Genomic DNA, 57671 nt, shown 5'->3' with positions numbered 1-57671 from the left:
GGCTCTCGCGATCGCGACCAAAGGCAAGTACTACTTGCGACGCACGGACGACGGTATCGACCTGCCCATGTTCGACGAGCACGGCAATCCGTCCGGCGAGACGCTGCACTGCCACGTGTCGGGGATGGCGTTCGAACGACCCGACATGATCGCGTCGAACCGCACTGGACCGGACGGCGAAAAGTTGTACATCTCGTCGTTGAGCCTGAGCACCGACAAGACGGGAGACCACGTGCTGCCGGCCCAGCCGTAGCGCACTAGCGTTGCCGCATGCATCCCGTGTCACGCGGCAATCGAATTCTCGGCAGCGCGCTCGCCTTCGCTCTACTGGCGGCCGCGGGGTTGACCGCATCGGCACACGCACAACCCGATCAGCGACCGAACATAGTGCTGATCCTCGCCGACGATCTCGACAACACCGCTACGCCGGTGTGGGAGGCAATGCCGTTGACCGCGGCGCTGATTCGCGATCGCGGCATGGAGTTCGAGAACGGCTTCGCGCCCATGCCGATCTGCTGTGCCGCACGCGCATCGATCCTGACCGGCAAATACGGTCACAACACCGGTGTGCTCACCAACGGCGGCGAGGTCGGCGGGTTCGATGCCTTCCGTGACAACGGGAACGAGCAGGCGACGATTGCGACCTACTTGCACGATGCCGGATACCGCACGGGCATGGCCGGAAAGTATCTCAACGGCCTCGAGCACGACCGTGGCCATATACCGCCGGGTTGGGACGACTGGAATGCCGGCGTCGACAACCTGCTGTACACCGGCTATGGGTACACGCTGAACGAGAACGGTCGCCAGGTGCGGTACGGCGTCCGCCCGCAGGATTATCAGACCGACGTGATCGCGCGGAAGTCCGCGGAATTCATCACCGATTCTGCCCGCGACGGCAGACCGTTCTTCTGGTACGCCGCGTCGACGGCACCACATTTCCCACTGCCTGCCGCGCCGCGCCACTTGCCGCTCACCACACCGACTGCGGCGCCGCGCTCACCGAACTACCAGGAACCCGACGTGTCGGACAAGCCGTCTTGGCTGATCGACACTGCCCAAGCCCGGTCGGCGACGATTGCGCTGACCAACGACGTCGACTACACGAACCGACTCGGATCCCTCCACGCGTTGGACGAGATGGTCGCCGGAATTGTCGACACCCTCGATCGGACAGGCGAACTCGACAACACGTACCTCGTGTTCACGTCCGACAACGGCTACAACCTCGGCGCGCACCGCCTGACGCAGAAGATGTCGCCGTACGAGGAATCCATGCGGGTTCCGCTCGCCATTGCCGGCCCCGGAATCGGCCGCGGCAGCAGTCCGGCGACAGCGCTGTCCATCGATTTCGCGCCGACCTTTCTCGACTGGGCAGGCGTACCCGTGCCGACGAACATGGATGGCCGCTCGCTGACCGGTCCGCTGGCCGGGGACGACTCCGGCTGGCGCAGTGACTTCGTCGCCGAGTACGCCGGTGGCGGGGCGCTCGGCCTCGACGGCGTTGCGCTGGAACAGGTTCCGGGCCTCGATTCGGCCATGTACGCGTTCGATATCCCGTCCTACACGGCCCTGCGCACCGATCGGTACCTGTATGTGCGCTGGTACGAACGCGAGCGTCCACTGAGCGAACGCGAGTACGAGCTGTACGACCTGCGCGCTGACCCTTACCAGCTGACCAACCTCGTCAAGACCGAACAGGGCAAGCAAGTGCACGCGGAAACGGTCGCGGGGTTGAATCAGCGTCTCATCGCACTCGGTGCGTGCAGCGGTGCGACGTGTCAGTGAGCGGTCACGCTGCTGGCGCATAACCACGCCCGTTTGGCCCGTCACCGTGGTGGTGACGGGCTGATCGGGCTTGGGTTCGTTAGAAGGGTGGCGGTTCGTAGTCGCCCGCGTTTTGGGCTCGTTCGCTGCGGGTCCGGGCTTCGTGTTGCTGGATTCTGGTGCGTTGCTTGGGGTCCGGTGCCGTGTCGGGCATCGGCCGGTCGGGTTCGGTCCCACCCAGCAGCGGGATCGGCCCGGTTTCCGCGACCGGATAGGTATTCCCGTGCGGTGAGGTGATCGACAGTGACCCGTCCTCGCCTTTGGTGAGGTCCCACCCGCCGAACGTCTTGCCCCGGTGATGTTTACGGCAGAACGGACCCAAATTCTCGGCTGTTGTTCGACCGCCGGTTGCCGGGTTGTCATGGTTGTACGGGTCGCGATGATCCAGATCGCAGTCCCACGCCGGTACGTCGCAGTTGGGGAACATGCACGACCCCCACAACGCGCGCACATAGTCCTGCACCTGCTCGGTGGGTGTGTAGGCGTCGGTGACCTTCTCGTCGGGTTCGACGAGTGGCCGGACGGTCGCATCCTTAGCGATAGCACGCGCTTGGTCGGCGTCGATGATCCCGAACCCGTCCAACCAGCCCGGCTGCTCACTCGTCCCGTCCACGGTGGCGCGGGGAGCGATGACATGCACCAACGCTTTCCGCCCGACCTTCGATGCACGGGTCGCGGCAGAGCAGTCCTTCCGCTCACACTGGCAGGCCAGATGGGTGTCGCCTTTGGACAGGGCGATCAACGCATCCGCCTTGCGGGCCGCAAACGACCGTGGATCCTGCTTGCACACCGCTTTCGCCATTTCCCCGATCCGACCGGACAGGAACATCGCATCCGCTGCGGGCAACGACCCGGCGAGTTCGGCCATCCCGTCCTGCCCGGGACCGATCCACACATGCCGCCCCGTGGTCGCCGCTTCGCGGCGGGTCCGCAACCCGTCGGCGTCGACCTGCGCGATCACCCTGTCGATCACACCGCGCAGGCGGTGACTGGTCAACGGTGCCCGACCGTCCAACGCGGCGGCCAGGATGCGACGTTCGACTTCTTTGAGGTGTTCCTCGGCGACATTGCGGGTGGCGTTGACGATGATCTTCACCCGGTACAGATCCAGATCACCGCGGGCGAACGCGGCCCACACGTTCGGTAACCGGGTGATTAGGTTGTGCCCGATGTCGATCAACGCGGATGCCCCCGCCGACGTGATCGTCAACGCAGCCGACAACTCGGCTTCGGCCGCATCCCAGGGGTCGATCGACGACACCGGATCAGGATCTTCGGGTGCCTCGTCGAGGCAGCGTTGAAACACCGCCGCCGCATAGGCATGCTTGCGGGCGGACACGGCGGCCTCGAACCGGTGTAAGGCTGCGGCGGTGTCGACGAGTGCTAGGGTCGGCGCGGTTGCGGGGTCGGGTAACCCGGCCCCGGTGAGCGACTGCAGCAACAGTTCGAACATACTTGCTATTCTAATCGAAACCTGTTGATATAGCCAGGGTTACATCAAACTGAAACTGGTGCGAGGCAGGCGGATTTCATGATTGGCAGACTGAATTGGGAGCTGTCCGGCACCCCAGGTGAGGGCGCACTGCAGAGAGGCGGGCAGCCGATCGTTGGTTCACCCTGCCTCTCTTGCCTAGGCGAGCAGGTTGCCGCGCACACAGGATGCACACGCCCAAACAGAGGCATCGGCCCAAGTCGATCAAGCCCGACGATGATCGTGACCCGCCTCCCGGCGCGCGAGGAGTTCTTCGTGAGCCTCGATGTCGGCACCAACGAGCAAACCTGTAGACGCGAGCACATCCTCCAGCGCGCACGTCCAAGATTGCCAGTATGGGCGGGACTCGTCTTCGGCAATCCGCGAAATAAGTTGACGCCGAAACGATTCCCAGGTGATCACTCCTGAGTCGGCCAATGCCATCGTCAGTCCGAACGCCCGCTGTTGCCACGGCGCGTCGAATGCGAGTTCGCCGTTCGTCCGCGGCGGCGCGGCAGACCCGGCGACGTCGAGCAGGTCAACGGTGGTCACGCCGGCTCACCGATCGCGGCGACGCCGATCATCGCGTCGCGGGTTACCAGCTCGGCGAGTTCGGCCTCCCCCATTCCCTCGGTACCGGCGGGCCGCATCGGCAGCACGAAATACCGCGCCTCGGCAGAGCTGTCCCACACTCGCACAAGGACTTCGACTGGAATTTCGAGGCCCATCTCGCGCAGCACTGCCCGTGGTTGCGCGACCAGCCTCGAGCGGTACCCCGCAGACTTGTACCAGCCCGGCGGCAAACCGAGCACCGTCCACGGATAGCAGGAGCACAATGTGCACACCACGACATTGTGGACGGCCGAAGTGTTCTCTACCGCAATGAGTCTCGCACCTTCGGGGCCACCGAAACCGAACTCGGCCACAGCCTTCGTGCCGTCTTCGAGCAACCGCTTCTTGTACACGGCGTCCACCCACGCGCGCGCAATTACCTTGGCGCCGTTGAGCGGCCCGACATCCTGTGTGAAGTGGTCGATCAGCCGATCCACCGAGCCGACGTCGATCAGGCCCTTCTGTGCGAGCAGGCCCTCGATCGCCTCGACCCGTGTCGCCATCCCGCCGTGATCGGCACTCATCCCGCCTCCAGGTATGGCGCATACAGGTCGATTCGAACCTCGGTACCGGGCTCTGCCTCGTCGCCCCACAACTCGGTACCGCTGAAGGCGACCGTGTACAGATGCTGCGGTGGCTCACGCCTGTGAACGGCACGCGCATCCGGCAGTATCGCAGCGCCGTGCTGCGCAGTGACGACGCCCAACTTTCCGGTTACGTAGCCCGGCTGGCGAGTATGCCCGTCTCGGCGCGCACGCACGCGCACGGTGTCGCCTACAGCGAATTCGGCCGCGTCACGCGTCGGCCGAGACGCACCGAACATGCGCGGGAGGACACGTGCGCACACCCAGCCGGGCAACCTCGGGCGCAGCACTGCCCGCAACACGAGGGCGACAACCTTCGTCTGTATTCGTGGGCCGTTTCGACCTGCCGCGGAGGGCATTTCAGCGACCTTTGCGTCCACCTCGCCCGGAACCAAATACCCGTCGGCCTGCAGTTCGGTCTCTAGCGCCGCAAGCCATCTGGCGAAGTATGGTGAAAAATACTGCTGCTCGGGAAGTTGCTCGATCCTGAAGCGGAACTCGTCGACGCTCTTGTTCAACGACGTCATCAGGAACGACACCATGCCGAACACCCGCTCTTCCCACCGCGCATGGAAAGGTGGCTCGGCCGGGTCGTACCCGACGGGCGTGAAGTATTCGGCACGACCACCAATGTCGTGAACGGATGGCACGAAGAAACCGTACGCCCGATGCGTCGCCGATCCTCGCACATCGCTCAATTCGGTCAGCAGCCTGGCAGCGGGCGCTAACGCGGCGGTGGTGAAACCGCTACCCCGGTGTCCTCGTGCTCAGGCCCCGCAACCGGATCATCGGCGGGAACTCGATCGCGGAATCGGGCGGCTTCACTCGGCTCGACCCGCTCACCGCCGTTTCGATCGCTGCGGAACGGGCCTGGCTTCGGGCGCTGCTTTCCGCCGGGCAACGCGAGGCGTGCGATCGTCCGATGGACAGTTCCCCACTGCTTCCACAGCGGACCCGTGTTGTACGGCAGTTCGTAGCGCTCGCAGATGTCTTTGATCTTCGGCGCAATCTCGGAATATCGACTGCTCGGCATGTCCGGGTAGAGATGGTGTTCGACCTGGTAGCCAAGATTTCCACTGATGACGTGAAACAGAGGGCCGCCCTCGATATTTGCGGCGCCGACGAGTTGCCGGACATACCAACCGCCGCGCGACTCGCCCTCGACTTCCTCCGGGCTGAAGGTGTAGGTCTGATCCGGGAAATGGCCGCAGAAGATGATCCCGTGTGCCCAGATATTGCGAATCACATTGGCGACCGCATCGGCGAGCAATGTTCTGAGGAAGGTACTTTCGGCGCCAGGCAGGACCTTGTCGAGAGTGCCTGCAAGCGCGCCGACGCGCCCTCGCTTCGACTTCTTCCGTAGCAGTCGCGCGACGCGCGATTCAGACGGCTGACCGATGCGGCCACGGAGGGCCAACTGTGCCAGCGCAAACGCGGCGGCACTGACCAGCGGCCAGCCGATGTAGTCTTTGACGACCTGCCTACGTGCCTTTCCCGCAATACCTTTGAGGTCTTCGAGAACGTCCGACATCGACTTCTCGCCCGCCAAGAGCGCCTCGAGATCTGTATCGTGCAGCGCCACTCCCCATTCGAACAACGCCATGAGCAGCACGTTGTAGAAGGGCTGCGCGAGATAGACGGGATGCCAGGGCTGATTCGGATCGACTCGCATGATCTCGTAACCGAGATCCTTGTCCTTGCCACGAATATTGGTGAAGGTGTGGTGGATGTAATTGTGCGAATGCTTCCACGATTGCGCCGTCGATGCCGTATCCCAATCCCATACCGAAGAGTGGATCGCAGGATCGTTCATCCAATCCCACTGACCATGCATGACGTTGTGCCCGATCTCCATGTTCTCGAGAATCTTGGCCATGCCGAGGCCTGCCGTGCCCGCGAGCCACGCGGAGTTGGATCTGGACGCCAACAGTAGAACTCGGGCCGCGACCACGAGTTGACGCTGGACCGAAATCACGGTCTTGATGTAGCGGCGGTCGCGATCGCCGAGGTCGGCGTACACCTCGTCGTGAATCGCGTCGAACTCTTTGGCTAGCTTTTCGAGGTCCTCCGCACTCAGATGAGCGAGAGGGCTCTGTACTGCTGTAGGGCTCTGTACTGCTGTGGTCACAAGAATTCCTTTCGGTCAGAGGGCAAGTTCGATATCTCCCTCTGCGGTGTTGACGCAGATGCGAACTGCTTGTCCGTTCGGTTCACTCACTTCTCCGGTGCGCAGGTCACGGATTTTGCCGGAGCGCAGGGTGCCGACGCAGGTGTGGCAGATGCCGATGCGGCAGCCGTACGCCAACTTCAAGCCGGCTTCCTCGCCTGCTTCGAGAATCGGTGTGCCGCCATCGCATTCGGTCGTCACGTCGCTCTCCGCAAACGTGACCTTGCCGCCCTCGCCCTCGCCGTTTCCGCCTATGACCGGTTGAAACCGTTCGTAATACAGGCGTTCCGGGTCGCCATGGCCTTCCCAGTGCTCGATCAGGCCGTCGAGCAACTCGCCGGGCCCCGAACAGAACGCCGTTCGCGAGCGCCAATCGGGACAGATGTCGTCGATGTCGGCGGGCGACATTCGGCCGCGATCACTGGTGATCCGCAGGTCCAGCCGCATGCCCTCGTTACGCCGGTCGAATTCTTCGAGGGCGTCGAGAAACATGACCTGTTCCCGCGTGTGCGAAGAGTGCACCACGACGGCGTCGGTCAACTCCCCGCGGTGCTGCAAGCTGCGGAGCATGCTGATAATCGGCGTGATACCGCTGCCGGCGCTGATGAACAGCAGCTTGGGCGGTAAGGGCTCAGGAAGAGTGAACACGCCCTCGACCTCGCCGAGACGCACCACATCGCCACGCGCTATCTCACGAACGAGGTACGGCGACACCGTACCGTTCTCGACGAGTTTCGGTGTGACACTGACGAGGCCATCCGGCGGGTTCGGGTCCGACGTCAAAGAATATGCGCGCCAGTGAAATACGCCGTCGATCACCACGCCGAGGCGAACATACTGGCCCGGTTTGTGACCACGCCACTCGTAACTCGGCCGGATAAGCACACTGGCGGCTTCCGAACCCTGCGGCACCACACGCTCGACCCGGCCGCGCAATTCGCGCGTCGTCCAGAGCGGGTTGACGAGCTCGAGGTAGTCGTCAGGGCGCAGGGGGCTGAACAGGTGCCGAACCGCTCGTAACAACAGTCTGCGCACCCGGGGAACTTGAGGACTGGCTCCACGTTCTGCCATGCCTACACGGTACACAACTGTTCACTGAAGTCTAGTCCAAGTCGTCCAATATTGGTTCTTATCAGCGATTGACCTCGACATTTAGCAATGAATTTGGGTGCACACAGACACACTCGATAATGAGCTTCCGATTTGTCCGCTATCAACCGTCCACGGGTCTATCGTGATTGCCACGAGGTCCGATGTTCGCGTAGGAGACACGTCATGACATCCGAGACAGAGTCCGCGCGACCCACTGCGCCCACGACGCGGTTCGCACCAGCGCGCTTCGTACCGGCAGGCTACGAGTTCGGCGCCCTCGCTCTCGCAGTGATTTTCGCCTGGATCTCCTTGACGCCCTCACTTCTGCCGCGCGGCCCGATGTTCCAGGGTGTTGTCAGCGGGGGCTCCGCCGCGTTCGGTTACGCGATCGGCGTCCTCGTCACGGTGCTCGCGCGTAAAGCCTTCGCACCGCGGGAGTTCGGACGGGATATGGACCGCCGGTCGTGGTCGATCCTGGCTGCGGTCACCGTCGTGGTCTCGATTCCGCTGATCATCTGGTACGAGTCCTGGCAAGACGAATTGCGTTCCCTCATGGAGGTTTCCGGCCTGCGATGGTGGGCGGGGCCAGTCACAGCGGTCGTGGCCGCGATCGTGTTCTTCGTGTTGGTCGCATTGTCTCGGCTCTGGCTTCGTGCGGCGCGCTGGACGGGGCGTCAGATCGGCCGCATCGCGCCGCCGCGAGTGTCCGCCGCGATCGGCGTCGTCCTGATCTTGGTGCTCACCATCGGCCTCGTGAACGGGGTCGTGTGGCGCGGGATCTATTCGATGCTCGATTCGTCGTTCCAGGAACTCAACGACGAGCACCGTCCGGACTCACCGGAGCCCGAAATCGTCGAGCGATCCGGGGGTCCCCAATCGCTCGTCACGTGGGATTCACTTGGGCGCCAGGGCAGAATCTTTGTTGCCAACGGGCCGACCGTCGGCGAACTCACCGACTTCTCGGGCAGGCCCGCAACTCAACCCGTGCGCGCCTACACGGGCTTGGCCTCGGCAGAGAATATCGAAGCCGAAGCCGACCTGGCCGTCCGCGAACTCGAGCGGGCCGGCGGCTTCGACCGTGCCGTACTCGGGGTGATCACGACAACCGGAAGCGGCTGGATCAACGAAAGCTCTGCCGCCGCTCTCGAATACATGTTCAACGGCGACACCGCGCTCGTCAGCATGCAGTACTCGTACTTGCCGAGCTGGATTTCCTTCCTCGTCGACCAGGACCGCGCGCGTGATGCCGGCCGCGTTCTGTTCGATGCCGTTCATGCCAGATGGGAGTCGTTGCCCGCGGAAAGCAGGCCGCGCCTCGTCGTCTTCGGCGAGAGCCTCGGGTCGTTCGGCGGCGAATCAGCCTTCGACAGTGCGGCCGACATAGCGGCCCGAACCAACGGCGCCCTCTTCGTCGGAGCACCGAACAGCAACGTCCTGTGGTCGCGCTTCACCGCGGATCGCGATTCCGGGACCCCCGAGTGGCTGCCGGTCTATCGCAACGGCACGACTGTTCGCTTCGTGGCGCGGCCTGCGGACCTCGACCGGCCGGACACCGCGTGGCCGCAGCCTCGGGTCATCTACCTCCAGCACCCGTCGGACCCGATCACGTGGTGGACACCCAAGCTGATCTACGAACGTCCCGACTGGTTACGCGAGGAGCGCGGTTACGACGTATTGCCTTCGACGCGGTGGTTCCCCTTCGTAACGTTTCTGCAGGTATCGGCCGACATGGCGGTGTCGAACAGCGTCCCGGAGGGACACGGCCACACCTTCCGTGCCGACTTGGCCGATGCGTGGGCGGCAATTCTCGAACCCGCCGGTTGGACGACGGAGGATACAGCGCGGCTGCGGACAATCCTCGCCGGCGAATAGGACCGGCGCGACTAACCGTTGACCCGCGATTCCTGGCCCTCCCAGGCACGTTCGCGAAGGGTGAACTTCTGGATCTTGCCTGTCGACGTCTTCGGCAGGGCGGCAATGAACTCGATCGCATCAGGCACTTTGTAGGACGCGATCTGCGTCTTCGCGTGGGCGCGCAGCTCGGCTTCGCTGACAGTCGAACCATCGTGCAACACCACATAGGCTTTCGGCCGCTCACCCCACTTGTCGTCGGGCACACCGATTACCGACACCTCGAGGACCGCTGGGTGCGAATCCAACGCGGCCTCGACCTCGATGGTCGAAATGTTCTCGCCACCCGAGACGATGATGTCCTTCGCTCGGTCCCGTAGCTGAATATAGCCGTCCGGATGCATGACGCCGAGATCGCCGGAGTGAAACCAGCCACCTTCGAAGGCCTTCGCGGTCGCGGCTGGATCCTCGAAATACCCTGTCATCACATTGTTTCCGCGCATGACGACCTCGCCCATGGTCTCCCCGTCGCGCGGGACGTCGTTCATGTCGGCGTCTACGACACGTACGCCGTCGGTCACAACGTATCCGACTCCCTGTCGCGCCATCAGTCGGGTGACCTCGTCGGGATCCTTTTCCGCCCAATGGGTCTGGCGCTCACACACCGTGTACGGACCGTACGTTTCGGTGAGCCCGTAGACGTGCACGAGCGTCGCGCCGAAACCTTGAATCGTCGAGATGACGGTCGGACTCGGCGGCGCTCCCGCCGTTGTGACGATCAACCCACCTTCGAGCTTGTGCGCTTTGGCGCCGTTCGCGATCGTCACCAACACTGTTGGCGCGCCGTTGAGATGAGTGACGCCCTCGGTATCGATCAGGTCCCAGATGCGGTCGGCATCCACCGCGCGCAGGCAGACGTGGGTGCCACCGACCGCCGTGACGCCCCAGGTCGTGCACCACCCGTTGCAGTGGAACATCGGCAGAGTCCACAGGTACACAGACTCCGGCGTATGCCGCGAGTGAATCACCTCTCCGAGCGCGTTCAGGTACGCGCCGCGATGGTGGTACACAACACCTTTGGGCTTTCCTGTCGTGCCGGACGTGTAGTTGATGGAGATCGGTCCCCGCTCGTCGGGCGTGGTCCACGGCAGCGGGTCGTCGCTGCCCCGCGCAAGCAGTTCGTCGTACCCGATCCCGCCGACCGCTGCGTCGGGATCTGCGCCGGACGCCGGGTCTGTCACTGTCACGACCTCCGCGACCGACTCCAACTCCCCCACCACGGGCGCGACACTCGCGTGCAAACCGGAATCGACGACGAGCAGCTTGGCCCTTGAATGATTCAGGATCGTCCGAACCTCGGCCGGCGCGAGGCGTGTGTTGACAGCGACGAGCACCGCACCTGCGAGGCCGACGCCGAAGTGGGCAACCAGCATTTCCGGAATGTTGGGCAAGAGGTAGGCAACACGGTCGCCCTGCTCGATACCGCTGGCGCGCAATGCATTTCCAAGCCGTGTCGCCTCGTTCGCGAATTCGCGATAGGTGACCCGTCGCTCGCCGTAGACGATCGCAACCTTCTCCGGAAACACAGCGGCCGACCGTTCCAGAAACGCCAGCGGCGTCAATTCGGTAAAGGAGGTCGAATCGATCTCGGTCATCACAGACGTTGCCTTTCCAGTTGTGCCGAACGCGTGTGCCGCGGAGCCGTCCCCGTCCACCGCCGGTAAGCCCTGCTGAATGCTGCGGCATCGTGGTAGCCGAGTCGACCGGCAATGTCGTTCAAGGTCAGGCCGTCGACGGTGAGCAGTTGCGCAGCGATCGTCGACCGGACTTCGTCGAGAAGCTCGCGGTAGGTCGTTCCCTCGGACGCCAGACGCCTGCGCAGAGTTCGCTCGTCCATGTGGATGCGAGCAGCGATATCTTCGACCGTGGGTGACGTGTCGAGTTCGGCAAGGACGAGCGACCGTACTCGCCCAGCGGTGCCACGGCGTTTCTGGCGCAGTTCCAGTAATTCGGTGCACTGCTGTTCCAGCGCCCGAGCGACCACCGGATCGGATTGTGGCAACTTGGTGTCGAGGATGGCTGTGTCGAACACGAGTTGATGTTGCATTTCGCCGGACCGCAGTTCGAGTTCACCCAGCCGGCTACGCAGTGCCGCGGCTCGATCTCCCGTGAACGACGTCTCGGCGTGCACACCACGGCGCGCACCGATCGCCAGGGGCAGCAGCGTGGCAATTTTTGCCAGTTCGCGCTCGACGAAGAACGCCCGGACGTCGAGCGGAATCTCTGCGTCGTCGAATATGACGACCGTCCGCTGCGGGTTCTCCGCGATGATCGGTTTGATGAACGCGAACGACAACTCCGCGTAGCGGACGCCGAGCCGGATGACCTCGCGCACCGACGGGCTGGAAAGCAACGCGTAACCCCAGATGCCGAGGGAGCCGTATGTGTAGCGACGGCCGGCATCGGCGCCGAGGCCCGGCGTGTCGCCGAGGTGGGCGATGAGGTTTCGCGCAATCGTGAGTTCTTGCCAGGCCTCGACCTGCATTTCGACGTTGCCTAGATCAGCAACGCTCAGTCCTGTCCCGAAGAGACACTCGTTGGCAGGCAGCCCGCGCTCGACACCTAGTTCGACCAGTATCCGCGCCGCAGCGAGGCTTCTCGGGTGATCCCAGGCAGGCATGTTCGTCAGTTGCTCCCTCGAAGTGTCCGCAAATGTCAAAGGTACGCCCTCTCGGGACAACAGACTGAGCGGCCACGAAGAATACCTTTGCACTATGACGACATCGACCCCCACCGTAGCGATCATCGGCGCTGGATTCGGTGGTCTCGCGGCAGCAATGGAGCTCGACCTAAACGGTATCGCGGACTACACGGTCTTCGAGCGCGGCGACTCGGTCGGCGGCGTGTGGCGCGCGAACACCTACCCCGGCGCGGCCTGCGACGTACCTTCGCCGATCTACTCGTTCTCCTTCGAACTCGAATCCGAATGGTCACAACGCTTCGGATCGCAGCCCGAGATCCACGCCTACCTGCAACGCACCGCAGACAAGTACAAGGTCACGCCGAAAATCCGGTTCGGCACCGAAGTCGTCTCTGCGTCGTTCGACGAGTCCGCCGCACGGTGGCGCATCGAACTCGCGGATGGCGAGGTTCAGCACTTCGATGCGCTGATCTGCGCGACCGGTCAGCTCTCGCGACCCAAGATCCCGAACCTCGAAGGCATGGACAGGTTCGCAGGCGACCAGTTCCACTCCGCGGAGTGGAATCACGACGTCGACCTGACCGGTAAGAAGGTTGCCGTCGTCGGTAGCGGCGCTAGTGCGGTGCAGATCGTGCCGGCAATCGCCGATCAGGTCAGCGACCTGCATGTCGTTCAGCGCTCGGCCTATTGGGTCGGCAACAAGTGGGATCATCAGACCAACCCGCTGATTCGTTCGATGCTGCGGAGGGTGCCGGGGCTTGCTCGCCTGCAGCACAACGTCGAATGGGTCTGGTACGAATCGCGCGCACCGTTGATCTCTCGCAAGGCGTACATCGGGCAGATTGCGTTCGAGAAGTGGCTCGGGCTCAAGATCCTCCGCGAGATCCGCGATCCCGAACTGCGCGAAAAAGTGAAGCCCGACTACCGCTTCGGCTGCAACCGGGTGCTGCTGTCCAACAAGTGGTATCCCACGCTGGACCGCGATCATGTGAGCCTGCATTCCGCGGGCGTCGACCGCGTCACCGAGAAGGGCCTGGTGCTTTCGGACGGTAGCGAAGTGGAGGCCGACATCATCGTCTGGTGCACCGGGTTCACTCCGTCGGAGTACCTCGCGCCGATCGACATCACCGGACGCGACGGACGCAAGCTGCACACTGAGTGGAAGGACGGACCCGAGGCATTCCTCGGCATCACCGTCTCCGGCTATCCGAACCTGTTCATGATGTACGGCCCGAACACCGGCTCGTTGACCAACACGATCACCTACCTCCTCGAGAAGCAGGCCAGGTACGCGCGTATCGCAATCCAGCGCATCGGCGCCGAAGGTGGCTGGCTCGATATTCGCCAGGACGTGCAAGACGAATTCAACGAGAAGCTGCAGGACGCCCTCGGCGGCACAGTGTTCACGACCGGCTGCCCAGGCTGGTATCACACCGATGCGGGCAAGGTGACCGCTGTCTGGCCAGGCTCGCATGTCGCGTACACCCGCGCCACCCGCGCAGTCGATTTCGCAGACTACGAACATCGCAAGGCGACCACGCACTGACCGATCGGTGCCAAGATGGACCCGTGACGGCCGACATCGAAAACCGGTCCTCTGAGTGCGTCGACCGGTTGCAATCCGAACTCGGCTCGCGCGCGCATCAGCCTGGGACCCGCGGATACGAGAACGCACTCGGTCGGGTCTTCTTTCCCGACGCATCACGACGCCATCCCGCTTGCGTAGTGCAGCCGGAAACGGTCGACGACGTGTCGGCCGTGTTGCGCATCGCCACCGCGACGGGGTGCCCGGTCAACGTCCGCGGCGGCGGGTTGAGTTCGAACTGCGTCGCCGACGGCACGGTCATGCTCGACCTGTCGGCAAGATTGAAATCCGCACGCCCACAAGGTGATCGAGTAAGGCTCGAAGGCGGCTCCACCGTCGGCAGCATGCTCCGGACTCTTGCGCCGGCGGGTCGCGCGGTGCCGGTCGGCATCGTCGGTCACGCCGGTATCGGACTCGCCACCCGTGGTGGCGTCGGATACTTCACGAGGAGTCTCGGGTTGACACTCGATCACCTCGTGGAGGTCGAACTGGTATTGCCATCGGGCGACGTGGTCCGGTTGTCCGAAGACAGTTCCGGCACCGAAGCCGACCTGTGGTGGGCAGTCCGCGGCTGCGCACCGAGCTTCGGTGTCGTCACCTCGGCCGTGCTCCGCACGCACGAGGTCGGACCGATGTGGGTCGACCGGGCGGTCGTAGGACTCGACGCACTCCCCGAATACTTCCGCGTCGCACCCGAACTCCCCCGCGATACGACGATGGGCGCCGTCCTCGGCTACACCGAACTCTCGCCGAACGATCCGGTTCTGTTCGTATTCACCGCATGCGCGAGCCAGGACGCGCAGGACATAGATCGTGCTCGGGCGGCTACGACCGCGGTCACCCGAGGTTCGAAGCGGGACGCCTTCTACCGCTCGGAGATGAGCGGCACGTACCTCGACGGCCTCCCCCAGTTCGCAATTCCAGGCGCAAACGGTGCCGAACCCGAACCGATCCAGCTACCCGAACCCGCCGATCTGCGCGGCTCCTTCTTCGGCAAGTCCGTGTTCGTCGGACCGACACTGGATTCCGCCGTCGCTGACGCGTTGGCCGAGCAGATCCGGGCGGCACCCACACAGGCTTGCCGGATCGACTTCCAGCACACGGGCGGCGCTCTCGGCGACGTCGACGACGGGGCAACTGCATTCTGGGGCCGCAAGGGCGAGTGGAACATTCCGTTGAATGCGATCTGGTCACCCGAGGACGACGGCGATGCCTGCCTGGCGTGGGCGGGAAATACTCTCGCCGCGCTCGCACCCCACAGACTCGGCGTGTACAGCGTCGAGCTGAGACCCGGATTCCGCGAGACGGAAGACGAGATTCAGGCCGCCTACGGCGGAAATCTCACACGTCTGCGGTCCTTGCGGGATCGCACAGACCCGGCCGGACTGCTGAAGGGTCATCCACTCGCAGCAACGTGATGTGCGAGCGCTGCCTCGGCCGCCTCGACCTGACCGCCGACGACCGGCACGAGCCGGACCTCGGTGCGACCGTCGAGGTCGACGTCGAAGATCGCCTTTCCATCGGCACCCGCGGTGACGACCTCGGAAACAGCGCCGGTCACGCGGTAATCCGTGCCAGGAACAAGGCGAGCCACCGCGAGTTTCACCCGCCCCGGTTCGGCGCCGGGCCGGAGTACGAGATCGAGCGCGCGCCCGTCCGATACCGCCTTGGCGACCAGCACAGCCGGATACGCCGCGTCGGCGAGAATCGGACCGGTCTTCCATTCTGCGGGGACGCTGCCCAGCACGAGGTCTCGGGCGGCCCCCGGCCGTGTGAAAAGCGCGAGGGCATGAAATCCGTTGGCCCAGTTCGAGACTCCCTTGAACTTACGGCGGCCGTCTTTTTCGACGAGTGCATGCCGCCGCTGCAGAGACCTGTCGATGGCCGCGGCCGCTTCGAGATCGCCCATCTCGCGAGCAGCCGCCATCAGCGCTGTGCGCGTGAAGACGTCGCCCTTGAGCATTCCGTAATTGCCGAAATCGATCATTTCGGTGGGGCCCGACTTGAAGTCGAGTTCGCCCGCGTCGTCGAGTAGGACGTGCTTGTCGCGCACGATGTTCCAGCAGTACTCCGAGACGTCGGGCATCGTGGCGGTGAGCCAGTAGACCATCGAGGCATCGTTGCCGAGGTACGGCGGAAAGATCTTTCGACCCGACCTGGTGCCACCGCCGATCCACCTTCCGTCTTTACGAAGCCAGCCGTCGCGTCGATAACTCGTACGCAATTGGTCGACGAGGTCGCCAGTGTGCGCTGTACCGTGCAAGCGGTCGTGCATGACGAGACTGTTGATCGCATAGGCGTTGCACATCGGGTAAACAAGGCGTGGCTCGCACGGGTATTGCGGCTGTCCCGGCTTCTCGCGCATATTGCGTTCGATTGCCTCGCAGATGCGGGCGAAGTCGTACGGGAAACTCTTCCTCTTGTTCCACACGAGTGTGAGCGCACCCGGCACGGAGAGGCTCCGGTCGGCATTGAGGGTTTCGTACAGGCCGATCATCGCGCCGAAGAAGCCTGTGTACATGACATTTCGGCGCACCATCGGGTCGGGGTCCAGGCCGCCGTAGCCGATGAGGTTTTCCTTTGCCCAGTAGGCCCAGACGCGCTTGTCGGTCATTTTCACGATCGCATTGCGTTGTGCTTCCACGAGATATCCGGTGAAAGCGGGCGTCCGGGTGAATTGCGCCATGCACAACGAGTACGTGATGAAGTTCAGTTGGTAGCGATACGCAGAGCTGCCGAACTGTTCCAGGTGATCGAATCCTTTGAAACTGTCCAACGGCTGCAATGCAAGGTCGAGCTGATGACGCTGGACTGCGAGTTCTTCGGGCGTCGACTCGAACGTCGGAGCAATCATGCTGTTCTCATTTCGACTTTGTTTTCGACAAGGCCTGCACTTCGCTGAGCGGGCGTGGGATCGGGCCGCGACAGCAGCATGGTCAAGCCGGCCGCTGCTGCCGCAACGGCGACGCCGTGGAACAACGCGTCACCGAATGACGTGAAATGGAACAAGACGAACCAGTGCATGTCGAGCAGGCCGAGGAGGAGCCACATCGCGCCACCGACCAGCAACGCCACACCGATCGCGAGCCTTCGCGGCAGTCCGGTCAGCTCGCGTCCGCCCAGTTGCTCTGCGGACAACCCCACAATCGCGCTGAGTGCGAGCAAGGTAGTCCGGCTCGTCCAGGCCCCCGCGGCAGCCATGTCGTGCCCGACGGACAGGTACATCAGCAACGCTACGACACCGATGTAGATCCCGATAGCAGCTGCCGCACAACGCAATACATATGAATGCCACCCACCATCGGGCGGTGCCGGCACATCTTCGCGCTCGGGCGCCCGTACCTGCTGCACAACCTCGCCCGGACCGGCGCGGTAGGCAACCGGCGCAAACGGTTCGAGCTGCCTGCCACGGCCGGTCAACTTTCGCCACAGCCGTGGAGCCCACGCGATCAGCAGGGTCGCGAGCGCACAACACACCACGGTGGCTCCCTTCGTCGGGACCGGATCATTGCGAGTCTACGACCCACGTCGCGCGGTCCGGGCGAACTCAGGCAACGTGCAATGCGGTCGTCTCGGCGCGCTTCCGATTCACTCGCTGACGCGACTGCCGTACCTCGCGCAGCGGTCCCGCCCCGTAGCGCGCTGCGTTGAGCCCACTCCACACGGCTGCACGCCGCGCTATGACCGTCGGCGGACTGTAGTGCGGCACGCGCAGCAGCTTCTTCGCCCACCCCGGTTGCAGGTCGAGGAGAGCCCACTCGGCCAACCCGGTCACCGCGCGGACGGGTAGCGGGGTACTGCGCGAGTTCAGCGATGTGAGCAGGTCGACGGTCGGCATCGTCACCCCCATCAGCGGGACCGAATCCAGAAGATATTCGGCAACAGCCACTTTGGTGTCAGGCAGGTCGACGCCACCCAGTGCTTCGCCGACTTTCACGAACTGGCGGTAGTACTCGTCGAGGTCGGCACCAGTCAGCGGCCTGGGGTGGTACCGCTCGTGGGCCGTGGCGATACCCCAGACGACGGTGGCATATGCCCAGCGCAACGTCTCAGGGTCGTCGGCGTCGTAGGCTCGGCCGTCGGGTCGCACGCCGCGAACCTTGTTGTGCATTCCCCGAACAGCGCGTGTGACACGGTCGGCTGCAGGCGTCGGACCGTGGCCCACGGCCATGAAGAACGAGAAGGAATGTCCCCCACGCACCAACAGGCCTTCGGGGTCGACTCCGCCGGTCGGCCTTCCCGCGACGCGCTCGACCGCGCGCGAATGGTCGTATCCCATCCAGGCGAAATCCGGATGCAGTGTCTCGATGACTGCCGCTGCGCCGAGGCCGAGAATCATCGCGGGCGTGTGCTCGTGGACATACCAGACGGGACTGTGCGGACCGAACCAGCCCGGATCTCCGCTGGGTTCGTCGAAACGCACGCCCTTGAAGAAGCGCTTTCTGATCAGCTGATCGAATGCCTGGTCGATCACGATTCCGGCGGGATTGGGCACGTCCACGGCATCCTCCACTAAAGTTGAGACCACGTCGTATCAACATTCGTGACGCTAATCTTGATACCAAGCGGTGTCAACAACAGAAGGGGCGCCTCCGATGAGTCAGCCGACCGCAAGGACCGAGCTCATTCGGCCCTTCCGCGGCGTCAGCGCGAACGAACGGCAGAGTCGGCGTCGGCAATTGCTGATCGACACGGGAGTCGAGTTGTTCGGGACCGTCGGCATTGCGAGCGTGACCATTCGGCAGGTCTGCGACACGTCCGGCCTCACGAAGCGCTATTTCTACGAAAGTTTTGCGTCGCTGGAACATTTGATCGACGCGGTTCTCGAGCAGGCCGTTGCCATTCTCGCCGGCGCGGTCGTTCCGGCTATCGCGACGAGCGGTTGGCGCGATCCGCGTCCGGTGATCGAAGCGGGTATGAACGCCCTACAGGCAGACCCGCGGCTGACCCGCCTCCTCGTCGTGGAGACCCATTCGGGCTCGCTCACCCGGCGCCGGCACGAGCTCATCGACAGGGCGGTCGAGATCTGGCTGACCGTCGATGCGGACCACACCGAAGATCCGGCCGAACTCGCAACTCGCCGGCTCCTCGCTTACGCATTTGCCGGGGCCGCAGGCGAAGTCGCGATGGCCAGCGTCGACGGCCACCTCGACCTCACACCCGACGAGGTCACCGATCAACTCGTTCTGCTCTTCACACGGATCACCGGTGCCGGCACCTAAGCCAGATCTCCGGCACCCGCGAACGGCCGCTCGATGAGCGCGAGAATATCGGTTTCCCGGTCCCGCACCGCGAGAGCGACCTCGACAAAGCTGTCGACGAGTGCCGTGCGCCTGCCCTTCGGCCACGCGACAACCAGGATCGAGGGCTCGGCGCCCGTTATCGGGAGGTACCGAATCGCGGGATGCGGGATGTATCGCTGGGATCCGGCCGCGGTGACCGTGCAACCCACCCCGGCCGCCACGATCGCGACCTCCTCGGTCACGGAGTTCGAAAGCCCCGCGATCGCCGCGGTGGCGCCGGCGCGATATGCGTCCAGAGTCCAGAATTGGCGCCAGACATCGTCAGCCGTCCGCCCGACGACGATCGGCTCCGACAACATCTCGTCGATGGACACCGAGGGCCGTTCGGCGAAACGGTGGTTGGTCGCCACGCCGACAACCAGCGGTTCGACGAACAGCGGCACGTAGTCGATCTCACTGACGCCTACCGGTAGCCGCACGAATGCTACGTCGGACGAGCCATCGGCCAATCCACTTGCGGGATCGGTGAATCCGAACTCACGCAGGTCCAGCCGAACGCCGGGAAACCGCTTCGAGAACTCCGCGATGATCGGATTGCCCAGTTCGAGCGCACCGCCGACGAGAAAGCCCAACCGCAGGACCCCGCCGTCGCCCAACGCCGCACGACGCGCCGACTCGACGCCGGCATCGATCGCCTCGAGCGCTTTTCGCGCAGCCACGAGAAAAGCTCCACCTGCGGGGGTCAATTCGACCGATCGCGTCGTCCGCCGCAAAAGCTGCACGCCCACATCGTTCTCCAGCTCGCGGACCTGCTTCGACAGCGCCTGCTGCGCGACGAACAGCCGGGCCGCCGCCCGGCTGAAATGCAGTTCCTCAGCGACCGCGACAAAGTAGCGCAGCTTCCTGGTGGAGACATCCACAACCAGAGAGTGTACGGCCGATCCACAACATTTCTTTGTAAATGCGTGACCCAGCAGGTGTTTCCCATCGACGCCACGGGCTGGAACCGTTGTACCTATCCACGACGACTACGGGAGCGACGATGAGCGGCAGCTGGCAGAACTGGAGTGGCAGGCTCGAAGCCCAGCCCACACAGATACTTGCGCCTGCGACGACCGCGGAAGTCGGAACCGCGGTCAAAACGGCGGCACATGCCGGACAGCGCGTGAAGGTTGGCGGATCGGGCCATTCGTTCAGCGAGATCGGCGTGCCGGACGGGGCACTGCTGCGGATGACCGAGCTGGCCGGATTGATCGATATCGACCCGGCAAGCGGGCTCGTCACCGTCGAAGGCGGCATGCCGCTGCACATTCTCAATCCGCTGCTCGCCGCGCACGGACTCGCACTCGAGAACATGGGCGACATCGACAGGCAGACAATCACCGGCGCGATATCCACAGGGACCCACGGCACCGGCGTCCGTTTCGGCGGCATGGCCACGCAGGTCCGCGCACTCGAACTCGTGTTGGCCGATGGCTCTACCGTGCAATGCAGCGCACGCGAAAGGCCCGACCTGTTTTCCGCGGCTCGCGTGGGACTCGGCGCACTCGGCGTGATCACGAAGGTGACGCTGCAATGCGTGCCCGCGTACGCCCTGCACGTGATCGAGGAGGCGCGACCGCTCGATGACGTACTCGCCGAAATCGAATCGCTCGTCGACGATAACGACCACTTCGAGTTCTTCTGGTTCCCGCACACCAAGACCGCGCTGACCCGCCGGTGCAACCGACTACCCGCGGACACCCCGCTGCGCCCCACGAGCGCCCTGCACGAGCGGATCGTCGACGACTTCCTGACGAACACCGCCCTGGAAAGCCTGCTCCGAGTCGGCACCAGGTTCCCGCGCGCGGTTCCCCCGATCACCCGTGTCGTGACTGCGGCGATCTCCAGCAGGGACGCAATCGATCTCTCGCACAAGGTGTTCGCATCGCGCCGCGACGTCCGGTTCAACGAGGGCGAGTACGCCTTCGCGCGCGAGCACGTCGTCGACACGCTTCGAGAAATCGAACACTGGGTCGATTCGCACGACGAGAAGGTGGCCTTCCCACTCGAGGTGCGGTTCGTTGCGAGCGATGACATTCCACTCGCGCCCACGTCCGGGCGCACCAGTGCCTACATTGCCTTCCATCAGTACCACCGCATGCCGTACCAGAGGTATTTCGATGCGATGGAGGCCGTATTCGCGGCGGTCGACGGTCGACCGCATTGGGGAAAGATGCACAGTCTCGACGCGGCGGCGCTACGGAGCCGCTATCCCAGATTCGACGAATTCGTCTCCCTCCGAAACGAACTCGACCCGACCGGTGTGTTCGCCAACCCGTACCTCGACCGCGTGCTCGGGGCAGTATCGTGACGATGCATACGACAGGCATCGATCTCACCGGACCCGCTGCGGGTTCGGATTACTCAGCCCTGGAGGCCGCCACCGCGGGCCTCGAGCCGCCGTTCGCTGTGCTGGACATCGGCGCGGTCCGCGCCAACGCGCGCGACCTGGTCCGTCGTGCGGGTGGTAAGCCTATTCGGTTGGCGAGCAAGTCGATTCGCAGCCGCAATGTGATCCGGGCGGTACTGGATCTGGCAGGCTTCGAAGGAATCCTCGCCTTCACCTTGCCCGAAGCCCTCTGGCTGGCAGCCGAATTCGACGACGTCCTCGTCGGCTACCCGACGGCGGACACCGCGGCGTTGCGCCGACTCGCGGCCGACCCGATGCTCGCCGACCGCGTGACCCTCATGATCGATTCGGCAGAGCACCTCGACTTCATCGCAGATGCAATCGGACCTGACCACAACGAGATTCGGATCTGTCTCGACCTCGATGCCTCGCTGCGACTGCTGGACGGCCGAATCCATTTGGGGGCGCGGCGTTCACCGCTGCACTCGGTCGACGCGACGCGTGAGCTCGCCGCCACAGTCACGAAATGGGCAGGCTTCCGACTCGTCGGGGTGATGAGCTACGAAGGCCAGGTCGCCGGGATGGGCGACAACGCGCCCGGTTCGCCCCTGCGGCGGCTCGGGATTCGAGTCATGCAACAGGCGTCGATCAACGAACTGCGGGAGAGGAGGTCCGCCGTCATCTCGGCAGTGCGCGACATCGCGCGACTGGAGTTCGTCAACGGCGGCGGTACCGGCAGCCTCGAAACTACCTCGGCGGAAACGGCAATCACCGAACTGGCCGCGGGCTCAGGGCTGTACGGTCCAACTTTGTTCGACACCTATCGAGCGTTTCACCCGACTCCTGCCGCCTTTTTCGTTTTGTCTGTAGTGCGAAGGCCGACACCCGACTTCGCGACCGTTCTCGGCGGCGGTTGGGTGGCCTCCGGAGCGGCAGGCGCGGACAGGCTCCCGACCCCGACCTGGCCGGAAGGACTGCGGCTCACCGGAACAGAAGGCGCCGGCGAAGTCCAGACTCCGCTCACCGGCGCGGCCACAGCGAACCTCGCTGTCGGCGATCGGGTGTGGTTCCGGCACACCAAGGCGGGCGAACTGTGTGAGCGTGTCGACGAACTGGTTCTCGTGGACGGCGACCGCATCGTCGGCCGTGCACCCACGTATCGGGGCGAGGGCAAATCGTTCCTCTGAGCTCACCGTGCCTGTGGCAGGTGCCATTTCTGCCACAGCGCGATCAGGCGCAGCCCGGTCGCGAGAACCGTGCCACCGATCAGCGCGACGCTCGCCGCAACGCCGAGTCCGTCACCGACGACAACCACCAGTGCACCGAGCAGGGCAGGCACCGCGTACAGGTCCCGGCTCAACAGCAGCGGAACCTCGTTGACGATCATGTCGCGTAAAACTCCCCCGCCGACCGCCCCGGTCGCGCCGACCAGAACAGCGGCGAGCGCGCCGGCGCCGTGATTCAGCGCGATACTGGCGCCGCCGGTGGTGAACAAGCCCATCCCGAGCGCGTCGAGTAGCACGACGGCGTTCCACAGTCGGCTCACAAAGGCATGGGCCACGAACACGACGAGCGAAACACACAGAGATACAGTGATGTTCGGCCAATCGGCCAACGAGGTCGGCGGGTGAATCCCGAGAAGCAGGTCACGGATGATGCCGCCACCGATACCCGTCGTCGCGCCGACGACGACCACTCCGAATACGTCCAACTGTTTCTGGACGCCCACGAGAGCGCCCGACGCGGCAAAAGCGGCGACGCCGATGAGGTTCAGAATCTGCAGCAGCACCGCCTCAGCGTAAGACTGCGAATTCGCGTGTGGCTGCGTTGATGGGCGTGAGTCTTCCGGAGATATCGCGCGCATCGCCGCGGTAGGTGATGCGATAGGTGCCCGGTTCCTGCCCGGCGGGAATATCCCACGTGATCGTGATCGTCGTAGCAAGCCCGTCCTGTTCGACGAGGAGCTTGGTCGACCAGTCACCGTCGTCTGCTGTTCGCGTCCAACCGCCCGCGGTCTTGCGGTCGACCGTCAGGTATGTGTCACCCCGCCGGAGGTTGTTGTTCGGGTTGGCTCCGACGAAGACGGCGCGCACCTGCGTCCCGGCCGAGACCGCCTGCGCCGGTTCGACCGTCACGTCCCCGAAGCCGAGACCCAGTGGTGCCACGTCGACGAGTGGCTGACCGATCGGGCTGACGGGTGCGTTCGACGTCGCGTCGGGGCCGGCGAAGCCGTCGTCGATCGGCCTGCCGTCTCGCATCGCCGCAGCCATCTCGGTCATGATCTGGATGACGGCAGGCAGTTGCCAGCGGCCGAATATCGTCGATCCGCCTTCGTAGTTCTGCTCGTCGTACTCTTCGGGCGTGGTCAGATAGTGACCGTAGGCGTTGGTGTAGCCCTGCACGATGATCGAGTCCTCCGCCACGCCGAGCACAGCTGACACGCTGCGCCGCAACCGGAGTCCGGACACGATAGTCGGTTCGAACGGCAGCGCGACGATGTGGAGGCCACCGATCCGCACAAGGTAGAACGGGTGGACCTGTTGTACCGCACCGGGTATCAAGCCGACCGGCAGCAGAATGTCTTTCGGCGCGTGTATGGCGCGCAACTCCGGCGTGACTGCGAAGATCTGCTCGTTGACCGCGCGGACGATCGGATTGCCACCCCGTTCGGACTCGTCGAACGGCAGATCGTCACCGCCACCGCCGTCTTCCTGGCTGCCCGCAGCGAAGGCTGCACCCAGCATCGCCGGACCGGTCCGGTGTACCTGACCGTCCCCCGTGAACTCCGCCCGCACGGCGACGTTGCTCATATCGACATAACGCCAGCGCACATCGACGCCGCCACCGATTCCTGTTGCACCAGAGCTGGTCTGGGCGAATGCTGCCTGGAACTGCCGGTCACCGATGATGCGGGTGTTCTCGAACTCGTCGCCCGTCGGACCGTCCCCCGGCTGCAGATCGAGGTTCGGGCTGATATCGCCCGGATTGCTCTGCGCGAACGCCGCGACGAACGCATTGTCGTTGTCGAGGTAGTCGATCCCGGCGGTTTCGCGCTCCCAGCGGTAGGCCGCATAGCCCTTGTTGTCGGTACTGATCAGTTGGTTCGTACTCATCATCGACGTTGCGTGCGTCGCGAACCAGTTGACGATTCCCTCCAGCTTGCCGTCGCGAAAGACCTGCAGCGTCACCGAGTTCGGGTCTATCGCGCCCGGGAAGGTGGCTCTGTCGCTCGCTGGATTGTTCTCGAACGACGGCGCCGATCGCTGCACGCCGGCGTCGCCCAGCAGGCCGCGCGATACACCGACGGTGGCAGGCGCAATATCGTCGTGTGCGTTGCAGATCGACTCGAGTATGCCTGCGACGTTGGCCTCGAAGGTCGCAGGCCGGAAGCCCAGCGCCGTGATGTCGTAGATCAGGTGCGAGTTCCCGCCCGGCCCGACGTGGGTATGCGTCGCGCCGATAAGGACGTTGCCGCGGTGGTACAGGTCGCCGAATCGGCCGTGCAGCCTGCGCAGGACCTCTTCGAAGATGCTTTGGAACATCAGGCCCGTCTCGGCTGTGACGTGCACCAAGCGGGAACCCGTGGCCGGATCGACGAAGACGAACGCCCGCGCCCGTTGCCGTAAGTGCAGTCCGGCCGTCGTTTGGCCGAGCGTTCCGTAGCCGTTCATGCCCGCGCCGAGCAGTTCGCCCGTCATATCGGCGATGCCCCGGCCGACCTGCAACGCGACCGGTCCGCCCGGCGCTGCCCCAGCGGTTCCGGCACGCACGACACCTGCTGCCGCAACAACAGCGGCAGAAACCAGAACGGTGCGGCGAGAGATCGAACGGGCGGTCACCGGCCCAGCACTGCCGCGACCGTGCGAGCCTGATGGTCCGCGCCGAGCTGATTCGGGTGGAAGGGAATCGCGAGTCCTTGCGGCGTACTCGAGATCGGTAGCGTGCCCTCGACCCAGCGCACGCCTGGCGCCTGGCACATATCGTGACCGACACTGCCGCTGTAGGTGTCGACGTACTCGACGCCGGCATTGCTCGCCGCGCGCTCGATCATTTCGTTCAGCTCGATGAGTTTGCGACCGACCCACTCGGAGTCCGAATTCGCAATCATCGATTGCGCCACGCAACCGGTCACCGGAGAGATTCCGGCGAGATAGCCGACGAGAAGGATACGCGCGTGCGGGGATCGCGCCCGAATGCCCTCGATCGCCACCGAAATCTTCGGTTCGGTAGCCGCAATGTTCTGCGACATGCGATCGACGCCGTCGACTACCCATTGATCGACGCAGCTCGGTCCGATACAGCTCTCGACGACCTTCGCAAGCTCCGAATCGTTGCCGCCGATACCGAGCGTGACCAGATCGGTGGTCGGCGTCAGTCGGTCGAACTGCGGCGGGTTGGTCCCGAGCAATTCCGGGACATAGAGCGGCTGTGGCACAGTCAGGTCCGCTGTCGTCGCCGAACCGCACGTCGCGTCGCGAAACGTTGGGACCGCGAGCGCGGCAGCGACCAATTTCGGGTAGTCGCTACGACTCTGCGCGCACCCGAAGGGTGTGTGGGCCGTGTCCACGTTGACGAGCGTCACGTCAGCCGACCACGAATCACCCAGTGCGACATACTCTTCGTACTGTGGCTCCGCTCCGGATGTTGTCGGCATTGCCACTGACATACCGAGGGCTACGGCAGTTGCCGCGATCGTTGCGCACGCTCGTACAAGCACTTTCGGGATCCTCTCGCCGAGATCGATTGATCTCAATCTCGCAGAGTCGCCGCATTCGCAGAAACAGCAGTATCGGGCAGGACTCACATCACATTGTTGTGAATCGCGGTCGACGTTTACGAGCCTTCGACGTGATCCTTCAGTCTCGCAAGTGTTTTCGCGATGTTCTGCGCATTGACAATGGGCCGATCTCGAACGCCCGTGAATGGGACCGTCACCGGTTTGAACCAGTTCGGCCGGCGATCCCAGGTGCTTTCGGTGACTTTGCAACCTGTCGCCGTGGATTCGATGTCGTACTGCCACCGCGACACCGGGATCCCGAACTCCCCCACCTCGAAGGCGAAGCGCCTACCCGGGTCTGCATCCGTGACCTTGCTCAACGTCGGCCACAGGCGCCAGCCACGCCGGTTGATACCCATGAAGCGCGCGCCGACCTGGCCGACCCTGGCACGCCGGTGGACGATTTTCGTCGTCTCCTCTGCCACGGTCACCAGCTGCGCGGGGTCGCTCACCACTGCGTAGACCGCGGCCGCCGGGGCCGCAACTTCGATTGTTCCGGTTGCGCTGGGTTCCGTCATGGCTCCATTCCAGCACTGTGCAGGCGTGCCGCGCAGACGTTTCGGGCCGAGCTATTTGAGGTGGTCGGTCAGTACGCCCTCCGCGCCGAAGAGTTCCGTCTTCCACCGGTCCAGAAGGTCCGCCGCATCGTAATCGTCGGGATGGAATCCCGAGTGGTTGTAAGCACGCAGATGCTCGAGAACGATGCGCGCAAGGAACGGCGAATGCCGCAGTGCGGCAAGGCTGCGCACCAAGCGAACGGGGTTGTACGACGCCCGGTCACCGAGTAGCGACAGCGCCGTAAAACCCACGACAATCGGTACGAACAACACGTTGACCAGGTACATGGTGCCGATGCGCAAACGTTCGCTGCCGCCGGTCTGGCGATAGACATCGAACGCGACCGCTTTGTGCTCGGACTCTTCGAGCGCATGCCATAGCAACATCGACCGAACCTCGGTGTCGCCGAGCAGCTCCTGGGCTTCCGGGCTTGTCAGCAACCGCTCTGCGACCGTTGCCGTGTAGTGCTCGAGTGCGGCCGTGACCGCGAGCTGGAACCGATCGGGGACGAGGCGGTCGGTACGGATCATCAGAAGATGGGTGAACCGGTCGACGAGCCGCGTCGGATATCCCATCTCCCGCAGCCGATCGTTGAGCGCGCGGTGTTCGCGGCCGTGGGTGACCTCCTGCCCGATGAAACCCTTTACCTGGGGCTTCAATTCGGGGTCCGTGACACGGTCCGCGTACCGCTTCACTGCACGGACGAAGAAGTCCTCGCCTTCGGGAAACATCGCGGACAGCACTGCGACCGCATGACTCATAACGAGGTCACCCTGCACGTAATGCCTGCTCAGGCCGCCAGTCGGGTACGAGAACGCGATGCGCCGGGTGCGCACATTTCGGACGGGGACGACGTAATCGGTCATGTAGAACTCCTTTGGCTGTCGGGACGAAGTATGGAACTCAGCAACGAGGACCCTTGTGCGCCCGCAATCGCGAACTTCATCAGTTCACGCACCGCCGCATGCCGCCCCCGCGCATCACCGTCGACGATCGAATGGACGGCAAGCCCGGTGAACAGTGCTTCGATACCGCGAGCGATGTCTTCGATGAACGGGATTTGCGCCAGATCCGGCAGATACTCGGAAATCGTCGTATGAGTCAGCTCGGTCAACTGTTCCGGCACACCGGCCAGCACTCCCCGCAACTCGTCGTCGCTCCGGGCGGCGACAGTCAGTTCGAGCAATGCGAAGTACGCACGATCGTCGTACAGCGACCACAGCACGTCGAGAGCCTCTGGCCCCGTTCGCCGTTGCACCGGCAGGTTGCCGAATCGGGCGTGAAATTCCGCCGCACGTTGCTCCATCAATTGCTCGGCGACAGCGGCGACCAGGTCGGCTTTGGTCGGGAAATGATGCGCGAGCGCACCCCGCGACACCGCCGCGCGCCTGACCACGTCGTTCGTCGACATGCCCGCGTAGCCCGTCTCGCAGAGGCAGTCGACCGCGGCATCGAGCAGCCGGGCCCGCATCGTATCGACGCGTTCCTTCTGAGTTCGCCGCACTGCGAAGGTCACGCTCCGACGCTAACCCTTCACAAACCGACAGGCAAGCCTGCCGGTAAGTTTGCTTCGCCGCCTCATACCTAGATCTGCTAGGGTTCATGCCTAGCAGCTCTAGGTATCGGAGGCCGATGTATATCGAGAAGGATCTGGTCGCCGCCGCGGCAACTCCCTTGGTTCTCGGGATTCTCGCCGACGGTGAATCGTCCTATGGCTACGCAATTCTCAAGCGCGTCAACGAACTTTCCGGCGGGCAGATGCAGTGGACCGACGGCATGCTCTATCCCCTGCTGCATCGACTGGAGCGCTTGGGACACATCGCGTCTACATGGCAGCTGTCGGAGAACGGCAGGCGCCGCAAGCACTACGCACTCACAGCCTCCGGGCGGGCCATGCTCGCGGAACGGCGAATGCAATGGGACGTGGTCGCTGATGCTCTCAACCAGGTGTGGCGCAGTGTTCTGCTGCCACCGGCAACAGCAGAAGGGTGGGCATGATGGAAATCGACGCCGAACTCGAATCCCAGATCACCCAGTGGCGGGGATACGTTCAGCGGCATCAGGCGATATCTGCCGGTGACGTCGACGAGATGGAAGACCACCTGCGCGACCAGGTGTCGGATCTGTCGGACGCCGGGTTGGCTTCCGACGAGGCGTTTCTCATCGCTGTGAAGCGGCTCGGGAACGTCGATGAAATATCCCGCGAGTTCGCCCGCGAGCATTCGGACCGACTCTGGAAGCAACTAGTCCTGCTGCCCGCGCCGACCGGCGACGCTAGAACGCTGCCGAAGCGCGAACTGACCGTTGTCCTGCTGCTCGCGGTATGCGCGGGGCTTGCCCTGAAGGCCGGCCTGCAGCTGCCCGACCGCAGAATAGCGCTCAACGTGAGCCTCTTCGTCCTGCCGTTCCTCGCAGGCTACTTCGCGTGGAAACGGCAGGTTTCGGTCCGAGTGGCAGCGGTGCTGGTTGCGCCGTTCGCGATCACCGCGCTGGTGCTGAACCTCTTTCCTTTCGTCACGAACGGATCGACAGAAGTGGTCGCCGCGATCCACGCGCCGATCGTGCTGTGGTTTGCCGTCGGCCTCGCATACGTGGGTGGCGATTGGCAATCGAATAGGCGCCGAATGGATTTCATCCGGTTCACGGGTGAGTTCGTGGTCTACATGACGCTGCTCGCGCTCGGGGGCGGCGTGCTTATCGGACTCACCATCGGCGCCTTCTCAGCACTCGACCTCGATGTCGAATGGGCGATGGAGGATTGGGTGCTGCCGTTCGGCGTGCCCGGTGCGGTCATCGTCGCGGCGTGGCTCGTCGAAGCGAAACAGAGCGTCGTAGAGAACATCGCGCCGGTGCTGACGCGGGTCTTCACGCCGCTGACCATCGTCTTGCTGCTGGCGCTGCTTGGCGGGTTCGCGACGAAGCCGAGCGTCATCGACATCGACCGCGACCTCCTGATCATGATGGACCTGATTCTCGTCGTCGTCGTGGGGCTGCTGCTCTACGGAATCTCTGCCCGCGACCCGCTCGCACCACCGAACCTCTTCGACCGACTGCAGTTGCTTCTCGTCATGAGTGCGCTCGCCGTCGACGTCGTCATGCTGGCCGCAATGCTCACGCGGATAGCCGAATTCGGCTCAACGGCCAACAAAGTTACCGCGCTCGGGATGAACGCCGTGCTGCTTGTGAACCTGGTGTGGGCGGCCTGGCTCACGTTGCGTTTCGTGCGGCGACAGTCAGGATTCGCACCACTCGAGGAATGGCAGACCCGCTATCTTCCGGTGTACGGGGCGTGGGCCGCGGTCGTCGTGATCGTGCTGCCGCCGCTGTTCGATTTCAACTGAGGCCTTCGACCCCGTCCGCCATCCACCGATCCGCCAGTGCATCGACCCACTCTCCTGCATCGCTTGCCTTCTCCGGTGGCGACTCCACGACGACGAGTTCGGTCACGCCGAGCGCGGCGAGTTCAGCGGCGGACGCCGGGTCTGCCTCTTGCATGGCGACAGCAACTCGGAGCGCGCCGAAGTCACGTTCCGATTCCGCGCAGGCACTGCGCAGGAAGGCAATTCGATCCGCGACCTCGTCGGGGCCGGCGAGGTTGAACCCGTACCAGCCATCTCCCACCGACGCGACCCGGCGCAACGCAGCGTCACTGTTCCCGCCGAACACTATCGGTATGCGCCGGTCTCGCACGGGCTTGGGATTGACCCGGATACTGTCGAAGCTTACGAAGTCACCGTCGAACGACGCGATGTCTTCGCGCCACAGCTCACGCATCGCGGCAACATATTGCAGAGTCCGCGCACCGCGCCGCTGGAATGGAACCCCCAGCGCGTCGAATTCTTCCTTCGACCATCCCACGCCGATGCCGAGCGTCAATCTGCCACCGCTGAGCCGATCGAGAGTCGCCGCCTGCTTCGCCACGAGAACCGGGTTGTGCTCCGGAAGTAACAGCACTCCGGTCGCGAGCTCGATAGTGCTCGTCGCGGCTGCCGCGAAGCTCAATCCAATCAAGGGATCGAGCCAGTCGGCGACGGCGGGCACCGCGATCCGACCGTCGTCCGAATACGGATAGCGCGACTCCGAATGATCTACCATCACAACGTGTTCGCCGGCCCAAAGCGTCGCGAATCCGTTCCGCTCGGCCGCGGCAGCAACGCCGTCGATCACCTCGCGGACGGCGCCGGTGCCGATCCCGAGCGCGTGCAGGCCCACTCGCATCATGCGATCGTCTCACAGCACTGCGGAACAAACGAGAGGAGTTTCGGCCCCGGAATCCGGTGCGAATACTCCTCCGGAGGGTCGGTCGGTATCACCCTGCGGTGTGCAACCGGGCCAACTCCGAACGTGCATATTCCACTCGCTCGGAATCGGCACCACCCGCGCGGGCCAACTCCTCCGCGAGATCCATCGTGGCTCCCAAAATGTGCTTCGGAGGCCCGCCCTTCGTGGCCTTCAGATACTGCTTGCGCTGTTTGCGGCCTCCAGTGATCGCGGAGAGTTCGCGCTCCGTGATCACGCCGCGCGCGACTTCTGGAGCCAGTAGGTCCCGCAGCCAACTCATTTCCTGAACAGCCGCTTTGCGCAGACACCACACCAGCACAGTCGATCCGACAACGGCCAGAATCAGCATCACGAGGTATCCGCCCGCCGGCGTTCCGAACACACTGTTTCCGAGGGCGCCGAAGACATCCCAACTACCGTGCAGGACAAGCGTGAATGCCATCAGCACTAGGCCACGCAGCCGATGGCCGCCACCGTCGCGGCCGATCACCCACATGATCGCTGCGCCCATCAACGCACTGAACAGGACATGCTGGAACAGCCCGGCGCTGCCGCGCCCAACGAAGATCCCTATGGCTGCACTGATCTGGTCTTGGCCGAACCTCGACGCACCCGCATTGTTCGCATACAGGATGTCCTCACTGATCTGCAGTCCAAGGCCCGCGTACGCACCAATGATCAGCCCGTCGTACGCACTGCGCACCAATCTGGGGGCGAGGCCCAGCAACAAAATCAAAGCGCACGCCTTGGCAGTCTCTTCGGAGAACGGCGCCGTGAACCCCGGGCCCCAGTCCCCCGCCCACGCATTACCGAACAGCTTCGAGTACAGCCCGAGAATGGCGCCGTTCGCTTGGAGGCCCATCCAGAAGGTCGCGGGAATTGCGCCCCAGAGGAATGCGAACAAGAGCATCTTCCCGGGGAGCGAGGTGTAGCGATTGTGGTGGTGCAGAAGTATCAGCCACGGGATCGTGTAGATCCCGAAAAGCACGATGCCCGCTCCCAACGCAATTCCGTAGGCGCCCACGGTGGGCACAAAGGTTTGCAACAGCACGACAGTGCCGACGACCATGCCCCACGCAAAGACCCAGAAGGCAGCGTTGCGCGGCTGGACGATTGTGAACGGTGTCCCCCACCCGGACTCTTTCACTGCGTTGCGCCGCGCCTCGTCCAAGGCTGCGAGATCGATCTTCGAGGCACCTACCTCAGCGCTCATGACCGGTCCGCCCAGTTGATCGAACGCAGCATCGCATCGAGTTCGTCCCTTAGGGGCGCCAGTTGCCCTCCGGTCGTGTCGGCTTCGACAGTCAAGCCGATCTCTCCCGCGGTGGAACCTCCTGCGGGGAAGGTGAATACGGCGACAACGGCGTCGGAATCGATGCCTGTGTAGTGCTGCACAAGTCCCTGCCTCCCGTCTGCCGTCGTCAGGGTCTCAGCTGGCCCGCGGACCGTCAGTCCTGAGGTCTTCGGCGTCTTCTCGCGGTTGTTGTCCACCTGGTTCAGCAAAGCCGTGTTGTCACCTGTGAACGGCGCGGTTCGGATGAACACCGACACAGCCCCACTGACGAGCAAGGCGCTCGACCCGCCTGCTGAAACCGGGTTGGTCTTCGGTTCCCCGATACGGGTGCCGCCCTCCAGCTGCCAGCCTCGGGGCGGTGCGACCGTCAGCCCATTGCCCAGATCGATGACCTCTCCGGCCTGAATCTCGTTGTCCCACGCAACAGCGTTGTTCACCAGCGGCAGTACCCCGCCGAGCAAGATTCCGATTGCCGCCACGATCAGTGCCGGCCGCAGACTTCGTTTGTCCAGACCGAGCCAGCGCTGTTCGACAGGAACCCAGCCGCTGTCCGGGAGCGGACGTTCATGGGCCGTCGCGACCATATCGAGCCTCCTATCGGCGACTTGTGCAGTTGCCAACTTAGACGCGCCAAGCTCGCTGCGCCGCCGAACGAACTCGGTGCAGCGAGCCTTCGCGAACCGCAGACCTAGCTGACCAACACCTCGTCGCCCCTGCGATCGGGCTCGACCGACTCGGGAACCGGGACGCGACTGCTCCGCGCCGGCAGGGCAAGTGCCGCAAGGCCGCCGACGAGCGCTGCGCCCGCGGCGATGAGGAACCCCAGCCGAATCCCCTCGTTGGTGTAGAAGGCGTTGCCCTGCAACACAGTTGCGATATGCGAATTGAGGACGGTGAATACGATCACCGGCAGAATCGCGGCAAGTCCGCTCTGGAACACGGAGACCATGCTCGACGTCGTCGCCTGCAATTTGGCAGGCACAGCGGCGATCACGAGGTTCGGGACGGCGGCATACGTCATTCCGAGGCCGAGACCCTCGATCAGCGCGAACGCGATCAAGGCACCCTTGGTGTCGTGCGAGTATGCGGTGAGCACGGCGCCGAGCACCAGGAACAGCTGGCCCGCGGCCATGAAGAGGCGTGGATGGATTCGCGGGACGCAGAATCCGACGATCAGGCCACCGACTACCGCGGCCGCACCGATCGGCGCCTGGAACTGCGCGAAGCCCTTTGCGGTGACACCGAAGCCGTAGTCCAGCCCCAGCAGTTCCGGTGTCATGCACATCATCGGCAGAAGGACCGTGAACACCGCGGTGCTCGCGTACGACAAGCCTCCGGTGACAGCAGTGAGGATGATCGGCCGCTGCCTGAAGAACGTGATGTCGACGAGCGGTTCACGGACAAGGCGAGCCGCAACCAGCCACGCCACCAGAAGCGCGGCACCTGCGAAGATGAACCCGAGCGTACTGCCCGCCCGCCATCCCCACGTCGGACCGAAACTCACGCCGACCAGGACGCCCGCGATTCCGGAGCCCAGCAGGACGGAGCCGAGTAGATCGATCCGGGAGTGCAGCCGAACTGTCGTTTCGTCCGTCGTCAGTGCAATCGCAAAGCCAAGCACCACAAGGCAAATCACGAACATCCAGAAGATGGATCGGAAACCCCACGTATCGAGCAGCCAGCCCGTGAGCCACGGCGACGGGATTGCGATGAGGCCCATACCGCTCGTCGCGATGGAGACCGCGAGGGCGACTTTGCGCGGCGGGTATACGTCACGAATGAGCGAATACGACAGGAACAAGCACGCGACCAGCAGTCCCTGCAGGGCTCGGCCGACGAGCAACCAGCCATAACTGGGTGCGATCGCCGCGACGAACGATCCGATTGCGGAAACTCCGATCGCTACCAGCAGCAGTTTGCGCTTGCCGTGCGTGTCGGCCAGCTTCCCGAGCAGTGGCGCAGTGACCGCACCCACCAACAGGAAAGACGTCAGCAGCCAGGCACCCTGGGTGGTTCGGTAGTGCTCCGAGATCGCAGGCACGCTGACCGAGATCATCTGGTAGCTCACCGCAAGAAGTTCGAGCACGAGCACAATCGAGATCAGCGAGCACACCAAACGCGGTGTCCACCGCCCCGCAACGGCGGCTGGACGACTGGTGTCGTCGTCCTGCAATCGGGTAACCATCATCGGGTCCTTTCGGGTGAGTGAGTAGAGCCACGTCACCGCCCGAGATTCGGCAGGTCGACGTGTAAGCCACATCACAGACGGTCGCGGTCCTCGATGGCTACGAGAGTGTCCGATGAGTGGGAGATCGGTCGGGCGAACGTCGCCCACGACTGCACCGCGACTTCCCCACCCTGCGCGGTGCCGACGAGAGCGACGTCCACGCGCGGCTCTCCGTCCTGAACATATTCCTGCACAACGGTTCCGGTACACGTCAACGTGTCACCCGGCCAGAGCTGACGCTTGAAGCGCGTACGAAATCGCCGAACCGATTGCGCGCCGAGCCAATCGGTCGCATACGTCGCGAGCAGACCGGCCGACAGCATGCCGACCGCGAGCGGTGCGTCGTAACCCGCTGCGCGCGCTACGGTTTCGTCGTGATGGACCGGATTCATGTCGCCTGACGCGCCCTGATAGCGGACGAAGTCGGTCCGGGTGAAGGGCCCGAACACGACCGGCTGAGCCGCGGGAGTCATCGCTGTGCCTCCGCTGGGTTTCGATCCGTCTCGACCCCGGTGAGCCAGGCCTCGGCAACGAGTCGCCCGTGCACATCCCGGAACTCGGTGATCATTTCGGCGAGCGTCAATGTCCCACCCCGCGCGCCTGCCTTCTCGTAGATTCGTTCGATACGCGACGTTGCGATGAGCCGATCACCGGCCCGTGGCGGTGGGCCGAAGAAGACGAAGTCCTGTTCGGCGTGCATCCCGCGCTGTTGATCCAACTCGACGGATTCCCATGGGTTGGCTTCCGGGCCGGCCCATTCCTGCCAGAACATCTGGGTGGTCAGGAATGTCGCTGGGACGATGGGTTTTTCACCCTCCCAGTAGTCGGGATTAGCCGATTGTGTCGCGTGCGCGAACTCGCGAATCTTGCCGCGCTCCAGATCGACGACGAAGGGCGAGCCCACCGTGCCGACAGCTGCTGCATTGACCATGCCATCTCCTGTTTCGAGCAATGAGTGCCCACACGGTAGGTGCGTGAGCGCAGACCTCGAACGATGCTTTCCCGCCCACAGGGATGCCGGTCGACGCTGGCAGCTGCCCTCGCGAAAGGTGTCCGCTCACTGGGAAGACCCCGCCGATTCGGGACCGCGACGTTCGAATATGAGCGTCATCACACGTACCGGTGGACAAGATGGAGGTAATGATGGCGCTGCAAACCAGGTCCAACGCCGACGACGTCAGGATGATCGAGGCGGCTGCAGCTCCGACGCGGTTTGCCAGAGGCTGGCACTGCCTGGGGTTGTCGAAGACCTTTCAGGATGGAAAGCCGCATCAGATAAAGGCTTTCGGAACATCGTTGGTTGTCTTCCAGTCGTCGAACGGCAAGCTCAACGTGCTCGACGCGTTCTGCCGGCACATGGGTGGCAACCTCGCCCTCGGAACGGTCAAGGGCGACTCGATCGCGTGTCCGTTCCACGATTGGCGTTGGGGCGGCAACGGCAAGTGCACCGGTATTCCGTATGCCCGCCGTGTGCCGCCGATTGCGCGCACACGCTCGTGGACCACGCTCGAGCGCAACGGACAGCTCTACGTCTGGAACGATCCGCAGGGCGGAAAGCCCCCGGCGGACGTCACGATCCCCGAGATCGAGGGGTACGGCAGCGACGAGTGGACCGACTGGACCTGGAATTCGCTCGTGGTCGAAGGGTCACACTGCCGTGAAATCGTCGACAACGTCGTGGACATGGCGCACTTCTTCTACGTGCACTACTCGTTCCCACGCTTCTTCAAGAATGTCTTCGAGGGACATGTCGCTACGCAATACATGCGGACCACCCCGCGTCACGACATCTCCGTCGGCACCAGCTATGACGACCCCAACTCGACATTGCGTTCGGACGCATCGTATTTCGGCCCGTCCTACATGATCGACAAGCTGTGGAGCGAAGCCAACGGGATGCTGATCGAAACGGTGCTGATCAACTGCCACTACCCGATCAGCGACAACTCCTTCGTACTCCAATACGGCGTAATGGTGAAGAAGCCTGAAGGTGTCTCCGAAGAAATGGCGGCAACCATGGCCGGCATGTTCGCGCAGGGTGTCGAGATGGGTTTCGAGCAGGACATAGAGATCTGGAAGACCAAGGCGCCCATCGACAATCCGCTCCTGTCGGAAGAAGACGGTCCCGTCTATCAGTTGCGACGTTGGTACAAGCAGTTCTACGTGGACGTGGAGGACGTCACCGAAGACATGACCACACGTTTCGAGTTCGAGATCGACACCGACCGCGCGGTCCAGAGCTGGGAGGCCGAAGTAGCCGAGAACATCGCGAACGGTGTTGTGCCGCTGCAGCTCAACGCCTGAAGCATTCCCCCGCCAAAATACCTTCGTTAGGAAAGCCCATGCCCAACCAAGTTCTCGACAACATCATGGAGATCGCGGATCAGCTCCGCGACCAGGCAACCGAAGCCGAGCGGATCGGTCGGCTACCCGACGAGACTGCGAAGAAGCTCAAGGCAGCGGGTCCGATCCGGCTGCTGCAACCCAAGCAGTACGGCGGCTTCGAGGCCCACCCGAGAGCCTTCGCCGAGACCGTAATGGCGGCTGCCGCACAGGATCCCGCGACCGGCTGGATCTGCGGAATCGTCGGCGTGCACCCTTGGCAGCTGGCATTCGCGGATCCCCGGGTGCAGGAGGAGGTTTGGGGCGCGGACAACGACACCTGGATGGCGTCACCCTACGCTCCCACAGGAATCGCAAAGCCGGTCGACGGCGGCTACATATTCAACGGCAGGTGGCAGTTCTCCTCGGGCACCGATCACTGCGACTGGATCTTCCTCGGCGCTATGGCGGGTGACAAAGACGGCAACATGGCGCTGCCACCTCGGATGTTGCACATGATCCTGCCGCGCAAGGACTACGAGATCGTCGAAGACTCGTGGAATGTAGTGGGCCTCAAGGGCACCGGTTCCAAGGACATCATCGTCCGCGATGCGTTCGTCCCGTCGTACCGTGTGATGGACGGCGACGAGGTGATCAACGGCACGGCGCAACGCAATTCCGGCCGGACCGAGACGCTGTACAAAATGCCGTGGTCGAACATGTTTCCGCTCGGCATCTCGTCTGCAGTCATCGGCATCGCCGAAGGCGCACTCGCCGCCCATCTGGACTACCAGCGCGGCCGCGTCGGCGCGCAGGGCACCGCGGTCAAGGACGACCCGTACGTGCTGTTCGCCATCGGCGAGGCAGCTGCCGACATCAACGCCGCACGACAGGAAATACTCGCGAACGTCGACAAGATGTGGGACATCGTCGACTCGGGACGCGAGGTCTCGTTCGCCGACCGAGCCGCGGGCCGCCGGACCCAGGTGCGAGCCGCATGGCGAGCAGTCGGCGCTGTCGATCAGATCTTCGCCCGCTCCGGCGGCAACGCACTGCGCATGGACAAGCCCCTGCAGCGGTACTGGCGCGACGCGCACGCAGGACTCGCGCACGCGATCCACGTACCGAGCACGGTCTATCACGCGTCGGCACTCAGCTCCCTCGGACTCGAGCCACCGGACAACCTCCGGTCGATGATCTGACCTGTGTACAGCGAAACATCATTAAGGACAATAGAAATGACTGAAATCAAGGCTCTCGGCTACGTGCAGATCCAGACCGACGACATCGCGCGTTGGCGCAAGTTTGCCTTCGAGGTGCTCGGCTTTGCCGAAGGCAAGGGACCCGACGACGAAGCCCTGTACCTGCGGATGGACGAGCGCGCTGCCCGCATCGTCATCGTGCCGGGATCGACCGACGAGATCGTTACCATCGGCTGGGAGGTCCGCGACCACGCCGCACTGGTACGTGTTCAGGAAGCCGTCGAGAACGCGGGCATCGGTGTGAAGCCGCTGTCGGTGGAAGAATCGGACGCCCGTCGCGTCGAAGAGGCCATCACCTTCCAGGACCCGACAGGTGCCACTCTCGAAGTCTTTCACGGCGCGGTCCTCGACCACAGTCCTGTCGTCACGCCCTTCGGCGCAAAGTTCGTCACGGGCGCACAGGGGCTCGGCCACGTCGTGTTGCCCGTGATGGATATCAACGGTGCGTTCGACTTCTACACCGAGGTCCTAGGTTTTCTCCCCCGCGGCGCGTTCCGCATTCCTGCGCCGCCCGAATTCGGTCCGCTGCGTGTCCGCTTCATGGGTATCAATGAGCGGCACCACAGCCTCGCGCTGTGCCCCGCACCGCACGGCGGCGCCCCCGGACTCGTCCACATCATGGTCGAGGTCGACACGCTGGACGCCGTCGGCCAGGCACTGGATCGCGTCGTCAAGGACGGCTTCTCCGTTTCGTCCACGCTCGGCCGCCACACGAACGACAAGATGGTGTCGTTCTACGTCCGCGCTCCAGGCGGCTGGGATGTCGAATTCGGCACGGAAGGAACGAAAGTCGACGAGCGGTACTACTCCGCGGAGGAGATTACTGCCGACAGCTATTGGGGCCACGACTGGTCCGCCAGCGAACCACTGGCAGCGATGTAGAAGGGGCCGCGTTGACTGAGTCGATAGGGCCACGATCGGCCGCAGAGATCGACACCTGGGACTACGAGGCCGACGTCGTAGTCGCCGGCTACGGCATCGCCGGGGTCTCGGCAGCGATCGAGGCCGCGCGCGCCGGCGCCGACGTACTGATTCTGGAACGCACCGGCGGCTGGGGCGGTGCCGCGGCGATGGCGGGCGGGTTCGTCTACCTCGGGGGTGGTACAGCGGTCCAGAAGGCATGCGGCTTCGAGGATTCCGCCGAAAACATGCACGCATTCCTCAGCGCGGCGATGGGGCCGGGCGCAGACGAGGCGAAGCTTGCCGACTACTGCGCAGGCAGCGTCGAACATTTCGAGTGGCTGGTCGATTGCGGGGTGGCGTTCAAGCCGACCTTCTACGGGAAGCCCGCTTGGGAACCTCCGGGCGACGACGGGTTGATGTTCAGCGGTGGTGAAAACGCGCACCCGTTCAACACGATTGCCACTCCGGCGCCGCGCGGACATGTGCCACAGATGGCGGGCAAGCGCACGGGTGAACGCGGCGGCGGCTACATGCTCATGAAGCCGCTCGCCGACACCGCTGCCGAACTCGGCGTCAAGGCTGCGTACGACACGCGTGTGCAAAGCCTGACGACCACGGAGGATGGGCGGGTAGTCGGCGTTGTTGCGCGGCAATACGGCAGGGAAGTCACGGTCAAGGCCCGAACTGGAGTCGTGCTGGCGACCGGCAGCTTTGCCTACAACGACGCAATGGTCGCGCAGTACGCACCACGTCTGACCGGCCGACCCGCGGCGTCGATCGAGGAACACGACGGCAGGTCTATCCGGATGGCGCAGGCGCTCGGTGCGCAGGTTGCCCATATGGATGCCGCCGAAGTCGCGATCTTCGTCGACCCGCAATTGCTGGTGCGCGGGATCGTGGTCAACAACCGCGGACAACGCTTCGTCACCGAGGACACCTATCCCGGACGAGTCGGGCAACTGACGTTGTTCCAGCAGGACAACCAGGCGTTTCTGATCATCGACGGGGACGCGCACGAAGAGGCACTGGCCGCACCGTCGGCGACGCCCATGTTGCTGCGCCCGCCCACCTGGGTGTGCGACTCGGTGGCGGAACTGGAGGCAGCTATCGGACTGGCCACGGGATCGTTGCAATCGACCGTGACTGCATACAACCAGTCCGCGGCGCTGGGCAAAGATCCGTTACTGCACAAGAAGCCCGAGTGGTTACGGCCCATCGGTACCCCTGTCGGCGCCATCGACCTACGCGAAAGCACAGGCGGTTTCACGCTCGGCGGCCTGCAGACGACCACTGACTCGGAGGTGCTGCACGTCAGCGACGAAACCGTTCCCGGCCTGTTCGCGGCGGGACGAAGCACGTCGGGACTGGCAGCTTGGGGTTATGCCAGCGGGATCTCATTGGGCGACGGCAGCTTCTACGGACGCCGGGCAGGCCGGGCCGCAGCGAAGGGTTAGCACCTGCGGCTGGCTCTTCGAATACCACAGACAGGTCTCCGGATCGGATTCACGATCCGGAGGCCTGTTTGCGTTCGTTCGGGGGGTGACACGCCCCACACCATGTGCTATTAATAGGTATATTCCTAATCGAAATACCCAGTTCGGACGCTCGTACCGGCCGCCGCACCGCCTCGGAGGACCAATGACAATTCAGCCTGATGCCACCACGCCGAGCGCAGTGCTCGACCGGGTGTCGCTTGTACTCGACGCATTCGAAGGCCCGGGCCGGCTGACCCTCGCACAGATCGTCCGCCGCACCGGCCTCCCCCGGTCCTCCGCGCATCGCATGCTGGAGCGGCTCGTGCACCTGCGTTGGCTTCGCAGGCAAGGCCGTGACTACGAACTCGGCATGCGGTTGGTCGAACTCGGCTCACTCGCCGTTCACCAGGACCGCCTGCACCGTGCAGCACTGCCCTTCCTGCACGAATTGCACCGTGTCACCGGTCATGTCGTACACCTGGCCATTCTCGATGGCGCCGACGTCGTATATCTCGAAAAGATCGGCGGACGAACGGCCGCCGCGGTGCCGACACGAATCGGCGGACGTTACCCGGCGCACTGCACCGGAGTCGGCAAAGCCATCCTCGGCTTCTCCGAGGCGGACCTGCGGGCCGTGCTCGCAAGTGGCCCACTCGCACGCAAGACGCGGTACACGATTTCGACGGGCGCTCAGTTGCGGACCGAGCTCGACAAGGTCCGCGCGCACGGAATTGCTTACGAGCGTGAGGAATCCGTGCCTGGTTTCGGGTGTATCGCTGCACCCATCGGCGAGATCGGCGAAGCTGTCGCAGCGGTCTCGATCTGCGGCCCGTTGTCGCAGCTGAAGCTCGACCCACAGCTTGCGGCACCGTTGCGCATGGCTGCCCTCGGAATTTGGCGCAATATCGAAGGCGGACCGGTCCGTGTGCAACCGACACTCCAACAGGCTCGAATTCGCCTTGGCGGCGCGATGGCCCAGACTCGTCCCGCAGTAGCACCCGTGCCGGACCTGCAGTACGCCTGATGCTCGACGCCGAGGTCGCCGCGCTGCTGCCTGCGCTGGATTCCGGATTTCCGCAGGTCGACATCATGACCGGCAGCCAAGCCCGGGCCGCGATCCGCGCCCGTTTCCGTCCGCCCGCCGAACCGACTCCGGTCCGCCGAGTAACCGAGCGCCGGATCCCGGGACCCGCGGGGCCGATTCGACTCCGGATCTATTGGCCCACGGTCATATCCATCGAGCCGCTGCCGATCGTGGTATTCGCACACGGCGGAGGCTTCGTCTTCTGCGATCTCGACACCCACGATGACCTTTGCCGGCGCATGGCGAACGGCATTGGCGCCGTGATTGTCTCGGTCGACTACCGGCTTGCCCCCGAGCAGCCTTGGCCCGCCGCCCCCGAGGACGTGTATACGGCAGCGTCATGGGCAGCTGATCACGCCGCAGAAATTGGTGGCGACCCCACACGGCTCGCGGTTGCGGGCGACAGCGCCGGCGGCAACCTCGCGACCGTGACAGCGCTGCTTGCCCGGGATCGTGGTGGCCCGAATCTTTCTGCGCAGCTTCTTCTTTACCCGGTGCTCGCAGCAGACTTCGAGACGAAGTCCTACCGCGACTTCGCCAGCGGCTTCTACAACACGCGGTCCGCCATGCGGTGGTACTGGGACCAGTACATCCCCGATACCCGTGACCGCGAGCAACACACCGCGTCGCCGCTGCGGGCCCAACTGTCGGGTCTGCCGCCCGCAGTTTTCGTCACAGCAGAGTACGACCCGCTGGCCACCGAGGGCGCCGTCTACGTGAATGCGCTGCGCGCGAGCGGAGTTTCAGTGATTCACCGCAGCTACGCCGCAGTACACGGATTCATGTCGATCAACGCGCTGACCATTGCACGTCGGGCGCAGGAGCGCGCGTGGACCGACCTGGATGCGTTACTGCGCCCAAAGATCATTCAGTCCAGTTCGGGATGTTCTGCCTGAACTTTGCGCTCGACGTCGTGCCACACGCCCGGTGCGGGCTTCGGAAACCCGGCATCGTTGCCGGCCTTGACGGCACGAATCGTGGCGTCGGCTTCGTCGATGTCCTTTATCGCCTGCTCCGCCAAATCTCGTTCGGCCGCGTAGTACCGCTCGGACCACTTCAACGAGAGCCGTGGGTACGCCCAGGCAGGCTCCGACGCAGCGCCCTCGGCGTCTGCGGCCGCGCGCTGCCGCATCCCCTCGACGTAATCGATATGCTCGCGCAGGATCTGCTTCGACCGCTCCGGATCGTTCAGGTGGCCAAGCCAGATACGAAGCATGACACCGTGTTTCAGGACCGGTGGGTCGATCGGGGCCTCGTTGGCCCAGCGCTGGACGGCGTCGGTTCCTGCCGGAGTGATCTTGTACAGCCGCCGACCGCGTACACCGTCGTCGCTCTGCACCCGAGACGTGACGAACCCGTGCGTTTCGAGCTTTTTCAGTTCCGAGTACACCTGACTGAACGACGGGCTCCAATAGAAGAACCCGATGCTCCAGTCCGCCCATTTCTTCAGGTCGTAACCGGACAGCTCCTCTTCGAACGCAAGCATCCCGAGCACCGCCCAGCTCGTAGCCGGAAGGTTGGGCAGTTCGGATTCGGACGCTGACACCCTTCGAATGCTAGCAATGCGCGGTACCGGGCAAGCAGAGCAAGTGGCCGCTGACCGGGAACATACCTGGCATCCAGCCCCGACAGCTCCGATTCTGGTGCATGCCAACATCTTCAGGAGGGCACTATGAGTTCGAAGAATGCGGTCGTCGACGTTCGGGCGATCGACGGCACGACGCTACGAAAGGTGATGGGGCACTTCTGTACCGGCGTGGCCGTCATTACCGCACACGACGGCGACCGACCGCTGGGCTTCACGTGCCAGTCAGTGGTGTCCGCGTCCCTCGACCCGCCGTACGTGTCGTTCTGCCCGGCCAAGACATCCACAACCTGGCCGCTCCTGCGGGCAACAGGCAACGTGTGCATCAACATCCTCGCGCAGGACCAGCGCGACCTCTGCGCGACGTTCGCGGTGAGCGGCGGCGACAAATTCGCGGCCGTGGACTGGCGTCTGTCCGGAAACGGCGCACCCGCGCTTGCAGGGGCACTGGCGCGCATAGAGGCAAGCGTCGAGCTGGAACACGATGCCGGCGACCACACCATTGTGCTGGCACGCGTTACCGACGTGGTGGCCGTCGACGGTCGTCCCCTTCTGTTCTACCGCGGAGCCTTCGGCGGGTTCACCGATCAGCGCTGACCTTCCCGCTGGGCGGGAAGCACCGAGTTCGTCTGAGCGCCCACTGTGGTTTCGTCGAATCAATACATCAATCGCGTACCGGGAGAAGTCAGAAATGACCGCAGCACAAGACATCCGGTCGGCAGTGGCGAGATATCTCGACGCTGTCGCCACCGGCCCAGCAGCCGACATCGCCGACCTGTACGCCGACGGTGCCACACTCGAAGATCCGGTCGGCAGCGCACAAATCGTCGACCGCGCGGCCATTCGTGACTTCTACAGCGCGCTTGACAACGCGACGGTCAAGACCGAACTCCTCGCGCTTCGCGTCGCAGGCAACAGCGCCGCGTTCCACTTTCGCGTCAGCACCGAGATGCCGGGACAGACCGTCACCATCGAGCCGATCGACGTCATGACCTTCGACGACCAGGCCCGGATCACCAGCATGCGCGCGTTCTGGTCACCCGACGACATCACACTCGGCTGAGAGGACTTGCCATGTCGCACAACATTCCACGTTCCTGGGACCACGAGTTCGATTTCGTCGTCGTCGGAAGCGGCTGCGGCGGCTTCACCGGCGCACTCGCCGCGGCCGATCGAGGCCTCGACACCGTGATCATCGAGAAGGCCGCCGTGTACGGCGGCACCACTGCGCTGTCGGGCGGCAATATCTGGATTCCGAACAACCCGACGCTCGTGAGCGAAGGGGTCACCGATTCGCGAAGCGACGTTCGCCGCTACATCGACGCCGTGGTCGGCGACCGGGTGCCGTCGTCGAACATCGACGCGTTCATCGACTACGGTCCGCGGACCATGGAATTCCTGGAGCGCACCAGCAGGCATCTGCGATTTCAGTGGTGCAGTGGCTACTCCGACTACCACCCGGAGAAGCCGGGTGGGCGGCCCGGCGGCCGCACCATCGAGCCGCTGCCGTTCGACCTGAAACTGCTCGGCGAGGACGAAAAGCTCCTGCGCCCAGGCGCTCTCGCCACTCCTGCGGGGCTGTACATCACGTCGAAGGAGTTCGCAAAGCTCAACATGGTCATGCGCACGTGGGCGGGTCGACGTGCTGCGCTGGGCACCGGTTGGCGTGCGTTCAAGAGCATCGTGATGCGCAAGCACATGGACACTCTCGGCCAGGCACTCATCGGCAGGCTTCGCTTGGCGGTGAAGGAGGCGAACGTGCCGCTGTGGCTGAACACCCCGATGCAGTCACTGGTCACCGATGATGCGGGCCGGGTCCTCGGCGTGCTCGCCGAACAGGACGGCCGCACGGTCTCGATCAGGGCCCGAAACGGCGTACTCCTCGCAAGCGGTGGCTTCGAGCACGGGGATCGTATGCGCAAGCAGTATTTGCGCGAGGGCGGCAAGGACAACTACAGCGCCGGTTCCGTCGACAACACCGGCGACGGCATCCGCGCGGGCGAAAGCGTCGGCGCCGCCTTGGATCTCATGGACGATGCGTGGTGGATGCCCTCGTTCAAGCGGCCCGACGGAATCATGCACGTCCTCGTCTCCGAGCGGTCCATCCCCCGTTCCATCATCGTCGACCAGTTCGGTCGGCGGTTCACGAACGAGGCCGCACCGTACGTATCGTTCGTCCACGAACAGATCGCAGGCCGCCACGATCCGATCTGGTTCATTTTCGACGGGAAGGCGAAGAGCCGCTACCAGTTCGGTGCGATCATGCCCGGCCAGAAGTTCCCGAAGTCGTGGTTCGATTCGGGCCTGATGCACCGTGCCGACACGGTCGCGGAATTGGCCGCATCGATCGGACTGCCGGCGACTGCCCTCACAGAAACCGTCGCCCGCTTCAATCGCTTTGCCCGCAGCGGTAAGGATGCCGACTTCGGTCGCGGCGAGAGCGCGTACGACAACTATTACGGCGACCCGACCCTGCCCACGCCGACGCTCGACGTGCTCGACAAGTCGCCGTACTACGCCGTCCGGATGGTTGCGGGTGACCTGGGCACCAAGGGCGGTGTCGTCTACAACGAGCACGGCCAGGTGCTGCGCCCGGACGGCGGGGTGATCGACGGGCTTTATGCGACCGGAAACACGTCGGCCGCGGTGATGGGCAACGACTATGCCGGCGCGGGAGCAACCATCGGACCAGCCATGGTGTTCGGCTGGATCGGCGCGCGCCACGCCGCCGGTCCGCGGTAGGAGTGAGCGACAATGCAGGAACTCAGCTGCACCAGTTGCGGTAACCGGGTACTGGTCGACAAGTACAGCCCCACCCACACCAGCATCCAATGGCTCACGGACGCAGAGAAATCCTGCCCCCGCTTCGCGGCCCAGGTCGAGGCGGGTGTTCGGAGCATGTGGATACCGACCTGTCCCGCCCTGCGCGAGTCGATCGACCGCGCCGCCGGCAACGGTGCGCTACGCACGGATGCATTGCGATCCGAGCCAATCCCTGGCCGCCTCGGGTGACCAACAACAACGAAAGTCACTGATATGAACCATCTCTCGAACCAACTGGCCGACAAGACTGCCATCGTCACCGGTGGCGCGCGCGGTCTCGGCGCAGCGTTCGCCCACCACATCGTCGATCGTGGCGGCAGCGTCGTGATCGCCGACGTGCTCGACGACGAGGGCGAACGCACCGCCGCCGCGCTCGGTGAACACGCTCGGTACGTCCACCTCGACGTCACCGATCCTGCACACTGGACCGCTGCCGTCAAGTACACGATCGCCGAGTTCGGCGCACTGACCGGACTCGTCAACAACGCCGGCATCGCCACCGGCCAGTTCACCGAACACGAACCACTGGAACACTTTCGGGCAGTTCTCGACGTCAATCTGGTCGGTGTATTCAACGGCATCCAGTCCGTCATCGGACCGATGCGGGCGGCAGGCGGCGGCTCGATCGTCAACATCTCGTCCGCGGCCGGGATGCTGGGTCTGGCGCTGACGGCTGGGTACGGGGCGTCCAAATGGGGCGTCCGTGGTCTGTCGAAGATCGTCGCCGTCGAACTCGGCCCCGACCGCATCCGCGTCAACTCGGTCCATCCAGGCATGACCTACACACCGATGACGGCACAGGTGGGAATCCACGTGGGCGAGGGCAATTGCCCGAACACGCCCATGGGCAGAGTTGGAGTTCCCGAGGAGATCGCCGGTGCGGTCGGCTATCTGCTCTCCGATGACGCGACCTATGTCACCGGTGCAGAAATTGCGGTCGACGGCGGTTGGACCGCCGGACCGACCCTGAAATACGTGATGGGGCAATAGAACATGACCCGACTGCATGGCTACAGAATCCTGGTGACCGGAGCCGCCTCTGGAATCGGGCAGGCAACGGCGTTGCGGCTGCTGCGCGAAGGCGCAGCCGTTGTCGCAGCCGATGTTTCAGCGGACGGCCTGGTTCGGACTCGGGCAGGCGCGGCTGACGCGGATGCCGACCGCCTGACCACCCTGACGATGAACATCGGCGACGAGACAGCCGTCGTGGACGGCGTGCGCCAGTCCGTCGCAGCGCTGGGCGGCCTCGACGCATTGGTCAATGCCGCGGGCATCCTGCGCGCGTCCCACACTCGCGACACGAGTCTCGAACTGTGGAACCAGGTGATCGGCATCAACTTGACGGGAACCTTTCTCGCGGTGCGTGAGTCGCTACCCGCGTTGCTCGACAATCCGCGCAGTACGGTCGTCAACTTCAGTTCGACGTCGGCGTCGTTTGCGCACCCGTACATGGCTGCCTACGCGGCGAGCAAGGGCGGCATCCAGTCCTTCACGCACGCACTGTCGCTCGAATACGGCAAGGCGGGCCTGCGCGCCGTCTGTGTCGCGCCCGGCAGCATCAAGTCCGGGATCACCGACGCGACACCGGGATACGTTCCGGCAGATGCCGACTGGACCCTGTTCGGCAAGCTCTCCCCCATCCTGCCGACCGATCTGGAGTCGGGCGGAGCAGGAATGGGTGACCCTTCGGCGGTCGCCGGCGTCATTGCCATGCTCGTTTCCGAGGATGGCGCTTTCATCACCGGCACCGAGATCCGGATCGACGGCGGCACACACGCTTGAGTTTGCACCCGTGCGCGGTTGGAGAGTCTATGGACTCTCCAACCGCGCCTAGGGTTACCGCCCCAAGAACTCCATGGCAAGGCGCTCGAACTCCGCCTTGCGCTCGATCTGCGCCCAGTGCCCGCACTTGGCGAACACGTGCAGTTCGGCATTCGGCATCTGCCGGAACGGGAAGAGCGCGCCCTCGTATGGCAGCATCCGATCGTCGCGGCCCCAGATCAGCAGCGTTTCCTGCTGCACCTGCGCGGCCCTTGCCCACAGCTGGGGACGGTCGGCGAACCGCGGATCGGAGAACGTCTGGAAAATGGCGAAGGTGTTGGCAATAGCGCCGGGCTGCAGGGCGTTTGCCATGCGCTGGTCGATCAGTTCGTCGGACACAACTGCCGGATTTCCGACCATCGTGTCGACCCACGCGACCATGCCTTCCCGAGTCGGGTTCGCCAGAAACTCGAACAACCGCCGCGAACCCTCGCTGACCTGTGGCGCAAAGCTGTTGACCGCAAGGCCGCCCGGACCCATCAGCACCATCCGGCGGACCCCGGCCGGATGTGCCAGGGCAAACTCGGTTGCGACGTTGCCGCCCATCGAGTTTCCGATGATGTCCACCCGGTCGATACCGAGGTCGTCGAGGAAGAAGCGGATCGCATCGGCAGCGACGCGCGGGTACACATCGTTCCACTCCAGTGCTGGGCTGCGGCCGAATCCAGGCATGTCCAGAATGATCGTCCGATACCGCTCTGCGAACACCGGGAAATTGCCGGCAAAGTTCGACCAACCGCTCACGCCCGGCCCCGATCCGTGCAGCATGAGCAGAACCGGGCCGGTACCGGCCTCGTGATAGTGCAGTTCGTATTCGCCTGTGACGGTTCGGCTGGTCACGTCGAAATCGAGAGACGCTGTCATGGTCTACCTTTCGTTGGGCACTCGAATTGGATACGGCCCCCGTCCGAGCCGAAGCAGTCGGACGAGGGCCGGTGTCTGTGGAGCCTTACCGCTGCGTGCTCCCCGCATCGACAGGCAAGGTCACCGCGGTGATGTAGCGCGCCTCATCGGAGGCAAGGAACAGGGTCGCGTTCGCGATGTCGACAGGATCGACCCACGGAATCGGCAGCATGTTCATCGTCGACGCTGCCGCCGCGAAGTCCGCACGGGTCGGTTGGGCGAGATCCGGACGAAATGCGCGGCGCACGAGGTCGTTCTGGATCATCGGCGTATCGACGTTCGTCGGATGCACCGAGTTGACGCGGACATTGTGCGCAGCAAACTCTTTCGCCATGGACCGCATCAAGCCGACCACGCCGTGCTTCGCTGCGACGTAGTGCGCGACTCCAGTCAGTCCGCGCAGGCCCGCGATCGAGCTCGTCAGGATTATCGAACCCGAACCCCGCGCGATCAGGTGCGGTGCCGCAGCTTTGCAGGTCTGCCATACGCCGGTGAGGTTGACGTCGAGCATCGTCTGCCAGACCTCGTCGCTCAAGTCGAGTGCTGGACCTGCCGATGTGATTCCGGCTGTGGCACAGACGATGTCGAGGCCGCCGAATCGTTCTACACCGCCGGCTACCGCCTCCTGCAACGCATCGGCATCTCGCACATCCGCAACAAAGGTGCACACTCGGCCACCCGCTGCGGCAATCAATCGCTCGGTCTCCGCGAGGTCCGCTCGGGTCGCCGGCGGGATGATCACAGTGTCGATCGGCGCGCACACGTCGACCGCGACGATGTCGGCCCCTTCCTCCGCGAATCGGACCGCCTGGGCACGTCCGATCCCCCGCGCCGCCCCCGTGACAAGCGCAACCTTCCCAGCGACACGTCCCACGGTCACATCACCTTCTGCGTCAGGCCGGCATCGACGACCATTTGTGTTCCGGTTACGTACCGCGATTCGCCGGACGCGAGGAAGAGCACGGCATTGCTCACGTCGACCGGATCGACCCAGGGCACGGGAAGCAGGTTCTTCGCGGCAAACAACGCGACAGCATCTTCCTCCGAGGGGCTTTCGATGTCCGGTAGCAACTTCGCGAAGACCTCGGCGTTACGAATCATGGCCGTTCCGACGGCTCCGGGGTGCACCGTGTTCACGCGGATACCGCGCTCTCCCAACTCGTTTGCGAGCGTTCGCGCCAGTCCGACGACTGCATGCTTGCTAGCCGAATAGTGAGCAGTGTTCGCGCCCCCTTTCAGCCCGTTGGTCGAGCTGACGATCACCACCGATCCACCACCCGACAGGTGCGGCACCGCAGCCCGCACGGTGTGCCAGACGCCCGTGAGGTTGATGTCGAGAGTCCGTCGCCACGCAGCTTCCGAGAGTTCCCACGACGGTGCAAGATCGGCGTAGATGCCCGCGTTCGCAACGATCACATCCAGGCGACCGAACTCGGCAACACCGTCGGACACAGCCGCCTCGAGCGCTGCCGGGTCGCGAACGTCGGCAATGGCTGTCGTCGCACGGCGGCCCAGGTTCCGCACGAGATCGGCAGTCTCTGCCAGGTCGCCGGCCGCCTGCACGAGGTCGACAGCGATGATGTCGGCACCCTCCTGTGCCATCCGGACACAGTGGCTTCGTCCCATCCCACGCGCCGCACCGGTGACGAACGCAACCGAACCCGCCAACCTACTCATCGGGGATCGCCCGCCATGACGCTGAATCCCTTGTAGCCGGCGGCCGCGACTTCGGCGCAAATGTTGCCGTAGGCCCCGAACCCACCGATGAACGGCATGAAGACTCGCGGCTTACCTGGAATATTGGCGCCGAGGTACCACGAGTTGGCAACTGGGAACAGGGTCGCGGCAGCGCGTTCGTTACATTCGGCGACCCAATCGTCGACGGCCTCCGGCGTGGCTTCGATTGCTGTGCAGCCATGTTCGTCCACATAGGCCAGGCAATCGGCAATCCAATCGACATGCTGTTCGGCGCCGAGCACCATATTCGCCAGCACCGACGGACTCCCGGGACCGGTCACGACGAACATGTTCGGAAAGCCGTCCACGCCGAGGCCGAGATAAGTCCGCGGCCCGTCTTTCCACGCATCCCGCAGCGTCGTCGCCGCTCGGCCCCGGATGTCGATTCGATCGAGCGACCCCGTCATCGCGTCGAAGCCGGTCGCAAAGATCAGCACATCGAGGTCGTAGCGTCGCGCAGTCGTGACGACCCCATGGGCGTCGATGGCGACGATCGGCGCAGACCGCAAATCGACCAGGGTGACGTTGTCGCGGTTGAAGGTCCGGTAGTAGTCCGTGTCGGTGCAGATCCGCTTCGTTCCGATCGGATGGTCTTTCGGGGTGAGCAGCTCGGCAACCGCCGTGTCGGCGACGATTTCACGAATCTTCGCCTCCACGAACGCCTTTGCCTCGTCGTTGGCTGCCGGGTCCGTCGTCTGGTCGGGAAACGTCTTTCCGAACAGGACGCCGCCGAGTTGCCAGCGAGCTTCGAACGCCGCCCTGCGCTCAGCGGGATCCGCCTCCAGCGTCTTCTTCGGATATGCGTCGTACGGCGACCCGCCTCCGCTTTCGCGCGAAAGTCGGCGCCGTTCTGCATAGTTCGCCTTCACTCGCGCACGCGTCCGCGCGTCGATGGCTGTATTGCCGGCAGGCACGCTGTAATTCGCACTCCGCTGAAAGACGAAAACCTGGTCGGCCGAGGCAGCGATGATCGGAATCGACTGGATCCCAGATGATCCGGTGCCGATGACACCGACGCGCTTGCCTGCGAAGTCGACGCCGTCGTGTGGCCAATGCCCGGTGTGATGGGTTTCGCCGGCGAACTCCTCGAGCCCCGGGATGTCGGGCGTCATTGCTGTCGAGAGCGCCCCGGTGGCGAACACGCAGTACCGTGCTGTCACTGTTTCGCGGTCGGACTGGACGGTCCACTGCATCGCGTCTTCGTCGAGGTGCGCGGCGCGCACTCTGGTGTCGAAGCAGATGTCGCGGCGCAGGTCGAAGCGGTCCGCGACATGCCTGACGTATCGCAAGATCTCGGGCTGCGACGCGTACTTCTCCGTCCAGTCCCATTCCTGTTGCAGCTCATCGGAAAACGAGTACGAGTAGTCGACGCTCTCCACATCGCACCGCGCGCCGGGGTAGCGATTCCAGTACCAGGTCCCGCCGACGTCGGAGCCTGCCTCGTAAACCCGAACCGACAACCCCTGCGCGCGAAGACGGTAGAGCGCATACAACCCTGCGAATCCGGCGCCGACGACGACCACATCGACTGTGGGCTCAGCGGGAGAGCTTGTGTTGGCCATGGGTGCACGCTAGGTCCGGCGCGCGGACTTTCGGCCGCTCGCTCCCGTTGAGTGGACCGTCGACTGTGACCGTCCCGATCAGCGGAATCCGCTCTCCCGGTGGCACTGCTGTTCTGCGACCGTTACCCCGTGGCGAAAACGAGAGGAAAAGCGGCGATGACCACTGTTGACAGGCCCCGCACGTCTCGTTCGATCGTGCTCACAGTCTCTGACGTGATCGAAGAGACTGCCGACGCTCGCTCACTGGTGTTTGCGGTGCCCGACGACCACAGCCGCCTTTTTCGCTATGCGCCCGGGCAGTTTCTCACTCTGCGCATCCCTAGTGATCGCACCGGATCGGTCGCACGCTGCTACTCGTTGGCGAGTTCGCCGTTCACGGACAGCCTGCCGAAAGTCACCGTCAAACGCACGGTGGACGGATACGGATCGAACTGGGTCTGCGACAACGTCAGAATCGGCGACACCATCGAGGTACTGCCCCCTTCCGGCATATTCACGCCGAAGAATCTCGACGACAATCTCCTGCTCTTCGGCGCCGGCAGTGGCATCACCCCGGTGATGTCCATACTGAAATCCGCGCTCGCAGAGGGCACGGGCGCTGTCGTACTCGTCTACGCCAACCGCGACGAGAGGTCGGTGATCTTTGCCGGCGAACTTCGCGAATTGGTGGCACGGCATCCATCGCGGCTTACCGTGTTGCACTGGCTCGAAAGCATTCAGGGTCGTCCGGCGCCCGAGCAACTCGCCTCTTTGATCGCACCGTTCGGCGAGTACGAGTCGTTCATGTGCGGGCCCGCACCGTTCATGGCGGCGGCACGGGACGCGTTGACAAGCATCGGTGTGCCGCGCGAACGAGTGCATGCCGAAGCCTTCAATTCTCTTGCGGGCGACCCGTTTTCCGAGGACCCCGTCGACCCGCCCGCGGACGAAACCGACGCCGCCACGGTCGATGTCGAACTCGACGGCGAATCGCACCGCCTGGTCTGGCCACGCACGCGAACACTCGTCGACATCATGCTCGCCAAAGGTCTCGACGTGCCGTACTCGTGTCGCGAAGGCGAATGCGGATCGTGCGCATGCACCGTGGTCGAAGGCAGGGTCGAGCTGGGAAACTGTCAGGTACTCGACCCCGAAGATATCGCCAACGGCTACATTCTCGCGTGCCAATCGCGGCCGAGCACAGACCACGTCAGGATCGAGTTCTAGCCCTACTGGTCGAATGCGATGTAGACCTCTTCGGTTTCGGGCAGGCTCTGACACGCGAGCGTGAGACCCATTTCTATTTCGTCGTCGATCAGGGACTCGTTGAGCAGCATCCGGGTGCGGCCCTTGCGGACCGAGCACACACATGTGCCGCACGCAGACTCGCGACAGACGTAGGGTGCGTCGATGCCGTGGGCAAGCAGAACGTCGAGCAACGTTCGGTCCTTCGGCCATTCCAGAGTGAGCCGCCGGCCATCGATTTCGACTTCGAGCAGCGGATGCCCGCTCGAACTGCTGCTTCGAGTCGGCTGCGTCACCTGCGCCGTCTCGAAGGGGTTGTCCACGAGCGATCGGTACTCCTCCCGATGCACCCGCTTGTCGGATACTCCCAGATCCTTCAAGGCGGACTGAACGACTGTCATGAATCCTGCTGGGCCGCAGAGATACACGTCGTCGAACGCCCACTGCCCGACAAGTTCGGCGACACCTGCTTCGGTTGGGAGTCCGCGTTCGGTTTCGAGCCAGTGCCGCACGGTCAGTCGGCCCGGATATGCGCGGACCAACTCGTCGAACTCGGCTGCGAAGATCACCGACTCTCGGTCCCGATTGGCATACAGCACGGCGACATTCGCTGATCCGGCAGCGAGGACCGACTTGGTGATCGACAGGATCGGCGTGACACCGCTGCCCGCTGCGCACAACAGCACATCACGGTCCAAGCTGCGCGGCCCGAAGGTGCCCGCAGGCTCCAGAACGGTCAGTGCATCGCCGGCTACGACGTTGTCACACAACCAGTTCGAGGCGAATCCCGCGGGCGTCCGTTTGATAGTTATCGCCGGCGGACCATCGCGATCGGGACTGCTGCACAGTGAGTAACAGCGGGCGACCGAGCCCGACGTCGTGCTGGGCACCCGCACCGTCAGGAACTGCCCGCACGCATAGGTGAACCGGTCCGCGACCTCGTGCGGTATGTCGAGGACGAGCGTCACCGCATCCGCGGTTTCCTCGACCACATCCAGGACGCGGACCTCGTGTGCCCGCCCGGCCACTACGCGACCTCGCTCGGCAGTCGCACGTTCTCGGCCAGCGTGAGCAGCTGGGACGCCACCTGCTCGCGGCGCTCGTAGGGCAATTGGTGGCCCGCGCCGGGAAACTCGAGCAGCCGCGCATGCGGCAGGCCTGTCGCGAGCACACGCGAGTACCTAGCCGGGGTGATCGTGTCGCGTGACCCGACCATGACCACCGTATCGATCTCGGCAAACTCGCGCAGAACGCTGTACCGGTTGTGTCCATACATGGACAGCCCCATATCTGCCACCGCCACGCGCGAAGCCATCGCGGACTGGTGCACGACCCGGTTCATATCGTGGCGGCGCGGATGCGACCCGAACATCCCGAATCGATTGAACTGCCGAACCAGGAACAGCGGCCGGCTCGGCGGGCGGGTGTGCGTGATGAGCCATGCCACGAACGCCCGAAAACGGGCGAAACGAAGCAGTGCGCGGCCGCCGGCCGGTAGATCGCCCGAACTGGTGGCGACGAACGCGGCACCCACACACCGCTCGCGGATCACAGCCGGCGCTCGCTCGGCAAGAGTCATGATCGTCATGCCGCCCATCGAGTGCCCACCCAGTACTACCGACCCGGTCGGCACGAGGTCCGTGAGCAGTGCTGCGAGGTCGTCCGCGAGCAATTCCAGGCTGGCACGAGCACGCGCCGATTTCCCGTGTCCACGGTGGTCGTATGCAACGACGCGGAGGGCAGGGTTGGCGGTGACCAACAGCTCCGCGACGTCTTCCCATGACTGATGCGACAGCGACCAGCCATGGGCGAGAACGACTGTCACATCCGCGACTGCCGGACCCCACTCGGAGACGTGCAGCCAGCAACCCGGTTCGCGGTGAAACCGATACGCGCGACGAGCCGTCACCTGTCTGCCCCGATCAAGATCCGGGCGCCGAGAGCCTCCAGCCTGTCTGTGGTGAACGCCCGGCCCATGTTGCGGTTCACTCCAGGGGCAATGCGGCCCATGAAGTAGCCCAACCAGGCTTCGGTTCGAACAGGGACGACGGCGAGGTCGTAGCGCACCGCACGTTGAGCAGCGCGCGCCACGAGATCCGGGCTCATCGGCGAGAACGGAAGCTTGGCCGCGAACTCCTGGATCTGCTCGCTGATCTGCAGCCCGCGCTGGACAAGTTCGTCGTCGACGCCGACCAGCGTCGCGTGCTTGCCGATGTTGGTGTTGATGACGCCCGGACAGATCGCGCTGACACCGATGCCTTTCGGACCGAACTCGAGCCGCAGGCACTCCGACAGCATCTTCACCCCGGCTTTCGACACCGAGTACGCGGGGAACGTGGCAATCGGAGTCAACGCCGCCGCCGAGGCGATGTTGACGATGTGCCCGCCGGCGCCACCGTCGATCATCAGCTTCCCGAAGGTTCGGCATCCGTGCACGACCCCCATCAAATTCACCCGAAGCTGCAGGTCCCAATCCTTGGGTTCGAGATCGACGAATGCTCCGCCGACCATGATTCCGGCGTTGTTGACGAGCACGTCCGGCACCCCGTACTCGGCGTGCACGTCGAGCGCGAATTGTTCCCAGGCCTCGGGATCTGTGACGTCCAGCTGCGCCGGACTTGCGTTGTGGCCCTTGGCGCGAATCATCGCGACCGTCGAGGAGGCAGTATCCAAGTCGAGATCGGAGGCAACGACGTGCGCTCCCGCGCGAGCAAACCGGATTGCGGTGGCACGGCCGATCCCGCTGCCGGCGCCGGTAACGACGACGACGCGGGGTTGGCGACTGTTGAGCTTCACGCGGACTCCTTGGCGGCCGTGACGACCTCGGCGGGTTTCGGGGAACTAGCGGTGTATCGATACACATCGAGATCGAAATGCCGGTTTTGCCAATACATTTCGCCGTGCGTAGTGGGACGGAACGGCGAGTCACCGTGGTTGTCGATGTAGTAGGTATTCGACCCCTCGCAGGTGGGCGTGAAGAGGAAATTCTTCTCCTGTCGTTGCAGGCATTTGCGGAAGTACTCGTCGTGGGCTTCGCGACGGATTTCCACAATGTCGGCGTTGCGTTTCTTGGCCTCGGCAATCGTCCGGCTCAGGTGTGCCGCGGTCGCCTCGATCATCCAGATGTAGGAGCCCAGCACGAACCCGTACGGACCCGTGATGGTGAAGACGTTCGGAAAACCGGGCACCGAAACGCCCTGATAGGCCTGGAATCGATTGGTGTCCCAGAACTCTCCCAGATCCACTCCGTCGCGACCGCGCACCGGGAACGGTGGCGTCGAGCCCCTGTCCCACAGCTTGAAGCCTGTGGCACAGATCAGGACGTCGATCTCGTGTTCGACACCGTCGACGGTACGGACACCCTTTTCCGTGATCCGTTCGATCGAGTCGGTGACGAGACTGACGTCGGAACGGTTGAACGTCTTCAGATAGTCGTTCGACATCGACGGCCGCTTGCAGCCCAGTCCGTAAGTTGGAGTGAGCTTGTCCCGCAACACGGGATCTTCGATCTGCCTTCGCATCCACCGGCGCACGGGTATCTCCGCAAGGCGACGTGACGTATCGGTGAGCCACGCCGGGCCGGCGACCATGCCGCTCATCGAGATCTCGGTTGCCACGGTGCCGGCCAATCGAACCATGGAGCGCAACGGCTTGCGGTTCAGGATCTGCCGCCAGACCGGCCCCACCGCCGCATCGTTCTTCGGGAACACCCAGATCGGCGTGCGCTGAAATACCGTCATGTGTTCCGTTTCGTCGACAACAGCCGGAATCAGTTGCAACGCTGTTGCGCCGGTGCCGATTACGGCGACGCGCTTACCCGCGAGCGCGACGTCGTGGTCCCACATCGCGGTATGCATGACCGTGCCGGCATAGTCGTCGAGCCCTTCGATGTCGGGCATCTTCGGTCGTTCCAGGCCACCGACAGCCATCACCACGTACCGCCCGGTGATTTCGTGTCCGCCGTCGGTGGTGAGTCGCCACAAACTGTTGGCTTCGTCGAAAACTGCGGCGACGATCGTGGTGTTCAGCCGGAGCTTCTCGCGAAGCCCGTACTTGTCGACGAGGTCGTCGGCATAGTCACGTAACTCACTGCCCGGAGCGAAGATACGCGACCAGTCGCCGCGCTGCTCGTAGGAGAAGCTGTAGATGAACGACGGAATGTCGACGGCCACACCGGGATAGGTGTTGGCGTGCCAAGTGCCGCCGACCTGATCCCACTTGTCGACGATGACGAAGTCGTGAATGCCCTGTCGCTGCAGGGCCACACCGGTTCCGATCCCGCCGAAGCCGGCCCCGATGACGACGACC

56 protein-coding genes (2 of these 56 only partly in view) are annotated in these 57671 nt (G+C 64.0%); 23 read left to right on the top strand and 33 right to left on the bottom strand.

Annotation, left to right across the window (positions count from 1 at the left end):
* Positions 1 to 253, top strand: partial view of a purine-cytosine permease family protein gene (locus tag JGU72_RS08750; protein ID WP_199683433.1) — the final stretch only. 1424 nt of this gene lie to the left of the window's left edge; only the last 253 of its 1677 coding nucleotides appear in the window; its start codon lies off the left edge, out of view; the stop codon is at positions 251 to 253.
* 17 nt (positions 254 to 270) lie between these two features.
* Positions 271 to 1788 carry a sulfatase-like hydrolase/transferase gene (locus JGU72_RS08745; RefSeq protein WP_199683432.1) on the top strand — a complete coding sequence of 506 codons (1518 nt, stop codon included), beginning with the start codon at positions 271 to 273 and terminating at the stop codon, positions 1786 to 1788.
* Between the two features lie 79 nt (positions 1789 to 1867).
* Here JGU72_RS08745 and JGU72_RS08740 read toward each other — a convergent pair whose 3' ends face one another.
* The 6 genes from JGU72_RS08740 to JGU72_RS08715 form a co-directional block, all read right to left on the bottom strand.
* Positions 1868 to 3280, bottom strand: a complete 1413-nt coding sequence (locus tag JGU72_RS08740) for an HNH endonuclease signature motif containing protein (protein WP_199683431.1) — start codon at positions 3278 to 3280, stop codon at positions 1868 to 1870.
* Positions 3281 to 3523: 243 nt separating this feature from the next.
* On the bottom strand, positions 3524 to 3850 hold the full coding sequence (locus tag JGU72_RS08735) for a nitrile hydratase accessory protein (protein ID WP_199683430.1): 327 nt from the start codon (positions 3848 to 3850) through the stop codon (positions 3524 to 3526).
* Complete coding sequence (gene nthA, locus JGU72_RS08730; protein ID WP_199683429.1) at positions 3847 to 4434, bottom strand: nitrile hydratase subunit alpha; 588 nt, start codon at positions 4432 to 4434, stop codon at positions 3847 to 3849. The genes JGU72_RS08735 and nthA overlap by 4 nt, the downstream gene beginning before the upstream one ends.
* Positions 4431 to 5144 carry a nitrile hydratase subunit beta gene (nthB, locus tag JGU72_RS08725; protein ID WP_199683428.1) on the bottom strand — a complete coding sequence of 238 codons (714 nt, stop codon included), beginning with the start codon at positions 5142 to 5144 and terminating at the stop codon, positions 4431 to 4433. Before nthB ends, nthA begins: the two co-directional genes overlap by 4 nt.
* A 74-nt stretch (positions 5145 to 5218) precedes the next feature.
* Positions 5219 to 6622, bottom strand: coding sequence for a fatty acid desaturase family protein (locus JGU72_RS08720; RefSeq protein WP_199683427.1), 1404 nt, complete (start codon positions 6620 to 6622; stop codon positions 5219 to 5221).
* 15 nt (positions 6623 to 6637) lie between these two features.
* Positions 6638 to 7732: a ferredoxin reductase gene (locus JGU72_RS08715; RefSeq protein ID WP_199683426.1), complete on the bottom strand. Its 1095-nt coding sequence runs from the start codon at positions 7730 to 7732 to the stop codon at positions 6638 to 6640.
* Positions 7733 to 7936: 204 nt separating this feature from the next.
* Between JGU72_RS08715 and JGU72_RS08710 the strand changes: the two genes are divergently transcribed.
* Positions 7937 to 9625 (top strand): alpha/beta hydrolase, encoded by a 1689-nt coding sequence (locus tag JGU72_RS08710; RefSeq protein WP_199683425.1) that lies wholly within the window; start codon positions 7937 to 7939, stop codon positions 9623 to 9625.
* Between the two features lie 11 nt (positions 9626 to 9636).
* Here JGU72_RS08710 and JGU72_RS08705 read toward each other — a convergent pair whose 3' ends face one another.
* Together JGU72_RS08705 and JGU72_RS08700 are read right to left on the bottom strand one after the other, a co-directional pair.
* Positions 9637 to 11259: an acyl--CoA ligase family protein gene (locus JGU72_RS08705; protein ID WP_199683424.1), complete on the bottom strand. Its 1623-nt coding sequence runs from the start codon at positions 11257 to 11259 to the stop codon at positions 9637 to 9639.
* Entirely contained in the window at positions 11259 to 12284 is a 1026-nt protein-coding gene (locus JGU72_RS08700; RefSeq protein WP_199683423.1) for an AraC family transcriptional regulator, read from the bottom strand. Before JGU72_RS08700 ends, JGU72_RS08705 begins: the two co-directional genes overlap by 1 nt.
* A 94-nt stretch (positions 12285 to 12378) precedes the next feature.
* Here JGU72_RS08700 and JGU72_RS08695 point away from each other — a divergent pair, with 94 nt between their 5' ends.
* Both JGU72_RS08695 and JGU72_RS08690 read left to right on the top strand, forming a co-directional pair.
* Positions 12379 to 13851, top strand: coding sequence for a flavin-containing monooxygenase (locus JGU72_RS08695; RefSeq protein ID WP_199683422.1), 1473 nt, complete (start codon positions 12379 to 12381; stop codon positions 13849 to 13851).
* Between the two features lie 35 nt (positions 13852 to 13886).
* The gene (locus JGU72_RS08690) at positions 13887 to 15308 is read left to right on the top strand and encodes an FAD-binding oxidoreductase (protein ID WP_199684516.1); all 1422 of its coding nucleotides are present in this window, start codon (positions 13887 to 13889) and stop codon (positions 15306 to 15308) included.
* Here the strand turns inward: JGU72_RS08690 and JGU72_RS08685 are convergent.
* From JGU72_RS08685 to JGU72_RS08675, 3 genes are all read right to left on the bottom strand, one after another.
* Entirely contained in the window at positions 15287 to 16744 is a 1458-nt protein-coding gene (locus tag JGU72_RS08685) for a linalool dehydratase/isomerase domain-containing protein (RefSeq protein ID WP_199683421.1), read from the bottom strand. The genes JGU72_RS08690 and JGU72_RS08685 overlap by 22 nt on opposite strands.
* Positions 16741 to 17370: a hypothetical protein gene (locus tag JGU72_RS08680; RefSeq protein WP_199683420.1), complete on the bottom strand. Its 630-nt coding sequence runs from the start codon at positions 17368 to 17370 to the stop codon at positions 16741 to 16743. Before JGU72_RS08680 ends, JGU72_RS08685 begins: the two co-directional genes overlap by 4 nt.
* Before the next feature lie 67 nt (positions 17371 to 17437).
* Positions 17438 to 18385, bottom strand: coding sequence for an oxygenase MpaB family protein (locus JGU72_RS08675; RefSeq protein WP_199683419.1), 948 nt, complete (start codon positions 18383 to 18385; stop codon positions 17438 to 17440).
* 100 nt (positions 18386 to 18485) lie between these two features.
* Between JGU72_RS08675 and JGU72_RS08670 the strand changes: the two genes are divergently transcribed.
* Positions 18486 to 19112: a TetR/AcrR family transcriptional regulator gene (locus JGU72_RS08670; protein ID WP_199683418.1), complete on the top strand. Its 627-nt coding sequence runs from the start codon at positions 18486 to 18488 to the stop codon at positions 19110 to 19112.
* Here the strand turns inward: JGU72_RS08670 and JGU72_RS08665 are convergent.
* Positions 19109 to 20053, bottom strand: a complete 945-nt coding sequence (locus JGU72_RS08665) for a LysR family transcriptional regulator (RefSeq protein WP_199683417.1) — start codon at positions 20051 to 20053, stop codon at positions 19109 to 19111. The two genes, JGU72_RS08670 and JGU72_RS08665, sit on opposite strands and share 4 nt — an antisense overlap.
* 122 nt (positions 20054 to 20175) lie before the next feature.
* On the opposite strand from JGU72_RS08665, the gene JGU72_RS08660 reads away from it, so the two are divergent.
* Together JGU72_RS08660 and JGU72_RS08655 are read left to right on the top strand one after the other, a co-directional pair.
* A complete protein-coding gene (locus JGU72_RS08660) occupies positions 20176 to 21486 on the top strand; it encodes a D-arabinono-1,4-lactone oxidase (RefSeq protein ID WP_199683416.1) in 1311 nt (436 codons plus the stop codon).
* Between the two features lie 2 nt (positions 21487 to 21488).
* Complete coding sequence (locus JGU72_RS08655; RefSeq protein WP_199683415.1) at positions 21489 to 22712, top strand: amino acid deaminase/aldolase; 1224 nt, start codon at positions 21489 to 21491, stop codon at positions 22710 to 22712.
* 2 nt (positions 22713 to 22714) lie between these two features.
* On the opposite strand, the gene JGU72_RS08650 is transcribed toward JGU72_RS08655, so the two are convergent.
* The 6 genes from JGU72_RS08650 to JGU72_RS08625 all read right to left on the bottom strand — a co-directional run bounded on the left by JGU72_RS08650 (position 22715) and on the right by JGU72_RS08625 (position 28376).
* A complete protein-coding gene (locus tag JGU72_RS08650; protein WP_199683414.1) occupies positions 22715 to 23314 on the bottom strand; it encodes a trimeric intracellular cation channel family protein in 600 nt (199 codons plus the stop codon).
* A 4-nt stretch (positions 23315 to 23318) separates the two neighbouring features.
* Complete coding sequence (locus JGU72_RS08645; protein ID WP_199683413.1) at positions 23319 to 25364, bottom strand: neutral/alkaline non-lysosomal ceramidase N-terminal domain-containing protein; 2046 nt, start codon at positions 25362 to 25364, stop codon at positions 23319 to 23321.
* Positions 25361 to 26242 carry an SGNH/GDSL hydrolase family protein gene (locus JGU72_RS08640; protein ID WP_199683412.1) on the bottom strand — a complete coding sequence of 294 codons (882 nt, stop codon included), beginning with the start codon at positions 26240 to 26242 and terminating at the stop codon, positions 25361 to 25363. The genes JGU72_RS08645 and JGU72_RS08640 overlap by 4 nt, the downstream gene beginning before the upstream one ends.
* Positions 26243 to 26358: 116 nt before the next feature.
* Positions 26359 to 26820: an SRPBCC family protein gene (locus JGU72_RS08635; protein ID WP_199683411.1), complete on the bottom strand. Its 462-nt coding sequence runs from the start codon at positions 26818 to 26820 to the stop codon at positions 26359 to 26361.
* Between the two features lie 51 nt (positions 26821 to 26871).
* A complete protein-coding gene (locus tag JGU72_RS08630; protein ID WP_199683410.1) occupies positions 26872 to 27726 on the bottom strand; it encodes a metal-dependent hydrolase in 855 nt (284 codons plus the stop codon).
* Positions 27723 to 28376, bottom strand: coding sequence for a TetR/AcrR family transcriptional regulator (locus JGU72_RS08625; RefSeq protein ID WP_199683409.1), 654 nt, complete (start codon positions 28374 to 28376; stop codon positions 27723 to 27725). Before JGU72_RS08625 ends, JGU72_RS08630 begins: the two co-directional genes overlap by 4 nt.
* A 116-nt stretch (positions 28377 to 28492) precedes the next feature.
* Between JGU72_RS08625 and JGU72_RS08620 the strand changes: the two genes are divergently transcribed.
* Together JGU72_RS08620 and JGU72_RS08615 are read left to right on the top strand one after the other, a co-directional pair.
* A complete protein-coding gene (locus tag JGU72_RS08620) occupies positions 28493 to 28858 on the top strand; it encodes a PadR family transcriptional regulator (protein WP_199683408.1) in 366 nt (121 codons plus the stop codon).
* Positions 28858 to 30201, top strand: a complete 1344-nt coding sequence (locus JGU72_RS08615) for a permease prefix domain 1-containing protein (RefSeq protein WP_199684515.1) — start codon at positions 28858 to 28860, stop codon at positions 30199 to 30201. Before JGU72_RS08620 ends, JGU72_RS08615 begins: the two co-directional genes overlap by 1 nt.
* Here the strand turns inward: JGU72_RS08615 and JGU72_RS08610 are convergent.
* The 6 genes from JGU72_RS08610 to JGU72_RS08585 all read right to left on the bottom strand — a co-directional run bounded on the left by JGU72_RS08610 (position 30194) and on the right by JGU72_RS08585 (position 35593).
* Positions 30194 to 31078 carry an LLM class F420-dependent oxidoreductase gene (locus JGU72_RS08610; RefSeq protein ID WP_199683407.1) on the bottom strand — a complete coding sequence of 295 codons (885 nt, stop codon included), beginning with the start codon at positions 31076 to 31078 and terminating at the stop codon, positions 30194 to 30196. The two genes, JGU72_RS08615 and JGU72_RS08610, sit on opposite strands and share 8 nt — an antisense overlap.
* 91 nt (positions 31079 to 31169) lie before the next feature.
* Positions 31170 to 32354 carry a PrsW family intramembrane metalloprotease gene (locus JGU72_RS08605; RefSeq protein ID WP_199683406.1) on the bottom strand — a complete coding sequence of 395 codons (1185 nt, stop codon included), beginning with the start codon at positions 32352 to 32354 and terminating at the stop codon, positions 31170 to 31172.
* Positions 32351 to 33019 (bottom strand): hypothetical protein, encoded by a 669-nt coding sequence (locus JGU72_RS08600; RefSeq protein ID WP_199683405.1) that lies wholly within the window; start codon positions 33017 to 33019, stop codon positions 32351 to 32353. The genes JGU72_RS08605 and JGU72_RS08600 overlap by 4 nt, the downstream gene beginning before the upstream one ends.
* A gap of 104 nt (positions 33020 to 33123) precedes the next feature.
* On the bottom strand, positions 33124 to 34620 hold the full coding sequence (locus JGU72_RS08595) for an MFS transporter (protein ID WP_199683404.1): 1497 nt from the start codon (positions 34618 to 34620) through the stop codon (positions 33124 to 33126).
* 74 nt (positions 34621 to 34694) lie between these two features.
* Complete coding sequence (locus JGU72_RS08590; RefSeq protein WP_199683403.1) at positions 34695 to 35135, bottom strand: MaoC/PaaZ C-terminal domain-containing protein; 441 nt, start codon at positions 35133 to 35135, stop codon at positions 34695 to 34697.
* The gene (locus tag JGU72_RS08585; RefSeq protein ID WP_199683402.1) at positions 35132 to 35593 is read right to left on the bottom strand and encodes an FAS1-like dehydratase domain-containing protein; all 462 of its coding nucleotides are present in this window, start codon (positions 35591 to 35593) and stop codon (positions 35132 to 35134) included. Before JGU72_RS08585 ends, JGU72_RS08590 begins: the two co-directional genes overlap by 4 nt.
* Positions 35594 to 35805: 212 nt before the next feature.
* On the opposite strand from JGU72_RS08585, the gene JGU72_RS08580 reads away from it, so the two are divergent.
* The 6 genes from JGU72_RS08580 to JGU72_RS08555 all read left to right on the top strand — a co-directional run bounded on the left by JGU72_RS08580 (position 35806) and on the right by JGU72_RS08555 (position 42604).
* A complete protein-coding gene (locus JGU72_RS08580; protein WP_199683401.1) occupies positions 35806 to 36966 on the top strand; it encodes a Rieske 2Fe-2S domain-containing protein in 1161 nt (386 codons plus the stop codon).
* A 38-nt stretch (positions 36967 to 37004) separates the two neighbouring features.
* Positions 37005 to 38186, top strand: a complete 1182-nt coding sequence (locus tag JGU72_RS08575) for an acyl-CoA dehydrogenase family protein (protein WP_199683400.1) — start codon at positions 37005 to 37007, stop codon at positions 38184 to 38186.
* 36 nt (positions 38187 to 38222) lie between these two features.
* Entirely contained in the window at positions 38223 to 39128 is a 906-nt protein-coding gene (bphC, locus tag JGU72_RS08570) for a biphenyl-2,3-diol 1,2-dioxygenase (RefSeq protein WP_199683399.1), read from the top strand.
* Between the two features lie 11 nt (positions 39129 to 39139).
* On the top strand, positions 39140 to 40603 hold the full coding sequence (locus JGU72_RS08565; RefSeq protein ID WP_199683398.1) for an FAD-dependent oxidoreductase: 1464 nt from the start codon (positions 39140 to 39142) through the stop codon (positions 40601 to 40603).
* A gap of 184 nt (positions 40604 to 40787) precedes the next feature.
* A complete protein-coding gene (locus tag JGU72_RS08560) occupies positions 40788 to 41648 on the top strand; it encodes an IclR family transcriptional regulator (protein WP_199683397.1) in 861 nt (286 codons plus the stop codon).
* The gene (locus JGU72_RS08555; protein WP_199684514.1) at positions 41645 to 42604 is read left to right on the top strand and encodes an alpha/beta hydrolase; all 960 of its coding nucleotides are present in this window, start codon (positions 41645 to 41647) and stop codon (positions 42602 to 42604) included. Before JGU72_RS08560 ends, JGU72_RS08555 begins: the two co-directional genes overlap by 4 nt.
* On the opposite strand, the gene JGU72_RS08550 is transcribed toward JGU72_RS08555, so the two are convergent.
* Complete coding sequence (locus JGU72_RS08550) at positions 42577 to 43194, bottom strand: PadR family transcriptional regulator (protein WP_233531983.1); 618 nt, start codon at positions 43192 to 43194, stop codon at positions 42577 to 42579. The two genes, JGU72_RS08555 and JGU72_RS08550, sit on opposite strands and share 28 nt — an antisense overlap.
* A 186-nt stretch (positions 43195 to 43380) precedes the next feature.
* Between JGU72_RS08550 and JGU72_RS08545 the strand changes: the two genes are divergently transcribed.
* The 6 genes from JGU72_RS08545 to JGU72_RS08520 all read left to right on the top strand — a co-directional run bounded on the left by JGU72_RS08545 (position 43381) and on the right by JGU72_RS08520 (position 47898).
* Positions 43381 to 43890 (top strand): flavin reductase family protein, encoded by a 510-nt coding sequence (locus JGU72_RS08545; protein ID WP_199683395.1) that lies wholly within the window; start codon positions 43381 to 43383, stop codon positions 43888 to 43890.
* A gap of 94 nt (positions 43891 to 43984) precedes the next feature.
* On the top strand, positions 43985 to 44356 hold the full coding sequence (locus JGU72_RS08540) for a nuclear transport factor 2 family protein (protein WP_199683394.1): 372 nt from the start codon (positions 43985 to 43987) through the stop codon (positions 44354 to 44356).
* Positions 44357 to 44367: 11 nt separating this feature from the next.
* A complete protein-coding gene (locus JGU72_RS08535; protein WP_199683393.1) occupies positions 44368 to 46035 on the top strand; it encodes an FAD-binding protein in 1668 nt (555 codons plus the stop codon).
* Between the two features lie 12 nt (positions 46036 to 46047).
* Positions 46048 to 46305, top strand: coding sequence for a hypothetical protein (locus JGU72_RS08530; RefSeq protein WP_199683392.1), 258 nt, complete (start codon positions 46048 to 46050; stop codon positions 46303 to 46305).
* A gap of 24 nt (positions 46306 to 46329) precedes the next feature.
* Entirely contained in the window at positions 46330 to 47106 is a 777-nt protein-coding gene (locus tag JGU72_RS08525) for a glucose 1-dehydrogenase (RefSeq protein ID WP_199683391.1), read from the top strand.
* A gap of 3 nt (positions 47107 to 47109) precedes the next feature.
* Positions 47110 to 47898 carry an SDR family NAD(P)-dependent oxidoreductase gene (locus JGU72_RS08520; RefSeq protein WP_199683390.1) on the top strand — a complete coding sequence of 263 codons (789 nt, stop codon included), beginning with the start codon at positions 47110 to 47112 and terminating at the stop codon, positions 47896 to 47898.
* A 54-nt stretch (positions 47899 to 47952) separates the two neighbouring features.
* On the opposite strand, the gene JGU72_RS08515 is transcribed toward JGU72_RS08520, so the two are convergent.
* From JGU72_RS08515 to JGU72_RS08500, 4 genes are all read right to left on the bottom strand, one after another.
* Entirely contained in the window at positions 47953 to 48801 is an 849-nt protein-coding gene (locus tag JGU72_RS08515; protein ID WP_199683389.1) for an alpha/beta fold hydrolase, read from the bottom strand.
* A gap of 85 nt (positions 48802 to 48886) precedes the next feature.
* The gene (locus JGU72_RS08510; RefSeq protein WP_199683388.1) at positions 48887 to 49714 is read right to left on the bottom strand and encodes a mycofactocin-coupled SDR family oxidoreductase; all 828 of its coding nucleotides are present in this window, start codon (positions 49712 to 49714) and stop codon (positions 48887 to 48889) included.
* 2 nt (positions 49715 to 49716) lie between these two features.
* Positions 49717 to 50517: a mycofactocin-coupled SDR family oxidoreductase gene (locus tag JGU72_RS08505; protein ID WP_199683387.1), complete on the bottom strand. Its 801-nt coding sequence runs from the start codon at positions 50515 to 50517 to the stop codon at positions 49717 to 49719.
* Entirely contained in the window at positions 50514 to 52139 is a 1626-nt protein-coding gene (locus tag JGU72_RS08500) for a flavin-containing monooxygenase (protein ID WP_199683386.1), read from the bottom strand. Before JGU72_RS08500 ends, JGU72_RS08505 begins: the two co-directional genes overlap by 4 nt.
* 156 nt (positions 52140 to 52295) lie before the next feature.
* Here JGU72_RS08500 and JGU72_RS08495 point away from each other — a divergent pair, with 156 nt between their 5' ends.
* Positions 52296 to 53345, top strand: coding sequence for a ferredoxin--NADP reductase (locus tag JGU72_RS08495; protein ID WP_199683385.1), 1050 nt, complete (start codon positions 52296 to 52298; stop codon positions 53343 to 53345).
* A gap of 2 nt (positions 53346 to 53347) precedes the next feature.
* Here the strand turns inward: JGU72_RS08495 and JGU72_RS08490 are convergent, their stop codons facing one another.
* The 4 genes in view from JGU72_RS08490 to JGU72_RS08475 are tightly spaced (each overlapping or abutting the next) and all read right to left on the bottom strand, a layout consistent with a single transcriptional unit that may run on beyond the window.
* On the bottom strand, positions 53348 to 54391 hold the full coding sequence (locus JGU72_RS08490) for a ferredoxin--NADP reductase (protein WP_199683384.1): 1044 nt from the start codon (positions 54389 to 54391) through the stop codon (positions 53348 to 53350).
* Entirely contained in the window at positions 54391 to 55272 is an 882-nt protein-coding gene (locus JGU72_RS08485; RefSeq protein WP_199683383.1) for an alpha/beta fold hydrolase, read from the bottom strand. The genes JGU72_RS08490 and JGU72_RS08485 overlap by 1 nt, the downstream gene beginning before the upstream one ends.
* A complete protein-coding gene (locus JGU72_RS08480; protein ID WP_199683382.1) occupies positions 55269 to 56159 on the bottom strand; it encodes an SDR family NAD(P)-dependent oxidoreductase in 891 nt (296 codons plus the stop codon). Before JGU72_RS08480 ends, JGU72_RS08485 begins: the two co-directional genes overlap by 4 nt.
* Positions 56156 to 57671, bottom strand: the 3' portion of a protein-coding gene (locus tag JGU72_RS08475) for a flavin-containing monooxygenase (protein WP_199683381.1). The gene runs 32 nt beyond the window's last position; only the last 1516 of its 1548 coding nucleotides appear in the window; its start codon lies beyond the right edge, outside the window; the stop codon is at positions 56156 to 56158. Before JGU72_RS08475 ends, JGU72_RS08480 begins: the two co-directional genes overlap by 4 nt.

This window comes from Antrihabitans auranticaus (assembly GCF_016481275.1).
Lineage (GTDB): Bacteria > Actinomycetota > Actinomycetes > Mycobacteriales > Mycobacteriaceae > Antrihabitans.
The sequence above is the reverse complement of the archived record's forward strand: the minus strand, read 5'-3'. Positions and strand labels throughout refer to the sequence as shown.

Bases quoted from the DNA above. Each gene is read 5' to 3' on its own strand.
- JGU72_RS08655 (WP_199683415.1), top strand. From the start codon at position 21,489: ATGCATACGACAGGCATCGATCTCACCGGACCCGCTGCGGGTTCGGAT.
- JGU72_RS08580 (WP_199683401.1), top strand. From the start codon at position 35,806: ATGGCGCTGCAAACCAGGTCCAACGCCGACGACGTCAGGATGATCGAG.
- JGU72_RS08575 (WP_199683400.1), top strand. From the start codon at position 37,005: ATGCCCAACCAAGTTCTCGACAACATCATGGAGATCGCGGATCAGCTC.
- JGU72_RS08705 (WP_199683424.1), bottom strand. From the start codon at position 11,259: ATGACCGAGATCGATTCGACCTCCTTTACCGAATTGACGCCGCTGGCG.
- JGU72_RS08545 (WP_199683395.1), top strand. From the start codon at position 43,381: ATGAGTTCGAAGAATGCGGTCGTCGACGTTCGGGCGATCGACGGCACG.
- JGU72_RS08740 (WP_199683431.1), bottom strand. From the start codon at position 3,280: ATGTTCGAACTGTTGCTGCAGTCGCTCACCGGGGCCGGGTTACCCGAC.
- nthA (WP_199683429.1), bottom strand. From the start codon at position 4,434: ATGAGTGCCGATCACGGCGGGATGGCGACACGGGTCGAGGCGATCGAG.
- JGU72_RS08585 (WP_199683402.1), bottom strand. From the start codon at position 35,593: ATGGTCAATGCAGCAGCTGTCGGCACGGTGGGCTCGCCCTTCGTCGTC.
- JGU72_RS08600 (WP_199683405.1), bottom strand. From the start codon at position 33,019: ATGGTCGCGACGGCCCATGAACGTCCGCTCCCGGACAGCGGCTGGGTT.
- JGU72_RS08505 (WP_199683387.1), bottom strand. From the start codon at position 50,517: ATGAGTAGGTTGGCGGGTTCGGTTGCGTTCGTCACCGGTGCGGCGCGT.
- bphC (WP_199683399.1), top strand. From the start codon at position 38,223: ATGACTGAAATCAAGGCTCTCGGCTACGTGCAGATCCAGACCGACGAC.
- JGU72_RS08710 (WP_199683425.1), top strand. From the start codon at position 7,937: ATGACATCCGAGACAGAGTCCGCGCGACCCACTGCGCCCACGACGCGG.
- JGU72_RS08515 (WP_199683389.1), bottom strand. From the start codon at position 48,801: ATGACAGCGTCTCTCGATTTCGACGTGACCAGCCGAACCGTCACAGGC.
- JGU72_RS08630 (WP_199683410.1), bottom strand. From the start codon at position 27,726: ATGACCGATTACGTCGTCCCCGTCCGAAATGTGCGCACCCGGCGCATC.
- JGU72_RS08745 (WP_199683432.1), top strand. From the start codon at position 271: ATGCATCCCGTGTCACGCGGCAATCGAATTCTCGGCAGCGCGCTCGCC.
- JGU72_RS08535 (WP_199683393.1), top strand. From the start codon at position 44,368: ATGTCGCACAACATTCCACGTTCCTGGGACCACGAGTTCGATTTCGTC.
- JGU72_RS08695 (WP_199683422.1), top strand. From the start codon at position 12,379: ATGACGACATCGACCCCCACCGTAGCGATCATCGGCGCTGGATTCGGT.
- JGU72_RS08715 (WP_199683426.1), bottom strand. From the start codon at position 7,732: ATGGCAGAACGTGGAGCCAGTCCTCAAGTTCCCCGGGTGCGCAGACTG.
- JGU72_RS08500 (WP_199683386.1), bottom strand. From the start codon at position 52,139: ATGGCCAACACAAGCTCTCCCGCTGAGCCCACAGTCGATGTGGTCGTC.
- JGU72_RS08605 (WP_199683406.1), bottom strand. From the start codon at position 32,354: ATGAGCGCTGAGGTAGGTGCCTCGAAGATCGATCTCGCAGCCTTGGAC.
- JGU72_RS08700 (WP_199683423.1), bottom strand. From the start codon at position 12,284: ATGCCTGCCTGGGATCACCCGAGAAGCCTCGCTGCGGCGCGGATACTG.
- JGU72_RS08560 (WP_199683397.1), top strand. From the start codon at position 40,788: ATGACAATTCAGCCTGATGCCACCACGCCGAGCGCAGTGCTCGACCGG.
- JGU72_RS08590 (WP_199683403.1), bottom strand. From the start codon at position 35,135: ATGACTCCCGCGGCTCAGCCGGTCGTGTTCGGGCCCTTCACCCGGACC.
- JGU72_RS08550 (WP_233531983.1), bottom strand. From the start codon at position 43,194: ATGCTTGCGTTCGAAGAGGAGCTGTCCGGTTACGACCTGAAGAAATGG.
- JGU72_RS08595 (WP_199683404.1), bottom strand. From the start codon at position 34,620: ATGGTTACCCGATTGCAGGACGACGACACCAGTCGTCCAGCCGCCGTT.
- JGU72_RS08620 (WP_199683408.1), top strand. From the start codon at position 28,493: ATGTATATCGAGAAGGATCTGGTCGCCGCCGCGGCAACTCCCTTGGTT.
- JGU72_RS08540 (WP_199683394.1), top strand. From the start codon at position 43,985: ATGACCGCAGCACAAGACATCCGGTCGGCAGTGGCGAGATATCTCGAC.
- JGU72_RS08615 (WP_199684515.1), top strand. From the start codon at position 28,858: ATGGAAATCGACGCCGAACTCGAATCCCAGATCACCCAGTGGCGGGGA.
- JGU72_RS08530 (WP_199683392.1), top strand. From the start codon at position 46,048: ATGCAGGAACTCAGCTGCACCAGTTGCGGTAACCGGGTACTGGTCGAC.
- JGU72_RS08685 (WP_199683421.1), bottom strand. From the start codon at position 16,744: ATGATTGCTCCGACGTTCGAGTCGACGCCCGAAGAACTCGCAGTCCAG.
- JGU72_RS08670 (WP_199683418.1), top strand. From the start codon at position 18,486: ATGAGTCAGCCGACCGCAAGGACCGAGCTCATTCGGCCCTTCCGCGGC.
- JGU72_RS08525 (WP_199683391.1), top strand. From the start codon at position 46,330: ATGAACCATCTCTCGAACCAACTGGCCGACAAGACTGCCATCGTCACC.
- JGU72_RS08495 (WP_199683385.1), top strand. From the start codon at position 52,296: ATGACCACTGTTGACAGGCCCCGCACGTCTCGTTCGATCGTGCTCACA.
- JGU72_RS08635 (WP_199683411.1), bottom strand. From the start codon at position 26,820: ATGACGGAACCCAGCGCAACCGGAACAATCGAAGTTGCGGCCCCGGCG.
- JGU72_RS08610 (WP_199683407.1), bottom strand. From the start codon at position 31,078: ATGCGAGTGGGCCTGCACGCGCTCGGGATCGGCACCGGCGCCGTCCGC.
- JGU72_RS08660 (WP_199683416.1), top strand. From the start codon at position 20,176: ATGAGCGGCAGCTGGCAGAACTGGAGTGGCAGGCTCGAAGCCCAGCCC.
- JGU72_RS08520 (WP_199683390.1), top strand. From the start codon at position 47,110: ATGACCCGACTGCATGGCTACAGAATCCTGGTGACCGGAGCCGCCTCT.